The organism is Streptomyces sp. So13.3 (assembly GCF_005860785.2).
In the GTDB taxonomy this organism is placed as follows: domain Bacteria; phylum Actinomycetota; class Actinomycetes; order Streptomycetales; family Streptomycetaceae; genus Actinacidiphila; species Actinacidiphila fildesensis.
Map to the genome: position 1 here is coordinate 514,600 of NZ_CP048835.1, position 56,968 is coordinate 571,567.

Below are 56,968 nucleotides of genomic sequence, written 5' to 3' on the forward strand. Positions count from 1 at the left end.
CCAGTCCGCGGTGACGGGCAGCCGGCGGTCCAACACGGCCACCTACACGGGGCTGCTGGACACCATCCGCAAGTTGTTCGCCAAGGCCAACGGCGTCAGTGCCTCCCTGTTCAGCGCCAACTCCAAAGGCGCCTGTGAGAACTGTCAGGGGCTCGGCATGCTCTACACCGACCTGGCGTTCATGGAGACGCTGAAGTCCGTCTGCGAGGTCTGCCAGGGCCGCCGCTTCTCCGACGACGTCCTCGGCTACCGGCTGCGCGGCCGGTCGATCAGCGACGTACTGGAGATGACAGCGGCCGAGGCGGCGGAGTTCTTCACGGAACCCAAGCTCCGCCAGGTCCTGCACGCGCTGACCGAGGTGGGCCTGGACTACCTCCGCCTCGGCCAGCCGCTCAGCACCCTGTCCGGCGGCGAGTGCCAACGTCTCAAGCTCGCGGCCGACCTGCACCGGGTCGGCAGCGTCTACGTCCTGGACGAGCCCACCACCGGTCTGCACATGTCCGACACCCAGCGACTCCTCGGCATCATCGAGCGCCTCGTCGACCAGGGCAACACCGTGATCGTCATCGAGCACAACATCGACGTCATCAAAAGTGCCGACCGGATCATCGACCTGGGCCCCGAAGGAGGCAGCGGCGGCGGCCGGATCCTGTTCGAAGGAACGCCCTCGGACCTCCTGAAGGCCGAGAACTCCCATACCGCCGAATTTCTTCGCCGGGACCTCGCGGGCACATGACGTGTCCGCACGCCGCCACACGGCGACTCCCCTGGCGGCTACGCCCGGGGAGTAGCCGTTTCCTCGGCCGGCACGGCCACTCCTACGACGCCTGACGCCCCCGCGAAGCGGGCTGCACTCCCCCGATCGGCTCGGCTCCCCTCTTCGGCCGCCCGTTCTCGCGATGGCTGATTCCCACTCAGCGACGACTCGCTCACTCCTGGTTGTTTGGCGGACGCCTAATCGAATGACCGCACAAGTGTCCACACATCGCGTTCTGTCATGTTTTGGTTACTGACGGCCCGTTCAAGGCAATGCCATGCCGACGACGACCGGACGAAACCGCAGCGGTGCGCGCAGCGCCCCGCCCGACACCAGGAGTGCCGTGAACCCGATCCTGTTCATCTACGCCAAGGGCGGACCGCCTCTGGAATACGCCCTCCCGAAGATCGCCGCACACGGCGACGTGCATGTACTGGCGCTCGCACCACTGCCGCAGTCCACCGAGATGGCGTGGCAGCCCTGGTGTGCCTCGGTCACCCGCGTGCAGCCGCAGGAGGGTGCGGAGTTGGTGAACCTGATCTGCGCCCACGCCACTCGCGTCGAGGCCGCCGCCGTGCTGACACTCTCGGAATACGCGGTGGTGGCCGTCGCGCACGCCTGCCTGCAGCTCGGTCTGGCCGGTGCGGGCGAGCAGGTGCTGGCCGCCCGGGACAAGCGGCTGATGCGGCAGATCTGGCACGACGCCGGGGTTCCCGTTCCGGGCTTCGCCGAGATCCACTCGTCCGGCGACATCGCCCTCGCCTTCGAATCGCTGAAGCCGCCGCTGCTCCTCAAGGCGGCGTGGAGCGCGGGCTCCACAGCTCACCTCACGGTGCGGAACGAACAGGAGGCGGAGCGCGGCTGGCGGATCGGACGCTCCGTCATGGAGGCGTCGTCCGAGGAGGGTTACGCGGAACTGCACTCAGCGGACGAGGGCGTGAGCGACTTCCTCCTCGAAGAGATCGTCATCGGAGACGCGACCGACTGGTTCGACGGACCCGGCTGGGGGGACTACGTCAGCGTGGAGGGAATCGTCGCCGACGGTACCTACCACCCTTTGTGCATCACCGGACGCATGCCGACCATCCCGCCCTTCACCGAACGCGCCAGCATCACCCCGGCCGCACTGCCCGAGGCGCTGCAACGTCGCATCGAGGACGTGTCCCGAGCCGCGGTCGACGCGCTCGGACTCGGCACCTGCGCCACGCACACCGAGATCAAGCTCGGTGCGGACGGCGCGATGTGGCTGATCGAGACCGCGGCCCGGTTCGGCGGCGTGATGACCACCTGCCGGGTGGAGACCGTTTTCAGCCTGGACATGATCGGCATGCTGGTGCGCCAGTTGCTCGGTGAGAAGGTCGTATACCCGTCGCGGATGCTGACCGAGGGCTCGGGCGCCGCGGGCTCGCTGGTCATCCTCGCCGCCGACACCGCGGGCGAGCCGTGGCAGCACCTTCCGCGCTGGGACTTCGCCGCGGTGGACTGGTCCTCCCTGCTCAGTGGCGGGTCCCGGATCGAGCTCGTCCGCGAGCTCAGTCTCCCGCCCGGCACGGTCATGCCTGCCTACGAGGAGGCCGGAGGAGCCAACTCCATGGCCGCCCTGTGCTTTGTCGCAGCCGATTCCGGCCCCGCACTGCTCGCCGACTGCGGACGCATCGTCGAATCCCTTCCCCACGAGCTCGCCGCCACCTGTCCGACCTCGCGGAGTACCTCATGACGAACTCCGGCACTCCCGTGCCCGGGACGGGCGCACCGACCACGGCTCACCAGGGAGCAGTCGTGGGCAGTGTGCTCACCCTGCCCCTGTTCGAGCAGCTGTGCGGCGTCCTCGGCGGCCACCCTTACGTCAAGGTCGTCGTGGACCGGCAACAGGGTGTGTGGCACATCCTCGACAGCGCCGTGCACTCCTTCCACGTCAACTACATCGCCACCGAGATCCAGGCGCTGACCCTGGAGGAACTCGACTCCGAGCTCGACAGTTTCAACCACAGCGTCTACCAGGACCCGGAGCGCCGGTTCCTGCTCGGTGTCCTGTCCCTGCACTTCGGCGGGCCCGAGGACCAGTCACAGCCGTTCCTGGTGCTGGAGACGACCGAGGCCGACACCATGGGCGCGACGCTGCTCACCGAGTTCTACTCCTTCGTCCGCGAGCAGCTCGACAGCGCGCTGGCGCTGCTGATCAAGCCGGCCAACCACGGCCAGGCGAACGCTCTCACCTCCGTGCCCGAGACCGTGCTGCCGCGCACCCAGGGCCACGAGCTCTTCGCGGCCGCCCCCTTCGTACCGCTCACCCTCGGCTCGGCCGTCGGCCGGCTGCGGGCCTTCACCTCCACCGAGGAGTACCTCGCCGCCCGCCCCGGACTCACGTGGTACGACATCGTCGCCATGCCGGTGGTCCCGGACGACATCCCGCGGCTCGCCGGCCTGATCAACGGCTCGCCCACGACCCCCCTGTCGCACACCAACATGCTGGCGGCCGGCTGGGGCATCCCCAACGCCATCGTGCGCGGTGTCCTGGACCGGATCGCCGCCGAGGACCTCGACGGCGCCTGGATCCGCTACGAGGTGCTGGCCGACACCGCTGTCGTCGAACGCGCCGAGCAGCCGTCCGACCTCAACGAACCGACGTGGCACACCCAGCGCATCAGGCTCGACGCCCCCCAGGTCGCCGACGTCCCCATCGTGCCGCTGAGTGAACTCCGCTCCCACGACCGGCGCAGCTACGGCACCAAGGCGGCCAACCTCGGCGAGCTGCACCATGTGCTGCGCCACGGCTCGGCCCGGCTGACCGGCTACTACTCCGTACCGCGCCCGCCCAGGCCCGACCTGCTCGGCCACCTGGCGGGCCGCCTGCAGACGCCCGAGCACGCCGATCTGGCCGAGGCCGCCGGTGCGTTCCTGGCCCGGCGCGTCAGCGCACCGGAGGGGATAGCCGTCCCCTTCGCCGTCCAGCAGCGATTTCTGGACTCCTCGCCTGCGGTGCAGCAGAGCATCGGCAAGCTGAAGATGGCCCTGGAACTGGATGCCATGGACGCCGTGGACACCGCCTGCGTCCAGTTGCAGCACCTGGTGCGCACCCTGCCGGTGCCCGAGGACCTGGTCAGCGCGCTCGACACGCATCTGGTCAAGCACCTGGCTGGAACGAGCCGCTTCGCTGTGCGCTCCTCCTCCAACGCCGAAGACCTGCCGGGCTTTTCCGCCGCGGGCATCTACGAGTCGCACACCAAGGTCACCGATCTCCCCGGACTCCTGGACGCCATCCGCCACGTGTGGGCGTCCCTGCTGTCCCCCCGTAGCGTGCGGCTGCGCCACCAGGCAGGCATCTCCCTCGACGACACGTACATGGGCGTGATCGTCCAGCGGTACGAGGCATCCCCGCTCGGAGGCGTGATGGTCACCTGCAACCCGACCAACAGGGCCGACTTCCGCAACGTCTACCTGAACTGCGCGCACGGCTCCACCTCCGACATCGTCGACGGCACCACGCTGCCCCTGCAGTACCTCTACAACACCGTGGAGGGCGGCGGCCGTACCATCTCGCTCGGTGCGGCCTCCGAGGACCTGGACCCGCACACGCAGGACCACCTCGGCGAGCTCGCGCTGGCCGGCCGCCTGCTCCAGTCCCACTTCGCCACCGACTACACCTTCGCGGTGCCGCTCGACATCGAATGGCTCCTCGCACCCGGTGGCCGGCTCCACATCCTCCAGCTGAGGCCCTACAGCGCCTGACACCGCCCGGCAGGCCCCACCACCACAGGACTTCCGGTGTGGTGGGGCCCGTCCCCCGTGGTCGCCCGCGCACTCTCGGGGAAGCCGGCCCCTCGCACCGTCCCGCTCATCGACGAAGGTCACCCATGCCTGTTTCCCTGCTCGCGCGTGCGAAGCGCCGCGCCCCCCTGCGCAAGAACGTCCTGCGCGTGATCCGCCTGAACAACGGCTTCCAACTGCTGTTCAACCTGCTGTGGTGGATGCCGGTCTTCTACGAGTACCAGAGGCAGGCGGGGCTGTCGGACAGCCAGATCTTCGGCATCCAGAGCATCTACTACGTGGCGTTCTGCCTGCTGGAAATACCCACCGGTCTCCTCGCGGACCGCATCGGACAGCGACGCTGCCTGCAACTGGGAGCGGCGGTGATGACCGCCGCCAACCTGGTCCCGGTGGCCTGGCCCTCCTTCTCGGGCTTCCTGCTGCACTTTCTGGCCATCGCCGCCGCCCGGTCCCTGGTGTCCGGAGCCTCCAGCGCCTACCTGTACGAGTACCTGCACGCCAACGGTGCCGGCGAGCACTACGTCCAGGCGGAGGGCACCGCGAGGTCCCTCGGACTGTGGGCGAAAATCGCCTGCTGGCCGCTGGTCGGCGTCCTGATGCACCTCCAGCACCAAGCCCCCTACCTGCTGACAGCCGCCTGCACACTCGGTTCGCTGGCCTGCGCCGGCGCACTCCCCGCCCTCGCCGCGGACCACGAGGCACAGCGCCCGCACGCTGAGCGCGCCGGCCTCCTCAGCTCCGCCCGCCAGGCACTGACCTTGCTCAAGAACTCGCGATCTCTGGGACCCTTGATGGTGCAGGGCGTCGCCATCTTCACGCTGGCCCGCATCTGCCAGGTCAACCTCTTCCAGCCGCTACTCCTCGACAAGGCCATTCCGGTCGCCGACCACGGCGCGGTGCTGTCCGCCATGACCGTGGCCGAGGCCGTCGGTTCGGCACGGCCGGGCTGGGTCCGCGGCAAGCTGTCGGACACGGTCATCGTCACCGTCCTGAGCCTCGTGATGGCCCTGTCCCTGGCCGCCACCACCATGGCCGGGGCCATGGCCACCGTCGGATGGCTGTGTGTCTTCGCGGCGGCGACCGGTCTCGCCTACCCGGTCCAGCGGAACCTGATCAACGCGGCGATCCCGCAGACCCCTTACCGCGCAACGCTCCTGTCGTTGGAGTCCATCATCGACCGCGGGGTGTGCGCCCTGGTCGCGCTGGCCGTCGGCGCCTACCTCGCGGCCGACCGCCTCGACGCCCTCCTGGTGCACGCGGCCGTGGGAACGTGCCTGCTGCTTCTGGTCGTCAGCGTCGTCCTGTGGCTCGTCCGTCGTGACCGGGTCCGTCCAGCTCCCGAGGAGGCCTGAGACCTGGTCAATGCCGGGAGAGGGCGTCGGCGGCCCGCGGCGGCCAGGCGGTGGCGTCGAGAATGCCCAGAGCGTAGGCGCGAGCCACCATCGCCGGACGGGAAGCGGCGTCCAGCACACCGCGCAGTCGCCGCAGGTGGTAGTCCAGCGCTTGCCGCGACAGTCCGAGGTCGGAGGCTATGACCGTGTTCGGGCGGCCGCCGGCCATCAACGTGAGCACGCGCAACTGCACCGGACTCAGACGCGGCCTTCCGCGGAACTCGGCGCTCAGCGCGGTCAGAACGGCTGCGATGTGGTCGGGCGCTCCTTGCCTCCTGACCACCGCCAGGTCGGTCCGCAGCACCCTGTTGCCGCCGGAGGCCGTACGGCAGACCACCGAGCCGCTGTACCGGGAGGTCCGTCCCGCGACGAGGTCCGCCCATACGCGCCGCACCGTGCCGTCATCGAGACCACCGTCCAGATGCTCGGCGGCCCAGCTTCCCTCCAGGGCGCTGCGGCCGCTCCCCAGCAGTTGGGCGGCGCCGCCACTGACTCTCCGCACCCGGCCGCTCAGGTCCAGTGTCACGACGGCGAGCCCCGTACGCTCCCGCAACGCGTGCAGTTCCTCGTCGGCGACGGTCTTGTCCTCCAGGACCCGGGTGTGGTCGGTGAGGTCGACATAGATGCCGCCCACACGCGGACCGCAGCCGACGTCGAGCACGAAGCGGTGCCCGGTCACCTGGCGGGGTAACCCGTCGGGATGCCGGAAGGAAAGGGTATGACGGACGGGCCTGCCGGACAGGAGCACCTCGCGGTCGAGCGCGCGGAACATGGCCGCGTCGGCGGGTGTGTCGATCTCCTCGACGGCCCTCCCGACGACATCGTCGGGCTCCCTGCAGTAAAGGTGCGCGTAGGCGGCGTTGACCCACAAATACCGGCCCTGCCCGTCCCGGATGAACGCCGGCGCCGGCGCGAACACGGCAATCGCCTCGAACCACCGCGCAAATTCCGAACGGTCCTGCTGCACCGGCGGCTTCCGGGCCGACGCCTCCCAATTGCCGGGCTCCCGCAGGGCCCGCCCGTCATCCGCTTCTGCGTACATACCCAACTCCCCCATTCTTCATCGGATCCCGTGGTCATCGGCTGGTAATCGGCGCCGGCGTATCGAGTGCAGCGGCCCATCGTCGAACGTGCCTAGTTCCCCACCACACAGACCATGATCGACGATCAGGCCCCTGACGGGCCAGCGCCGGCGATGCACGATTCGTCAGCTCGGCACACCACCCCGTCGACGTGCCGGTGTCGAGCGCACCTGGTGAAGTACGCTCGACACCGGCATCGCGCCTCTCCAGCAGTCCACGCCTCTGCTTCAGATGAGATCTCATGAGCGATACACCTCTCGGATCGGTTGACGCTACGCGCGAAAATTACCTTCCTGGCAAGCTCCACGGCTTTCCAGCGGCCCTTGGAGGTCCCTTCTCAGCCAGGCTTCCTGGCGCCCGGTGAGAACGGTTCCGATAGTGAACTGATAGCGAGGGCACGGGTATCCCGAACTCTGGTGGGTGGACACGCAGGACCTACGTTGGGAGCTTGCAGGGACGGAATGGATCCCAGCAATGCAGTCAGGCGCACCACGGCCGGAGGACGGGCGGTTCGATGGCCCGAAGGACCCGGGCTCGCGACGAAGATGGGTGCGGTGCAGGCGGGTAGCAGCGTGGCTTGGTCGCCGTTGAGGTGACCGCGTGGAAAAGGACGAACGGCGCTGGCCGAGCTGCGCAGCTCGCTGCCGGCTGTCCGTGCCCTGTCGGGCAGTGCCGAGGCGGTACAACCGTCGGTGGTACCCGCACTGTTGACGAGCAGCCCCTGTCCCGCGCGATCACCCGGCTCGAGCGACAAGCTCGGGGTCACGCTGTTGGAGCGCACCAGCCGCAAGGTCACCCTCACCGAAGCGGGAGCGGTGCTGCTCTCCGAGGGGCGCGCCATCCTCAGCGCGGTAGCCGCGGCGGAGCGGCGTACCCAGCAGGCCGCGCAACCGCGACCCAGCCTCGTCCTCGCCGTCAAATCCGGCGCCGCCGGCGACCCGAGTCCGCCGGCACCGACCTGAGCCGGGATCTCGCCGCCGTACCGGTCATGGACGCTCCGCCGGTGACAACGGTGATCGCTTGGCCGTCACAGAGCCGACTTCGCGCAGTCGCCGACCTGATCCGCGTAGCAACACGCCTCTGACCGGGGTGGGCCCGGGGGCCGAGGTCGCGTGTTGCCTGCCGCTCAGGCCCGCGTTGTCGTAGCGTCACAACCATGACGACCTGGAAAGAGTTCACCGAGGGCGCGCCGCGGATCGCCGGCATCTTCACCCGCCGTCATGCCGCCACAGGCAACCTGTGCCTCCTTGCCACTCTCCGCTCGGACGGATTCCCGCGGATCAGTCCGATCGAACCGAGAGTGTTCGAAGACCAGCTGTGGATCGTGGGCATGCCGGACACCACCAAATTCCGGGACCTGGGCCGCGACCCGCGCTTCTGCCTGCACACGGCAACGGTCGACGCCGAGGTCAAGGACGGTGACGCGAAGTTGTGGGGCGTCGTCGTCGACGTCCAGGACAAGGCGCTGCATCAGCGGTTCGCCACCGACCTGTTCGAAGACACCGGACTCGATCTCCGGGGGCGCGACTTCGACCACTTCTACGCGGCCGATGTGACCGCCGCGTCAGCGGTAGAGGTCGGCGGCGGCCACATGGACGTCACGATCTGGAAGCCGGGCACGCCGGAGCGCGTCGTACGGAAGCACTGACCTCGCTCCGGCGCCTCCCGGTCTGGTCGGTCTAGTCGGCCCGATCGGCCTGACAGGTCACGACAGGATCTCGATGTACCCGTCGGTTCCGTGCACGCGGATCCGCTGCCCGTCCTTGATCAGCCGGGTGGCCTGCTCCACGCCGACGATGGCCGGCAAGCCGTACTCACGGGCGATCACGGCGCCATGGGTCATCAGGCCACCCACCTCCGTCACCAGGCCCGCGATGCCGACGAACAGCGGCGACCAGCTGGGGTCCGTGAAGGCGGTGACCAGGATGTCGCCCGCTTCGAGATCGGCCTCCGCCATGTCAAGGATGACGCGGGCCCGTCCCTCAATAGTCCCAGCGGAAACCGGCAGGCCGATCAGGGCGCCGGCCGGCGCGTCGTCACGTCGGTACGCCCCGGTGACGGCCTCACCGTCCGAGGTGAGCACCCGGGGCGGTGTGAGCGCGTGATACGAGCGGAACGCGTCCTTGCGCTCCTGGATGAGCTGGTCATCCACCTGGTGAGAGCGCACGACGTCGTGAAACTCCTGGAACGTGAGGTAGAAGATGTCCTCCTTGGCAGGGAGCACGTCAGCCTGCACAAGACGCTCGGCCTCCGCCAGCAGGGCCTGCTTGTAGACGAAGTAGCGGCTGATGATGCCGTACTTCGGGTACTCCCGGTACCCGATGAAGGTCCGGACCCGGTCGATCATCCGCTTGGTCTCGTCGGCTTTCCGGTCGCCGTCCGGCAGGGCCCGCAGGCGTGACAGGACGTCCTGCTCCTTCTTCAGCGCCTTCTGCCGCCCTTCCTCGAAACGCCGCTCGGCGGCGCCCGGCTCGAAGATCCTGACGTTGTCGAGGATCACGGGCACGAGCGTGGTGGGGCGCTCGCGCCAACGTGGCCTCGTGATGTCGATCTCGCCGACGCAGCGCATGCCGTACCGGTCGAGGTAGGCCTCGATGGCGTCACGCGCCTCGGTCCCGCCCGCGACCTTCGCCAGCTCGTCCAGGAAACCCTCGTCCTCGACGCCCTGCAGGAACGTCACCACCTCCGGATACGGGCGGATCACGTCCGCCACGTCGAGCAGCGCCAGTCCCATCTCCGACGTGACGTTGTCGGGGGCGGACAGCGTGAGCGTGTCAGCCGCGTTCTTCTCGCCCAGCCACTCCTGCAGCTTGTCGTTGAGCCACCAGGTGGACTCCATCCCCGCCATGATCACCTGCAGGCTCAACGGGTCGCTGAGGACTCGCTTGTGCTCCTCGAAGGCCTCCCGCAGGAAGTCGAAGAGCGCCGGTCCGGTCTTCGTCCGGATGGCGCGCTCCAGGGCGGCGATGGACAGCCGGCTGCGCTCGATCAGCTCGGTGACGATGGCCGGATCGGTGTCGATCGGGGCGGGCGGGCTGCCGGCCGGCGGCCCGCCGGGACCTGCGTCCGGGAGCGACGGGACGAAGCCGTCGCGGTCGAGAACGGTCTCCAGAGCGTCCCTGACCAGCGGATCGCCCTTCCCCATGATGTCCAGGAGGCCGGCGCGGCTCGCGGGCGAGGCCAGGCGCCGGGTGACGTCGACGAACAGCCTCCCGCCGGCCTCGTGCATCGGCACCATGGCCGTCAGCTGCCACATGGAGAACCCCAGGGGCTTCATGGGGTCGGTCATCATCTGCTGGTGACCGACGGAGACGTAGACGTGATTCTCCTGGTCGCCCGACTCGGGGATGGGGAACAGCGTCGTGATCGGCCGGCTCTGAACGATCTGGAAGCCGTCGTCGACCAGACACCATTCGATGTCCTGCGGGCGGCCGAAGTGCGCTTCGATCCGCCGCCCGAGCTGTACGAGCAGCACGACCTGCGCATCCGTCAGCGCCGGCTGCTCCTGCCGCTGCGAGTCGATCGCCACTTCCTGCGTGCCGCCGGCGGGCAGGGCGTAAATGGCACGCTGTTTGGCGCCGATCGCCTTGGCGATGACTTCGCCGTGTCGCACCGTGTAGACGTCCGGGTTCACCAGGCCGGAGACCAGGGCCTCGCCGAGGCCGAAGCCGGCGTCCACGGTGGCGACCTTCCGGTTGCCCGTGACGGGGTCGGCGGTGAACAGGATACCGGCCGCATGCGGGAAGGCCATCTGCTGCACGACCACGGCCATGTGGACCGTACGGTGGTCGATGCCGTTGCGCCGGCGGTAGGTCACGGCCCGTTCGGTGAACAGCGAGGCCCAGCACCGGCTGACGTGCTGAAGGATCGCCGTCGGCCCCACGATGTTCAGGTACGTGTCCTGCTGGCCGGCGAAGGACGCTGTCGGCAGGTCCTCCGCCGTCGCGCTGGACCGGACGGCGTAGGCGGCCTGCTCGCCGAGCCGGGCGAGCGAGCGGGTGATCGCCGCCGCGAGATCACCCGGGATGGCAATCCCTTCGATGGTCCGACGGATCTGCGCGCTGAGGGTGCGGATCGCCTCCCGGTCGTCCGGGTTCACACGCGACAACTGGTCGAGCTGGTCGTCGATCGACAGCGCTTCCGCCATGATCCGCCGGAACGCGTCCGTGGTCACGCAGAAGCCACCCGGCACGCGGATGCCTTCGATCCGCGACAGCCCGCCCAGGTGCGCGCCCTTGCCACCGACGACCGCGACCTGGGTCTCGTCGACCTCTTGAAGGTCCAATACGTACTGCTCAGTCATGGCGTTACCTCCGAGGCAGCCGTGTTCCGTTGCACTGCGGCGGCCGATCGAATCACCGGTGCCTCCAACTCTGTCGCGCCTCTTGGCGACAACAACACACGCACGTGGTGCTCCTCTTTCCGCAGGTTGTGGCCTCGGCCGACGATTCTGCGGCACCACCGGGGTCTTGCCGCAAGCCCCCCGGTGCGCTATAAGTTGAGAGTGGCAAGGAGAGAGTTCTCCTTGCCTTTGCCTTTTGCCGTCCCATGGAACCGTCGTCCAGAGCTTGGTCAGGGGTGGTCGCCGGCCTGCCCCCCTCCTCGTACTCGGGAGCTTCGGGGGACGGTTGCCTACTGAGACGAACGGGACATCGATCCTTGTGAGATCCGGTGTCCATTCTGCGTAGGTTTCATCGTCGAGGGGGTGCTCCCGCGACGTGTCGAGCGAATTCACACCCTTTGCAAGAGGACACGTCCTTGGCCCGCCCTGCGGTGACCGCCTCCAAGTCCTGTTCGTTCCGGGCCCTCTCGCACGCGATGCAGGTCAGCATCCGGCCGCCGGAGAAAGCGGTGCCGACGGACTCGTAGGCGTGGTCCATTGCCGCGACCACGAATCCGCGGCCGGCGAGTTCCTCGGCGAGGCCGGTGAGGGTGAAGCGCGAGACGCCGAACCCTGGGGAGAGCACCACCAGGGGATGACGGCGGCGGTCGGGCCAGGCGCCGACGCGGCCGTTGGTGGCCGTGGCGCTCAAGGTCTCGGCGGGGAAGGCACCATCCAAACCGAAGCTCTTCAGGAACAGCCCGGCCTCGCGCACGGTCGCGTACGGTGCCGGTGTTCCGGTGCCGGTGTTCCGGTGCCGGTGTTCCGGTGCCGGTGTTCCGGTGCCGGTGTTCCGGTGCCGGTGTTCCGGTGCCGGTGTTCCGGTGCCGGTGTTCCGGTGCCGGTGTTCCGGTGCCGGTGTTCCGGTGCCGGTGTTCCGGTGCCGGTGTTCCGGTGCCGGTGTTCCGGTGCCGGTGTTCCGGTGCCGGTGTTCCGGTGCCGGGGAGCGCGGGGTAGAACATGCCGATCATCAGTTCTCGAGCCCTGTCCGGCACCCACGGGTCCCGGCGGGCGCCGTCGACGAGGTGAAGGGTGTCCCGGCCGACGGCGTGCGGGCCGGTGGGGCGGGGCAACGAGGTGCGCGCGTCCGCGTCGTCGCGGATGGAAGCGACACCGGCGGCCGCATGAGTCGAGGGCGACGCCGCGGCGGCCGGCCACGCACCGGCGGTAGGCAGCGTCAGAGCGAGGGTGAGCAGCGCGATGGTCGGGGTTGCAGAAGATCTGAGCATGTCGTGGACGCAAAGTGCCGTGGCGGGTCCAGCACATCAGCCCCCAGTTGCGTCCTGATGCCTGGAGTGTCCACTTGCGGATGCAGTTCCGCGACGGTGGATTCAGCCTGTGGGAGCCTGGGCGTTCCGGTCGTCCTGGCCCACGTTGAGCGCGTGAAGGTCCCCGCTGACGAGTCGCTGACCTCCGGTTCACAGGAACCTGACAAGTTTTGGCGATCTTGTTGTCTTCAGACGGTCCCTGAAGCTGAAGCGGGTACTCCCCGGCAGCGGGACCTCGCACGCACCAGATCCGAGGGACACCCAGCGATGAGATTCCGAACGCGCGAACTGTTTCTGGCAGGGGCACTGACCGTCAGCACGGTGGGCCTGGCCGTGCCCGCCTCCGCCGCCTCGCCGGTGGCGGACCTCCGGACCGATGCCGCCACGCCTCCCGGGAAGCCTGAGCTCTTCCTGGCCAACATCGACGATGACGCCGGCGTCTGCAAGGCCCGTTCCAAGGAGCTCCTGGTCGATGCCGCCGGTCGGGAGCAGGCCGACAACGAGAGCTTCCGGGTGCAGGAGGCGGCGCTGCGTGAGGAGGCCAAGGACCCCGCCAAGAAGGAGGCGGCGGAGCGGAAGTACGCCGCGCTGAGGCGGACCCATCGGCTGGCGCAGTATCAGGCCGACCGTGACATGGCCGGGTGCAACGACGCCGCTGACACGGTGGTCAACGGCGCCCAGGACGAGGCGGATCTGGCCCGGCTCCATACGGCCCCCTGGGCCGCTGCACCCGCCTCCGCGACGGGGCGCGTCACCGTGCCAGGCGCCGGGGCCGACCACGTCCGCCTGTTCGTCAAGCGCCCCAAGAGTGCGGCGCCCCGCGGCTGGGAAGTCGTCGGCCCCGACACGAAGCTGAGCGCCGCCGAGCTGCGCGCCGGAGTCGAGCTGGGCATCGAAGGGCGTGACATCGTCCGGGACTCCGCCGTATGGGCAGGCCGCGTCACCGTACGACTGGACGTCACCGCGAACGGCGTGACCTCCTCTCGCACCGTTGCCCTCGAACAGGCCCCCGTTCTCACCCAGCTCAACACGCAGCGTCTGCAGGAGGCGCTCGCCTCAGACGACCAGGACCCGGAGACCGGCAAGCCCTTCACCGACGCCCTCGCCGCCGCCGTGAAGGCGAACGGCGTCGCCACTCCGCTGCGCAGGGTGGACACCGGCGGCGACCAGTGGATGCAGGACCTCTTCGAGCCGGGCTACGCCTCCATCCCCGGCCCCGGCGGCAAACCGCACGGGATGCGGGTGCTGATCCCCTCCGTCAACGAGAACCGGCACGCCGCCTCCCGTGTCGTGTTCACCGAACTCGCCGGGCCCGATGTGGCCGCTGTGCACATCGCGCACGTGCCGACCCCGGACGAGGACTCGACCTACGACTCGATGGGCAACCTGGAGACGGTCCCCGCGTACCCGGGGTACCCGGCGGGGCGCATCGTCATCGGGGGCGATCCCGCGGACGGGAAGAAGGGCCCCGCCGCGGAGATGCTCACCTTCCTGCGCTCGCAGAACATGCAGAAACCCCTGTCGCTCGACACGTCATGGCTGTCGGTCGGCCACATCGACGAGTTCGTCCAGTTCCTGCCCGCGCCGGGGAGCCGCCTCGGCTGGCGCGCGGTCGTCGCCGACCCGCGAAGCGGCATGAGGATTCTCCAGGACGCGAAGAAGGCCGGGTACGGAGGCCAGATCATGCACGGCGGGCTGCCGGCGCTGGACTGGCGCTATACCGACCACGTCGACCAGCGCAGCATCAGCGAGTTCCTCGCCGACCCGCAGTTCCTTCACGTCAACGACCGCAGCGCGAAGAGGATCGACGCGAACGTCGCCGTGCTGAAACGCGAGGTGGGTCTGACCGACGCCGACATCGTGCGGGTCCCCGCCTTGTTCACCGCCCGCACGATGGACTACCTGATGCTCCAGAGCGAGATCAGAAGCATGAAGCCGGGCCCGGACAGGGACGCGGCCGAGGCCCGGCTCCGCGCCATGGACCAGGCGGTCGCGTTGATCCCCGGCACGGTCAACGGCCTGGTGCTGAACAACGGGGAATATGTCGCGCCGAAGCCCTTCGGTCCGCTGATCGGCGGGAAGGACGTGTTCACCGAGGCCATCGACAAGGCCTTCGCCACCACCGGCTACACGGTCCGCTACGTCGACGACCTGCTCTCCACGCATGTGTCCGAAGGAGAGATCCATTGCGCGACCAACACCCTGCGCGCGGTCTTTTCCACCGACCAGCGGTGGTGGCCGCACTCCGCATGACCGACCGCGGATAACACTCCGCCCAGGAAGCCCGGGAAGCAGCGCCACGTCCGCTCCGGTGCGGCGACGGTCGTCCGGCCCGAGGTTCGGAACGACGTCGCTGCACCGGCGCGGGCAGGACGCAACGCATCGCCCGAACCGTGGCGGGTGCGCTACCACCAGGACACAGCGCCCTACTGTCGTCGACATGACGGAACCAGTGGCAGCGACGCACCCGCACGAGAGCGACCTGGGCGCGACACGCCTGATCGCGCTGTCGGACGGTATCTATGCCATCGCGATGACCCTGCTCGTCATCAACGTGGCGATCCCCGCGCATCTGGGGGACGCCGCGTTCCATAAGGCGCTCGGCGATGCGCTTCCCAACGTCGGTGCCTTCGCCCTCAGCTTCAGCCTCATCGCCGGATTCTGGCGTGACCACCGCCGCATCCTCACCGCGCTGCCCACCGAGACGGTCGTGATCACCCGCCTGGTCCTCCTCGGCCTCGGCCTGGTCGCCCTGCTGCCCTTCCCCACCGCGCTCCTGGCCGAGTACGCGTCTCAGCCCGAAACCGTCGCCCTCTACGCGGGCACTCTGGCCGCGATCCACGCGGTGCACGCAACCTTGCTGCTGCTCACACAACGCCAAGTGCACCCCTCCGCCGCATCATCCGCGGCCGCGGCCCGCCGAGGCTTCACCGCCCAACTCGGCTCCAGCGTGCTGATCTTCGGCCTCTCCGTTCCCTTGGCCTTCGTCAACACGGCAGCAGCCATGTGGTTCTGGATCACGCTCATCCCCGCCCACTACATCCTCGGCCACTACCACCGCAGACGCCCCGAACGGTGAATCACCCGGTCCGGCTTGTCGGTCCCGTCGTCGCGTGATGTGCTTTCATGCTTCGGTGAATCGACAGGGTGTTCCTATGGCCGGTGAACCTTCGACCTGCCGCATTCGGCAGCGCGAGGCGTCTGATCTCGATGACTGTGTCGAGGTGCTCGCCGAGGTCCATTCCGGTGACGGCTATCCGGCGAACTGGCCCGACCGTCCCGGCGAGTGGCTGATGCAGCCTGCACTGCTGGCTGCCTGGGTGGCGGAACTGGACGGGCGCGTAGTCGGTCACATCGGTCTGTCCCGCAGCGGGGCGGGAGATGCGGCACCTGGCCTGTGGAGCCGCCGCGAGGGTGTGTACGTCGAGGACACCGCTGTGATCAGCCGGTTGTTCGTCTCGCCTTCCGCTCGTGGCCACGGGATCGGCGCACTGCTGATGGAGCGGGCCGTGCAGGACGCCCACGAGCGTGCCCTGCATCCGATCCTCGACGTCCTGGCCTCCGACACGTCGGCCGCAGCCTTGTACGAACGCCTGGGCTGGAGCTTGCTGGCCACCGTCGATCAGCAGTGGAGTCCGACCCAGACGGTGACGGTCCATTGCTATGCCGCACCTGCGTGACCAATCGGACCACGCCACAGCCTTTCATTGCGCCCGGCACTGGATCCTGTCCCGGGGTCAGCGGTGGCGTCGGCCAGGACGAACAGGCGGTAGTCCTCGTCGGCCGCCTGCCGGAGCGTCGTCAGCACCACGCCGCTGATGTGCAGCGGCGAGTACGAGGGCGGCGGCGAGCGGGGCCGGTCCAGGTGCGGCAGCGCCGAGAGGAAGATCATCAAGGCGGCGAGCGAGCCGCCGAAGCCCAGCATGTCGAGCCAGTCGACGCGGGAGGCGAGAGCGCGCGGCGAGCCGGGACGCACGGGGTCGGCGTCCCGTGGGATCCCGGTCAGCACCAGGATCAGAGTGACGGCCGCGACCGGAATGTTGATCCAGAAGGCACTCCGCCAGCCCGCCCAGGCGACCAGCAGCCCGCCAAGGGCGGGACCGACCGCGACGGTGGCGGCGCCGGTGATCAACAGTCCGCCGAGCACCCCCGTGGTGGGGCCTCGTGCCCGGCCTGTTCGGCGCGGCGGCGTATCAGCAGCATCGCCGCCGGATTTCCCGCCGAGGTGCCCGCACCGATCAGCACCCGTGCCACGATCAGCGCGGTCAGCGAGTGGGCCGACGATCCGACGACCCCGGCCGTGAACTTCAGCACGATGCCTGCGACGAAGACCCGCCGGGGCCCGAACTCCTCGGCGAGGCGCCCGGCGGCGGGCTGGGCCGGCGCGCTGGTGAGGTAGAGGCAGGAGATCAGGATCGCGGTGTCCCCGACGGGAAGGTGGGCACGACGCACTGTCAACCACCCATTGGAAGGAGACACGCCGCAAGATGATCGTTCCTGCAGCCCTGACCGCCTAATCTGCAGGCGGATCGCTCAGCGGTCGCCGATGCGGCTGCCCAGCGGCTGGTCCCATGTTCTGTAGCGGAGGTAGTTGTCCTGTGTCGCCCCACGTCAATCCCACTGTCGGAAGACGCCGACTGGGATCGGAGTTTCGCGCGCTTCGAAAGAGCAGGGGTTTGACAGCCCAGCAAGTGGCAAAGCAGTTACTGGTCTCGCAAGCAAAGATCAGCCTTCTGGAGAATGGCCGCCGCAGAGTCAACTCACGTGATGTCCGCGATCTCTGCGAGGTGTACGGGGTTCAGGATCCGCAGGTTGTCGATGCTCTGATGCGGATGGCCGAGGAATCCGGTCAAGTAGGCTGGTGGAAGGAGTACGGCGATATCCCGCACAGCGTCTACATCGACCTCGAAACCGACGCCGTGGCCATCCGCTGTTACCAATCCATGGTGATTCCCGAACTGCTGCAAACTCCGGCCTACGCCCGGGCCGTTATTGCAGGAACGATCCCGCACGCCACGGCAGAACAGATCGACACATGGGTTCACGTTCGGTTGCGCCGTCAGTGGCGGGTCGACGAGCTGGACCGCCCGTTGCGCCTGTGGGTCGTGCAGGACGAGTCGGCCCTGCGGCGCGTCGTGGGCGGTTCCGAGGTCATGAGGGAGCAGTTGGAGCGACTGCTCGACCTCGGTGGTCGCCCGCACATCACCGTGCAGGTCATCCCGCACCAGTTGGGAGCGCATCCTGGCATGGCGGGGCAGTTCTCGATCATCGAGTTCGCGGATGACTCGGACCGGAGCGTTGTGTACCTGGAAGGGTTGACCAGCGATCTCTACCTGGAGAAACCCCTCGACGTGCAGCGCTACGCCGTCATCCATGAGAGTTTGCAGGCCAGGGCGCTGGACCCGGTAGCTTCCGGGCAGCTCATCACTGATGTCATCAAGTCGTACATCGGAGCGGAGTTCGGAGACTCCGCACATCAGGATGTCCCGCCACCGCCCTGAGGCTCAGCGGCGAAGAAGCTGACGATCGACACCTTTTGCATCCCGCCCGTGGTGTCCCATTGCGTCCATGCCTGCCGAAGGCACCTGCTCGCGCCGGCGGCGCGCGGCGGAATCGATGACGATCCGCCGCGCGCCGCCCGGACCACTCGCCCGTACGGACGACCGCTCCGAGAACTCAACGCTCCGCTGGATGCGGGATCAGCCGCAACTTAGCTGATCTGCAGGGCGAGTGGGCATCACCTGCCCGGCCCGGCCTCGGTGCTATGCGTAGTCGCTGTGCTGATCTTCGTGATCGGCGCCGTAGCCGCCGTGCACGTCGTGCGGCCGGCCCTGGTCATCGTGACCCTGAGGCTGGTCACCGTAGCCATGGCCACCGGTCTCGCCGCCGTTGACACCACCCGGATAGCCGCCGGTCTCGCCGCCGTTGTCACCACCGGGATAGCCGCCGGTCTCTCCGCCGTTGTTCCCTCCGTTGTCACCACCCGGATAGCCGCCAGTGGTGCCTGCCGTGGGACTCCCGGTGGTACCCGCCGTGGGGCTACCGGTGGTGCCCACCGAGGCGCTGCCCGTGGTACCGGCGATGAGACCGCCGGGAGTGCCGCCGATGACACCACCGGTCAGGACGCCGCCGAGCAGACCGCCGTTGGTGCCACCCGTGGTCACCCCGGCGATCAGGCCGCCCGAGGTGGTTCCGCCGGTTGCGGTGCCGCCAGTACTCGTGCCGGCGATCACGCCGGTACCACCGGTGATCACGCCACCCGCGGTGCCGGCCGCACACGTGGCCCGGGTGATCTTGTTGGTGTCCAGCGTCACCGAGCCGTTGCGCGCCAGCGCCCGGCCGTCGATGCTCGCACCCGTGGTCACACTGATCGACGTCAGCGCCATGATGGTGCCCACGAAGGTGGAGTTGGTGCCGATGGTGGCCGAACTTCCGACCTGCCAGAACACATTGCACGGTGCGGCACCATTGACGAGGAGCACGCGGCTGGCGGACGCCGTCGTCAGACCGGAGCCGACCTGGAAGACCCAGACGGCGTTCGGGTCGCCCTGGGCGTCCAGGGTCAGGGTGCCGGTCAGGTGGAGCGTGGAGGAAGCGGTGTAGACGCCCGGGACCAGCCTCAGGCCGCCGGCGTCCGGGGGAAGGGCACCGTTGGTGGCCTGACCGGCGGCGTTGTTGTAGGCCGCGACCAGGTCGCTCTTGGCTTGGAGCGCCACCCCGTCATGGGAGTGCTGAACTCCGTTCACCAGGCCGGGCGGAAAACCGGTGATCGACGTACCCGGATCCACTCCGAGGTCTCCGGTGATCACCGAAGGACCGGTGTTGGTGACCGACTCACCGGACAACACCGCGAAGCTGTCCGCCGTCGCCAGCGGTACGGGTGTGGCGATGGCCTGGGCCGGGCTCGACGTCATGGCGACCATCAGTGCGGCCATGACCGCCGCGACCAGCGCCGCGATCCAGGCCGAAAGGGTACGTGCATTGGGCACTACAGGGGCATTCAGGGTCATCGAGGGGCCAACTCCTGTGTGGGGGTAGTGGCGCAATCGGTGCTTCTTCGACAAACAGAGGCGCCGACTTCTGTCACCGGCATATTACGGAGTCACGTAATCCGGAATGCGGCGCATTCGGGTGATCGAGGAATGCCACCCATTTGCGACCGTGCGCTGCGATAAGCGCACGATCTCCTTCCATGAACGGGGTAATTTTATCAGCGGATATATGAGCGCAGGAAACGAGTTGGCCGCCATCCCGCCGGGGCAGATGACGCTGTCGGACGGGCGGAGCGCGGCCCATTGCTACGTGAGTAGCCGGCTTCATGGGGCCGGTCGGGCCCTTGGCAGGGCCCTGCGGCCCCTCCCCCAGCGGATTCACGGCCTGCACGCTGGAACGGAGCCGGTCCGCCGGCCACCGGCGACCTCGGTGTCGGATACGCGCTACCGCGCCATACCGACTTCCACTTTGCGCGGTTCGAGGGCCACGGTGTGGCTGGATCGCACGGGACGGCAGGTCCCGGCGCCCGTGGCTGGCGAAGAGCTCATGTCGATGACGTTGGTCGGTGGTGCGCTGGGCGCCGGCTGCGCGGCATTCGCGATCGTCATGGTGCGCGGACTGGTCCGCCGGGGTGCCGATCGGCGGCGCATGACGGAATGGGAAAGGGCCTGGGCGTTGACCGCTCCCGAGTGGGGCCGGCGTCCGGTGTGACGACGAACCGCACCTCGAACCTGAGCACCGCAGAGCGCGGCGTGAACGTCACCGAGCGGCTGAACGGGCCCTCGAAATAGGGACGTTCGGCCCGGATCGCCGGGACTGCGGACCCCTGCGGTCCCGGATCCCGGGACAGCATATTGAGACCGGAAGCGCACCCCGCACTCCCCCGCACACAGACCGCGCCCGGCCCAGCCGGGCCGGTCGCCCTCACCCCCAGGAGATCGACCATGCCGCAGCAGACCCCGGAACTTGCCCGACGCGTGGTCGTCGGAGTCGACGGATCGGAGTGCTCCAAGTCGGCGCTGAAATGGGCGATGACCTACGCACGGCTGACCGACGCAACCGTTGAGGCGATCACCACATGGCAGAACCCCGACACCTACGTCTACAGCTATGGCTGGGCGCCCGGAGTGATCGACATCAGTGAGATCCCGGCCAGCGTCCGCAAGAACCTCGACGCAGCCATCGCCGACGTGGCCGGACAGGTCGACCGGCCCGTCGAGGTACTCGCCCGAGTGGTGCAGGGGCATCCGGCAGAGGTGCTCCTGGAGGCCGCGGCCGGAGCGCAGCTGCTGACCGTGGGCAGCCGGGGGCACGGCACCTTCGCCGGCATCCTCCTCGGCTCGGTCAGCCGGCACTGTGTCCAGCACGCACCGTGCCCGGTCGTCGTCGTTCCTGAGTGAGGTGTCCGCCGACCACCGTTATGACAGACGCTCAAGGAGTCCGCCGCTCCAGCCTGCGAGACGGCGGTACCCAGCCCGTTCGAGTGCCGGATCCCGCCTTCAGCCGAGGGAGCGCCGCCGGTTCAGCCGGATCCCCCTTCGCCCCGCCCCAGGGCGGCCGCGTGGTCGGATACGTAGGTCTGGAGATCGCGTGGCGGCCGCTCGTAGCCGGTGGACGGCGGGCGCTGGGGCAGTTCCAGCGTCGGCCGCGTCACCTCGCGGTACGGGATCGCCGACAGCAGATCGTTGATCATGTTGATCCGCGCGCTGCGCTTGTCGTCACTGGCGACGACGTTCCAGGGCGCCTCGGGGATGTCGGTGTGCACGAACATCTCGTCCTTGGCCCGCGAATACGCCTCCCACCGGGTGACGGACTCCAGGTCCATCGGTGACAACTTCCAGCGCCGGGTGGGATCTTCGAGCCGGGCACGGAAGCGCTCCTCCTGCACGGCGTCGCTCACCGAGAACCAGTACTTGCGCAGCAGGATGCCGTCCTCGACCAGCATCCGCTCGAAGATCGGGCACTGGTGCAGGAAGCGTCCGTACTCCTCCTTGGTGCAGAACCCCATGACGTGCTCGACCCCCGCGCGGTTGTACCAGCTGCGGTCGAACAGCACGATCTCCCCGGCGGCGGGCAGCTGCTCGACATAGCGCTGGAAGTACCACTGGGTGCGCTCGCGCTCGGTCGGCGCGGGGAGCGCGGCGATCCGGGCGACCCGCGGATTGAGGCGCTCGGTGACGCGCTTGATGGTGCTGCCCTTGCCGGCCGCGTCACGTCCCTCGAAGACCACGACCAGCCGGACGCCCTCGGCACGCACCCACTCCTGCAGCTTGACCAGTTCCGTCTGCAGCCTGAGCAGCTCGCTCTCGTACAGCCGCCGCGGCAGCCGCTCCTGACGTGGGGCACTCGTTCGGGACTTCTTGCCGGATGCCACGGCGGCCTCCATCAGAGAGCGGGTACTGGGGGTCCACGCTATGGCTTTTCCGCGATGCGGGCCGGTTGGACCCCGGTACCGGGTCCGAGTGGCCCAAGCGGCCGGCACTGGTGCCGGGCCAGGCTGTACCTGAGGGGCTGCGGGGCGGGCACCGGCCCCACCGGCCGGCCTACGGCCGGGTCCCCGGCGGGAAGCCCGCAGACAGCAGCAGACGGCCGCAGAAGCCGCAAGAAGCATTCGGTGAAGGGAACGGCCATGAAGGCATTCGTTTTCCACGGCCCGGGGCAGTCCGCGTGGCACGACGTTCCCGACCCGGGGATCCAGGACGCCGCCGATGTGATCGTCCGTGTCGATGCCGTCACCATCTGCGGTACGGATCTGCACATCCTCAAGGGCGACGTACCGGATGTCCTGCCCGGCACGATCCTCGGCCACGAGGCCGTCGGTGAGGTCGTCGAGGTCGGCAGCGGGGTACGTACGGTCCGGCCCGGCGACCGGGTCCTGGTCTCCTGCATCTCGGCCTGCGGACTCTGCCGGTTCTGCCGGGAGGGCGCGTACGGGCAGTGCCTCGGCGGCGGTGGCTGGATCCTCGGCCACACCGTCGACGGCACGCAGGCCGAGTACGTCCGCGTACCGTTCGCCGACCTGTCGTTGCACCCGCTGCCCGCCACGGTGAACAGCCAGGATGCCGTGCTGCTGGCCGACATCTATCCCACCGCGTACGAGGTCGGCGTGCTGAACGGGCGGGTGGGTCCGGGCGACACCGTCGTCGTGGTCGGCGTAGGCCCCATCGGACTTGCCGCGATCGCCACGGCTCAGCTGTTCTCGCCGGGCAGGACCATCGCCGTCGACCTCGTGCCGGCCCGTTTGGAAGCCGCCAAACGTATGGGCGCCGACACAGTGGTCAGCGCCGCGGAGGACCCCGAACAGCTGGTCGCGGACCTCACCGACTGCCTGGGGGCCGATGTGGTCATCGAAGCCGTGGGCGTGCCCGCCAGCTTCGAGATGTGCACCCGCATGGTACGCCCAGGAGGGCGGGTGGCCAACGTCGGGGTGCACGGCAAGCCCGCGACACTCCATCTGGAATCCCTGTGGAGCAAGAACCTGACGATCCGCACCGGACTGGTCGACACGTACTCCACCCCCGCCCTGCTACGGATGATGACCGCCGGACGGCTGCCCACATCGTCCCTCGTGACGCACGACTTCCCGCTCCACCGCATGGAGGAGGCGTACGACGTCTTCTCCCGGGCCGCCGACACCGGCGCTCTGAAGGTCGTACTCAGCAGCGGACCCACGAAGGACCGGACATGACCGCTGCCAATGTCGTCGTCGGCGTCGACGGCTCCGTCGTCGCGATGCGGGCACTCGACAAGGCCTCCGCGGAGGCGGACCGGCGCGCCACCGGTCTGGAGATCGTCTATGCCGTGCCCGGCTTCGACGAGGCCGGACCGGTTCTCGCATCGGCCGTGACCCGGGCACGCCACCGCTACCCGGCGCTCGCGGTGAGCACTACGGCAGTGGTCGGCGACGCGGCCGAGGCCATCGTGAGCCGTGGCCGGGACGCCGCCCTCACCGTCGTCGGCACCCGTGATCTGCCCGGGTTCGCCGGGAGGCTGCTCGGGTCGGTCAGTCTGCGGGTGGCGGCTCGCACCCAGAGCCCGCTCCTGGTCGTCCGCGGCGACCACACCGCGTGGCACGACAGTTCAGGACCCGGCGGTGACGTCCTGCTCGGCCTGGAGGACGACACCGACACCGACACCGCCGGGTACGCCTTCGCCGAGGCGGCCCGGCGCGCGGCGCCGCTACGGGTCGTGCATGCCTGGACCTACCGGCACCTGCCGCCCGTCGGATACGCCCCGGTACCCACCAGCCACCTTCAGGAGGACATCGTCCGGCGGGCGCGAACGGAGGAGGCGGTACCCGGCCACGTCGTGACACCCCTGCGGGAGACGTATCCGCAGGTTCCCGTGCAGACGCGCACCGTAAGGTCCGGCGCCACACACGCCCTGCTGGAAGCCACCTGCGGAGCGGCCGTCATCGTGGTCACCGCGCACCGCAGACCGGGCCTGCTGGGACTTCAACTCGGCCCGGTCGCCACCGCATTGCTGCACCACTCCCACTGCCCGGTCCTGCTCGTCCCCGAGACACCACAAGGCTCGTTGCCCGTCTCCCCGCGCGATTGAGCCGGGGCCGCTGAGCGGGGCATCGACGGAAAGGGCCGGCCCGCAGGCCGGCCCTTTCCGTCCGTCGGACGCTGTACCCCTCGGATGGGATCCCACGGAGCCGTGTGCGCGGTGGTGCACCGGACCGGCCCCGTGCCGGAGAGGCTAGAAATCGCCGTCGGCCAGCCACAGGTCGGGGCCGAAGACCTCGTAGTGGATGTTCCGGGCCGCCACACCGGCGCGGAGCAGCTGGCCGCGTATCACGCGCATGAACGGTAGCGGTCCGCACAGGTAGACACTCGCGTCGGACGGGACGTCCACGCCGTCCAGGTCCATCAGACCGGCCCGGGCCCCGGGTGCCTGCACCGGATCCGGGCGCTCGTACCAGACCAGTGCGCGGGCCTGCGGCAGGCTCTCGACGCAACGGTGGAGATCGTCCCGTAGCGGATGGTCGGCGGGCGAGCGGTCGGCATGCAGTACCAGGACGGGGCGGGTCGCACCGGCAGCGCAGAGGTGTTCGAGCATGCTCATCAGGGGTGTGGTGCCGATGCCCGCGGAGACCAGTACGACCGGACGGTCGGATTCCTCCAGCACCACCTCCCCGAAGGGTGCCGAGCAGGTGAGTTCATCGCCGGCGACGACCGTGGAGTACAGGAGGTTGGACATCTCCCCGTCCGGGGCACCCGGCTCCTGAACCCGCTTCACGGTGATCCGGCGCGACTCGCCGCCGGGGGCACCGGACAGGCTGTACTGGCGTAGTTGGCGTACACCGTCGGGCATGGTCATCCGCACGCTGACGTACTGACCGGGCAGGGCCTCCGGGGCGGCGGCGCCGTCGGCGGGACGTATCAGGAACGACACGGTGTCCGGGGTCTCCTCGCGGCGCTCCACGACAAGCCACTGCCGCCAGCTGCCGCCGGGTTCGACCCCCGCGCCCTGGTACAGGCGCGTCTCACGGACGATCAGTGCACCGGCCATCAACCAGTACACCTCGTCCCAGGCCGCGACCACCTCCGGGGTCACGGCCTCGCCCAGCACCTCCGCGATCGCGGCGAACAGGTACTTGTGGACGATCGTGTACTGGTCGTCCGTGACACCGACCGCGGCGTGCTTGTGTGCGATGCGGTTCAGCAGAACATCCGGCCGGGCGTCCGGATCGGCGAGCAGCGCGCCGGCGAAGGCCGCTATCGATCCGGCAAGGGCCCGGCGCTGGGCTCCGCTGGCCTGGTTGCCCCGGTTGAACATCCCGTCCAGGAGTTCCGGCCGCTCGCTGAACATGGCGCTGTAGAAGCGGGTGGTGATCTCGTCCAACGCGCCGCCGACCGCGGGCAGGGTGGCGCGTACCAGTACTGCGGACTCGGCAGAGAGCACCGTGACCTCCTGAGGTCGTTGGGGCACGGCAACGAGCCGGGCCCGGGGAGCAACAGACCCGTGTATAGCAGCCAGAGATCATGCCTTTTACGGCCGGATCGGACACTCGAACCAGACTGGGGACCCTTGACCGGCCAGATCGGGACCATGGTCCGGAGAGACCTCAAGGCGACAAGGACCCAACGGCCCTCCGGAAGAGCCCATCCGGCCCTCGCGGATCGCACTCGGCGTCGGGCCGGCCATTCGCCAGGATGAGCCGCATCGCCGCGAAGAACCGGACCGCCCACCGGAAGAGCAAACACTTCCCGTGGGCGGTCGGTCCGTCAGTCAGGATGTCGGCCTCTGAGAGGCGACCGACCCACTAGCGGACGAGGCCCCACGCCTGCCCGTTGTTGAAGTCGGCTGCGCAGGTCCACAGAGTGAGCCACGTGCCGTTCGCCAGCGAACCGCCCTTGTTGGTCAGGCACTTCCCGCCGGTGACGGTCCACGTGCGCTCGTTGGTCCCGTTGAACCTCTGCGGGTTGTTGAGCGAGTTGAAGTCACAGGTCCAGAGGGTGAGCACGGCGCCGTTGGTGCCCGAGGCGTTGCCGCGCGGCGTCAGACACTTGCCGCTCACATCGTGAACGATGAAGCCTTCCACCCAGTGCCAGTTCTGCAGGTTGCTGCCCGTGCACGACCAGGTGGTGATGACAGCGCCGTTGGACGTGCTGTTGCCCTCGGGAGTTGCACAGTTCCCGAGGTTGTACAGCCGGTCACCGGCGGCGTTGGCGGTACCGGTGGCGAGAACGCCACAGCCCAGCACGGTGAGCAGCGCGAGCAGCACTGCGGAAGCCTTGCGAATCACGTTCTGTTCCTTAATCGTCTTCTCCGGCCCGACGGCCGGCATGGTGTCCTGTTCTGTGACGCCGCCGCCGGGAGCAGATGCGGGTCTGGACGTCCGCCACCGGCATGCGTGTCTGTTTTTGGGCGCACGAGAGTCCGGCCCGCGAACCATGACGTTCGGGACCGCTGGCCCTGTGGAGTACCCCCTGGACGAGCGCGTATTTCGGGCTGACTCGCCATACGCACGCGTCGTTCACCGGAACTTTACATGGCCTCAAGCCAGGTGTTGATCTTGAGGGTCGGTCACATCTCGGATGCGGCTGGTTCAACGCCGGGCGTAGGGCCGGGTCATGATCTCCATGTTGTGGCCGGCCGGGTCGGCGAAGTACGCACCGCGGCCGCCGAAGAGGCGGTTGATACGGCCTGGATCGGTGTGGTCGGGGTTGGCGTAGTAGGTGACCGCGATCGCCTTCAGGCGAACGATCATGGCGTCGAACTGATCGTCGGGCACGAGGAACGCGTAGTGCTGCGACTGGATCGGTTCGTCGCGCTTTTCGTAGTAGTCGAGCGTCACGCCGTTGCCGAGGTCGACGGGAAGGAACGGCCCCAGCGGGGCACTGACCTTCAGGCCCAGGATCTCGGCGATGAACTCGGCCGACAACTGCCGGTCCGTGGCATACACGGCAGTGTGGTTGAGCTGGACGGCTGTGGTGGGTGGCTGCTGCTGGTCGTGCGACATTCTGTAGTGCCTCTCCGAGTCTTGGGTTCCACTGAGATGGGCGCCGCGAGAGGGCGCCGGAAGGGAAGACAAGGAGAGGGCGGCGGGCTTCTTGCCCGCGCGGTGCTCAGGGCGAGGCCGGGGGCCTCACTCGTGTATGGCCCAAGGCCGACCCGGCAGTCACCCGGCCGACCTTAATGCCCCGTCGGAGGCCAAGGCAACGCCCTATAGTGTGTCGTCGACCAAGGGGTAGCAGCCGGCACGCCGCTGGTTTTCCTGAACCCGGCCGGTGCCGCGCGGCGGCTGATTGGACGGACGGAGGGGATCGCGGCATGACCGGCCCCCACACCGATGAGGAGCCCGCCGAGCATCAGCGCTTCGCCCGCTACCTGCAGGCCCTGGAGGCCGTCGCCGAGCCGGACGAGGCCGGCCTGGTGGCCACCGTCCTGCGTGACGAGGACGCGACGACGGCGGACAGCGCGGTGGGCCGCCATCTGGACCGCCGGGCCGCGGACCTGCTGCCCGACCCCCGTTTCACCGCCTGGGCCCAGACCCTGACCGAGGTGATCGCGGACCGCGACTTCCTCGCCTGCCGCCTGCGCGAGTGGACCCTGCTCAGAACCATCGCCCTGGGCAGGCCGTGGGCCGCCGAGGATCTCACCAGGGCGTCCGACTGGTGCCAGCGCATGGCCGCAACCACGCAGATCGCGCCCTCATCCAAGGCCCTCAGCCTGCTGGCCGAACACGGACGGACCCGCCGCGTTCGAAACGCAGCAAAGCTGCAACTGCAGCGCTGGACGCAGCCCGACTGACGTGACCCATCGGTGATGCGGGCCGGTGCTATTCCCTGTGCTGGACCAGCTGATGGGTCTCCCGCGAGACCCTCCCTGTTCCCGTCGGCGGCAGACCGGTGATCGGCCGGACGTACCCGTCGTACACCAGGAACGCCACCACCGGGGTGCCCAGGGACAGGCCGTCCTTCTGTCCGAGCTTCCAGCCGGCGCCCGGAATCACACCGCGCACCTGCGGCTCGTCGTGCCGCTCCACCCGCAGAAAGCCGGGGCGTTCCTTGGCGGACACCAGTCGGCCCTCCTCCTGGTCCAGCACAAGAGCCAGGCCATCCGCACTCCAGCTCTCCACCCGCATCTCCGTCTCGCTCTCGTCCGAGCCGGGCGCTGCGTCCGGGTCGGTGAAGTAGGCCCGGTACTGCACGTCGTTGGTGTCCATCGGACGATCATGCCTCAGCGCGCACGGCAAGCGGGGCTCAGCAGGTCATGGACCTGAGTCTGTCGAGCGCCGTCCACCGGGCCGGCCGGGTGGCGGGCTCCGCACCCATGGATCCGCCGCGCGCCCGTAGTTCGACCACCGTGACCCGGCCGTGCGGCCGCTCGACGGTCCAGGCGTCCTCGACCGGTACTTCCGCGACCATGGCGGGTACCCGATGCGTCACGCCCTCCGCATCGGTGAAGGGGAACTCACGGGTGAAGGACGGCTCAAAGGACCGCTCCCAGTCGGCCTGCAGCGCGACAGTGCTGACGAGGAGGGCGCAGAGTGCGGGATCAGCGCACTCTGCCACTTGGCCGAACAGGCCGTCCGTACCGCGAGTCCGCCGGTGCAGCCCGTGCAGCCCGTGCAGGTCGTCAAGGCCGGGCTGTCCGACCTCGATCGCGTACGACGCCATACGGAACCCCGGCCGTGCCGCAAGCCGGCTCGACATCCTGGCCGAGGCGATGAACGCACCCTCCCGTCCGAGTGCGTGGACCGCGGCACCTTCCGCGTTCCGGGCACCGACCGGGCCGACGACCCCCCGCAGCTCGGTGCGGGTCGTCCCATCGGCGCAGGCCTCCAGGGCCGCCAGCGCCAGCCACAGGCCGGCAGGCGAACACATCACGTCAGCCCTGGCACCACGGACCACCGGATCATCGAAGAGCAACTCCAGCCACAACTCGCCCAGGGCTGTGATGGCCCCGGCGGCGCCGGTTTCCGTTCGCACAACAGCCCTCCTGCCGACGGCTCCACAGGGGGCCGACTTCGTGGCATACCAGTGCGTTCCCTGGCGTTCCCGACGAGGTTACGGGCATGGCCGGCCGGGTGCTGAAGTCGGCCCCGCTGCCGTGCGGGACGTCAACTCGACCGCGACGCGCAGTGGCCGTCATCGGTCGCCGACCGATGACGGCCACTGCTCAGGTTGTCACCCGTGCCAGAGCTGGGTCGCACCTCCGTAGCAGTCCCACTGGTTCACGACGGTGCCGTTGCTGTGGCTCCACACGGCGTCCAGACACTTCCCGCTGTCCACGTTCACGACCTCGTATCCGCCGTTCACCAGCCGCAGCGTCCACAGTTGGGTAGCGCCGCCGTAGCAGTCCCACTGCGTCACGGCTGTGACTCCACACGGCGTCCAGGCACTTGCCGCTGTCGGTGTTCACGATCTCCTGGCCGTTCCAGCTCCACTGCTGAGTCGCGCCGCCGTAGCAGTCCCACTGCGTCACCGAGGTGCCGTTGCTATGGCTCCACACGGCGTCCAGGCACTTGCCGCTGTCGACGTTGACGAAGTAGCCGCCGGCCACCGCGACGGCCGGGCCGACGGGCTTGACCTGAGCGCCGGCCGGTGCGGCCGCTACGAGACCGCCCCCGATGAGGGAGGCAACGCCGACCGCGAGGGCGGCCATACGCTGGACGTGATTCCACGCCATGATGAAGTGCTCCTTCGCTGATGCCACTGGTGTGGTGGCTACGGGCCGATCCTTGCTGTCCGTGGATCAGGTGATGACTCGGAGAAGCCGGCTTCCGTCTTCGATGCCAAAACTCTCGGATGTTCCGCCCTGGGTCGAGCAGCTTTTCGGACGATCCTGGATGTTCTCGGACAGAGCACCATCGATACCGGAATCACTGTCACGAGCGAACAATTCACGACACCGACCGAGGTCGGGAACGCAGAAAGGGCCCCCGCCGGCTTTCGCCTGCGAAGACCCTTCGCACCGTCGGGACGCCCCGATATGAACCTACGGCTGCGCGCTGTGCGCGGCGTCGAGCTGGTGGTCCGACCAGATGTAGCTTTCGGGAAGCAGGCCGGTGATGGGGACGGTCCGGAGGCCGTCACTAGTGCCCACGATGACGTCGAGGGCCGGGAAGTAGTCGAGAAGGACCTGGCGGCAGCGGCCGCACGGAGGCACCACTCCGCGGTCGCGGTCTCCGACGGCGACGATGGTGTCCAGCTCGTAGGCGCCCTGCGCGGCCGCGGCACCGATGACGACCAGCTCTGCGCAGGGGCCGCCGGTGAAGTGGTAGGCATTCACCCCAGTGACGATCCGGCCGTCCCGGGCGCGGGCCGCCGCCATGGTGTGGTTGTCGCCCCGGCAGCGTGTGGCCGCGACGTGCGCCGCGGCCTCGATCAGTTCATGGTCGACGCGGTCGGTCTGTGGGGTCATCTTCTCTGCCTTCATGCGGTGTCATGCGGTGTCATACGACGTTGGCCCGGCTGACGATGGCGCGGAGCCGGCATCAGCATTGTGCAGGGCGAAGGCGTGCCCGTCCCCGCGGGCCCCGGGCTACCGGGTGAGGTCGAGGGCGGCCCGGATGATGCTGTCGGTGTCCATGCCGTGGTAGCGGTAGACGTCCTCCAGGGAGCCGGACTGCCCGAAGCGGGTCACGCCCAGGGTGCGTACCGGCACCTGGTGGATCGTGGCGAGGAACGCCAGGGTGTGCGGGTGGCCGTCCAGCACGGTGACCAGAGGGGTCGCACGGGCGCGGGGGAAGGCCTGGTCGAGGATCCAGTCGGCGGCCTCCGGGTCCTGTCCGGTACGGGAACCCTGCGCCCGGAAGAGCAGGTCGGGGCTGGTCACGCAGACGACGTCCGCGGCGACGCCCTGCGTCGCGAGCCGGTCCGCGGCGGTCAGGGCCTCGGTCACCATCGCGCCCATCGCCGCGATGGTGACCTCCGCGCCCGCGACGCGCCGCATTGGGTAGGCGCCGGCCACCACTTGCCGGCGGCGGCGCTCCCGGGCGGCGGGATCGGTGGGCACCGCGGCCAGCGACTGGTCGACGGACCGGGTGGACAGCCGCAGATACGCCGACTCGCCGTCCGAGCGGCCCAGCTGGGCCAGCGCCGCGAGCAGGGCCCACTCGACGTCGATGGCGAAGGCCGGTTCCCACGTCGTGCAACCGGGCTGTTCGAGGCCCACCGATGGCGTGGTGATCGACTGGTGGGCGCCGCCCTCCGGCGCCAGCGTCACCCCGGACGGCGTGCCGACCAGGATCGACTGGCCGCCGGCGTAGATGCCGAACGACCACGGTTCCAGGGCGCGCTGCACGAAGGGGTCGTAGAGCACGCCGATCGGCAGCAGCGGCCGGCCCCAGCGGCTCCAGGTGGCGCCCAGTTCGCCGAGCAGACCGACCAGGTTCGTCTCCGCGATACCCAGCTCGATGTGCTGGCCGGTCGGCTTCTCCCGCCAGTGCAGGATGGTCTCCGGGTCGTCCGCGAACCAGTCCGTGCGCTCGGCCACCGACCACACGCCGACCTTGTTCACCCAACCGCCCAGGTTGGTGGAGGAGCTGACGTCCGGGCTGACCGTCACCACCCGCGCGGCGGCCTCGGGCGCCTGCCGGGTCAGATCGAGCAGCGCCCGGCCGAGCGCCGCCTGGGTGGTGCCGGAGCCCGTGGGGGTGCGGCCGATGTCGGTGGGCAGCGCGGGCGGCGGCTGGAGCACCGGGGCGTCGCGACGCAGCCGCTCGGCCGTTTCTGCGCACAGCCCCGCCGCCGCGGAGCCGAGCGCGAAGTCCGCCCAGGGTCGGGCGGTATCGCAGCCCAACTGCTCGGCCAGCTGGTCCATCTGCTCCTGGGTGAGCAGTGAGGAGTGGTTCTGGGGGTGGCCCTGGACCGGGAGGCCGTAGCCCTTGACGGTGTACGCCAGGATCACCGTCGGCCGGGTGTCGTCGACCGCGGACAGAGCGGCGTCCAGCATGGCCAGGTCGTGGCCGCCGAGGTTCCGGACGGCCGTGACGAGCTCCTCGTCCGCCAGTTCTGCGAGGAGTTCGGCGATCCCGGCCGCACCCGGTCCCGTACCGGGCAGGCGGCTGCGCAGCTCCAGTGCGGAACAGCGCAGCAGCCGCTGGTACTCGGCGTTCGTCATCGCGTCCAGACGGGCGCGCAGCGCGTCGCCACCGGGCCGGGCGAACAGCTCCTCCAGCGCTCGTCCGTACTTGACCTCCAGGACCTGCCAGCCGGCCGCCGCGAACATCCCGCGCAGTCGGTCCGCGGTGGCCAGCGGCACGACGCGGTCCAGCGACTGGCGGTTGAGATCGACGATCTACACCAGCTCACCGAGTCCGGCCACCGCCGGGTCGAGTACCGCCTCCCACACCGCGCCCTCGTCCAACTCGGCGTCGCCCACCAGCGCGTACTGCCGACCGGCGAATCCGCCGTCGGCCGCGGTCACCCCGCTCTCCGCTTCCGGCCTGGCCGCGTCGCCCGGACCCGTGCGGGTCCCGGCATCCGCGCCGTCCCGGACGTAGCGGCGGGCCAGCGCGCCCCAGATCGTCGCGGTCGCGCCGATGCCCACCGATCCGGTGGAGTAGTCGACCGGGTCGGGGTCCTTGGACCGGCTCGGGTAGCTCTGCAGGCCGCCCAGTTCCCGCAGCGTCGGCAGATACGCCTCCGGCAGCTCGCCGAGCAGGTAGTTGATGGCGTGCAGCACCGGCGAGGCGTGCGGCTTCACCGACACCTGGTCCTGCGGGCGCAGATGGCGGAACCACAGCGAGGTCATGATCGACACCATGGAGGCGCACGACGCCTGGTGGCCGCCGACCTTGAGTCCGGACGGGTTGGGACGCACCCGGTTCGCGTGGTGCACGATCGAGCTGGACAGCCAGAGCAGGCGGTCCTCCACCTCGCCCAGCACGCCGTAGGGGTCCGATCCGCTGGATTCGGCACGGTCCCCGAGTGGAGCGGCTGTGGTCATGGCGGGAGGTCCTCCTGGGGTTCTGCCGGGGTTCTGCCGGGGTTCTGCAGGTCTTCGCCGGTCGGTGGCGTACGGCACGACGGTATGTGTTCGCTGCCGACCAGGAGACCAGCAGGCAACCCGGCACACAAGTCGGGGCCGCACCGGGCAGAGGTCGAGCTGACGGGCGCGCGGCGCCGGATCGGACCGCCGTCCTGATCCGGCGCCGCCCGGCCGTGGCGTGGTGTCAGGCCGCGTGGCGGTGGTGGTTGAGAGTTGCGCGGGCGTGGCGCTCGATCAGGACCGGCCGGCAGGCGGCGTGGCCTGCTACGCGACGTGCCCCGTGTGGATGATCGAGATGCGGCCCAGGTTGCACTCCCCCGCGCCGCCACCGGCCGCACGGTGGGTTTGCGCCCGCAGCGCGACGCTGGCCAAGGTGATCAACAGGTCCGCGTCCCTGTCGCCCCCCAGCACCACGGTCACCCACCCCGAACCCGGAAGCAGGCGCAGCGCGGTGGAGTGCCCCAGTTCCTCGTGCAGGCGCTCGATCGCCGGTCGGCCCAGGTACAGGTCGGCCTGTCGCTCGGAATGGAAGTGGACGATCTCCGCCCCGTCGGCCAGCACAGCCGTCCCCGTACCGCACCGGGCCGGGGCCGCGGACAGGCCCGGCCACGTCATCAGGTCTTCCATAGCGCGACGCGCAGATGCCATGCCCACATGATCGACCGTTTGCCCCCGGTGCCGCTACCCCGCCCTCGTAACATCCTGTGGTCCCGGCTGTTCGTGGACGCGCGCGGCGAGGACCGCGATGTCGTCGTCGGGCGTAGTGGGTGCGACCGTGGTCAGAACATGGTCCAGCAGGTCCTCCAGGGACTCGCCCGGGCGCGGGCGGCGCAGGCGGGTGAGTCGGGCAAGGGAGGCGTCGATGTCCTCGGTGCGCCGCTCGACCAGACCGTCGGTGTAGAGCAGCAGCATCTGCTCGGGGTCCAGTGAGTGGACCACCGCCTGGTACTCGCCCAGACCCGTTCCCAGCGGTGGCCCGGTGGGAACGGCCAGCAGTTCCGCCGGCCCGTCCGGGCGGAGCAGAGTGGGCGGCGGGTGCCCGGCGCTGGCGAAGGTGCACCGATGACGTGCCGGTTCCACCAGGGCGAGCAGACAGGTGGCGGGGCGGGTGGCGTCGCTCTGCGAGGTCAAGTGGTCCAGTTGCCGCAGGATACGGTGCGGCGGCAGGTCGGTGGCCGCTACGTAGCGCAGCAGCATGCGGTAGGCATTCATGTCGACGGCCGTCTCCACCCCGTGGCCCATGACGTCGCCGATGACCAGCAGGGTGCGGCCGAAGGACAGGCGGATGGTCTCGAACCAGTCGCCGCCCACCATCGCGGACGTACCGCAGGGCAGATACCGGGAGGCCAGCTCCAGATTCGCGTGCGGGCTGCCCGGGTCGGCCAGCAGCGCCCCCTGCAACTCCATCGTCAGGTCCTGCGCCACGGCGTAGCGCCGAGCGTTGTCCATGCTCCGGGCCGCCCGGTCCGCGACCGCTTGCACAGTGGCGGCGTCGTCGTCGAAGGCGGCACTGGGTGGGGATCTGAGCAGCGACAGGACACCGATGAGCCGGCCGCCGGCCCGCAGCGGGACGACGAGCACCGACGCGGCACCGACGCCGCCCCCGAGCTCGCAGGACCAGTCCTCGCCGGCGCCGGCTCCCTGTCCGCCGGTCCTGTCGTGGCTCAGGAAGGCCTGGCCGCTCTCCAGGCACTGCGCGGTCGGGCACCTGGGCAGATGACGCACCCACTCCGCGGCCGGCGCAAGGGTCTCCATGCCGTGACGCAGTCCCGGAACCGCCTCCAGGGCGGTGCGCCGCACCCGCAGCGGGCCGGCCCCGACGGTCAGCCCGGCCGGAAGCGCCTCTGGGGGCAGGATCTCGACACTCGCCAGGTCCGCGAAGCGCGGGACCGCGAACCGCGCCAGTTCCGCGCAGGTGACGTCCAGGTCCAGGCTGGTCCCGATCTGCTCCGTGGCCTCGTCCAGCAGCGCCAGCCGCGCCCGGTCGGCCAGCAGTGCACGCAGGGCATCGGCGTTGTCGAAGGCCGACGCAAGCACCGTCTCACCTTCGCCCGGGCCGGTGCCCGCTGCTGTGGAACGCACCCTCGCCTCCCTGGTCCGGCCCCCGTCCCGGAAGAGCAATCATCGGTTCCCCGGACGCCGTGCGCACCCAGGCACCCTGTGAGGTAGCCGACACCCGGCAACCCTATGCCGTCACACACGCAACACAGCCCCCAGGGGACCCACGATCGGCGGGTCGAGGTCCGGCGCGCACCACTGCGAAAGCCGCCCGCCGTGCCTACGCTGGTGCAGGTCTCCAGCGATGGCTTCGCCGAGTCGGATCGCTCACCGTCCGAAGTACCGGGAAGCCCGTGAAAGAAATCCGTGCGGCGGTGTCGGATCGGGGCGGAGCTGTTCGTAGTAAGGGTGAGCGGTCGCCCGGGAGGGGCGTCGCCGAAGCGCAGGAGATGGTGCGAGATGCAGTATCTGGTTTCCGTGATCACCGACACGACCGACAACCTCGCCACCCCGGACGAGGACGCTGCGATCGACGTGTTCAACGAGCGCCTCCAGGCCGACGGTCACTGGGTCTTCGCCGGCGGCCTCGGCGGGCCCGACACGGCCACGGTGATCGACAACCGCGGAGCGGAGGCGTTGTTCACCGACGGGCCCTTCGTCGAGTCGAAGGAGTTCCTGATCGGCTTCTGGATCATCGAAGCGCCCGACCTCGACGTGGCGCTCAAGCTGGCGGCCGAGGGGTCGAAGGCCTGCAACCGGAAGACCGAGGTGCGGCCGTTCCTGTGAGCGTGACCGACGTCCGGGAGGCGATCAGCCGGGCCCACCACGAGGAGTGGGCCCGGGTGGTCGCCGCCCTGACCGGACGATTCGGCGACCTCGACATCGCCGAGGAGGCGGCGGCCGAGGCGTTCGCGACCGCCGTCGAGCGGTGGCCGGCCGACGGCGTGCCGCCCAACCCCGGCGCCTGGCTGACCACCACCGCCCGCCGCAAGGCCATCGACCGGGTCCGGCGCGAGAACAAGCGCGTCGACAAGCAGAAGGAGGCTCAGCTGATGTACGACGACCCGCCCGAGCCTCCCGGCCTCATCGACGACGAGCGGCTACGGCTGATCTTCACCTGCTGTCACCCGGCGCTTGCGATGGAGACTCGGGTGGCGCTGACACTGCGCATGGTCGGCGGTCTGACCGCGACCGAGATCGCCCGTGCCTTCCTGGTGCAGGAGACCGCCATGGGCCAGCGGATCACCCGTGCGAAGGCCAAGATCAAGGCGGCTCGCATCCCCTACCGGGTGCCGTCCGCGGCGGACCTCCCGGCACGCGTGTCCGGCGTACTGGCCGTTCTCTACCTCGTCTTCAACGAGGGCTACCTGGCGACCGGCCCCGACACCGACCCCGTACGTCACGACCTGACCGCCGAGGCGATCCGGCTCACCCGCCTGATCCGTGCCCTCATGCCGCAGGACGGTGAGGTGGCCGGGCTGCTGGCGCTGATGCTTCTGATCGAGGCCCGCCGTACCGCCCGGGTCTCGGGAAGCGGCGAACTCATCGCCCTCGATGAGCAGGACCGTGGGGCCTGGGACGCGGCGCTGATCACCGAGGGCCACCGGCTGGTACGCGAGCGCCTGGCGACCGGTGCGGCTCCGGGCCGCTACCAGATCCTCGCGGCGATCAACGCCGTGCACACCTCCGCCCGCGGCGTACGCGACACCGACTGGTCGCAGGTCGTCGCCCTCTACGACCAGCTCGTCCGCCTCGACCCCTCGCCGATCGTCGCCCTCAACCGGGCCATCGCGGTCGCCGAGCTCGACGGCCCGCAGGTGGCGCTGGCGGCCGTCGACCGTCTCGAGGACAAGCTGGCGGGCTATCACGCCTACCACGCGACGCGCGCCGACCTGCTGCGCCGGCTGGGCTACGGTCAGCAGTCACGCGCGGCCTACGACAAGGCCATCGATCTGGCGGGCAACACCGCCGAGATCACCTATCTGACGCGCCGCCGCGACCAGCTGGGGTAGCGACGCTTCCGGCGTGACCGTCGGGTGACGAGCCAGTGGGCCACGTCGCTCCTGCCCGGGCTGTACGACTTCCACGGCTGGAGCAGCAGCAGCACGTCACCGCCTGTCGGAAGTCGCGGTCAGGCGGGCTGCCACAGCTCGACCCGGTTGCCCTCAGGATCGGTGACCCAGCCGAATCGGCCGACACCCGCCATGTCCTGCGTCTCCGGAGCCACGTCCGCTCCCTTGGCGCGCAACTGAGCGAGCATCGCATCGAGGTCGCCGACCCGGAAGTTGAGCATGCTCTGCTGGGCGCGGGACCCGAAGTAGTCGGTCTCGGACTCGAAGGTCGCGAACACCGTCGGCCCGGCTCCCGGACGCCACAGGCCGTTCTCATCTGCGTCCAGGCCCAGGCAGTCGCGATACCAGGCGCCCAGAGCCGCCGGATCCGCTGCCCGCAGGAAATATCCACCGATTCCCAGCACACGTTCCATGCCGCCATCCTGCCAGGACGGCGATCGCGCGTGGTGGCACCTTGCCGGGTTGCTCGCAACAACGCGGATCCCCGGCTTGCACGGCGGGAGCGCGCGAGTTCGTGAGCGAACACCGCACTCACGGCAGCACTCTGATCAGGCTTCACCCGATCGCAGTAGCTCCGATGCTTCTGTCGCCGAGAGGGAGTGGCCCCATCGCCGAGCGTCCGAAGTTCGCGGAACTGCTGCGCCGGCACCGGCGCGCGGCCGCCGTACGCACTGGCTGATCTCGGCCGGTGTCTGGGTCGCTGGGCCGCCGCGGCGAAAACGTCTCCCGTCCGGCCACGGTGGCCGCCGTCATCACCCAGGCAGCCGAGGGCCTCAACGGCTGGTCCTGACGGCCGCGGGCGCTCGCCCCATCCGTCCACCGTCTCGACCTCGGCGCGGGTGACAGCGACATCGACAGCCCCGGTGGCGGCGAGTGGATGACCGATGACCTCCTGGACTGGCTGGCCTCCGGGGCCGGCTCACCATCTGCCTGAGCGCCATGATGCGGTCCCTTTCTCGGCGAACCCGGTCGGGTGGGATCTGGTTCGGGGTACGTGCGACCCAGGCGGCGGCTGTGCGTCCTGCGGAGACTGCGTCAGCCGCGCCGTGGCCACCGGTGGGTGGTCCCTCGAGCGCGTGTGCTCAGGCCCAGTGCCACTCCACCTGCGTCGGCGCCGGCCGGTCGTCGCTCATCGTCTCTCCCGTCCTCACGAGGCGGCCTGGCCCGGCGGGTTGACCGCGGGGATCCAGCCGACCAGGCGCCCACCGGTGTAGATGAAGCCGGCGCCGATGCCGAACGCGCCGTTCACGCCGCCCCAGACGAACCACAGCGACGAGATGCCCCCGAGGCCGGCCGCCTTGGTGATGGCCGACAGGTCGAGGGGCCCCTTGATACCGCCGAGGATGCTCGCGAAGTCCTTTCCGAACTTCGCCGGATCGCTCAGCAGGGTGCCCCACATCTTGCCGGCGCCCTGGAGCCCGGCCCAGTTCGATGCCCAGAACCCGATCTCGGGGGTGGTGGCGCCGAATTTGCCCAGCAGCCAGTTGGTGGCCGGATTGTTGAACCACTTCGACGTGTTCTGCCAGTCGGCGGCCACGTTCGGCGGCGGTGCCCCGGCCGGTTGGGAGCCCGGGGCAGGGCGACCCGGCACGTTTCCCGGCCTGTTGTTCGGCCCGAACGGCCGGGAGAAGTTCGGGACACCTCCGCCGGGACGCGGGTTGCCCGCCCCGAACGGCCTGGAGAAGTTCGGAATGGAGCCGGCGGGCGGCCGCAACGGCACCAGTTGGATGCCGCCGGCTCCGCCCGGCCGGTTCGCGAGGGCGGCGGCCTTGGCGATACTGGAAATCCCCTTGCCCACCACCGCGACGATGGCGCCCAGACCGGCCAGGCCGAGCCCGACCGCCCCGAGCACGACGTCCAGGACGCTGCCCTTGCCGTCGACGTACAGCACGATGTTGGCGATCAGCGTGACGGCACCGGCGACCACCCCGGCGATGACGATGACGTTCACACCGGGGATGAGGATCGCGAGGACGCCCAGGATCATGCCGATGATGGCGAAGATCTGGCTGATCTTGGCCATGACGGCATCGAGCTTGTCCTTGTAGGAGTCGGTCAGCCCATCGGTGTACCTTCTGGCGCTGACCGCGTCGCCGAAGCGCTTGCCGGCCACGTTGAGAGCGTCCACGGCGTTGTTGAGCCGCGTCTTCGCCGCTGCCATCTTCGAGTCCGCCTCGGAGTTGGCCTTCTCCTTGTCGGTGCCCTTCTGCTGTTCCTCGGGGGTGATGGTGCCGTCCGGACTCTTCGTCGGATCCGGTAGGCCCTTCGCCTTGGTCTGGGAGCCCTGGGCCTCGTCGGCGTCCTGAAGCGCGCCGGCGGTCTCGCTGAGCCCCCGGTCCAGATCCGGCTCATACTTGCCGATCTCGTTGGCGACATCGTGGTAGCGCACCGCGGCCTTGCCGAGGCTGTCCTTGAGGGTGCCGGCCTCGGACTTCAGCCCCTCGACGTACTGGCCGGCGAGGCTGTCACTGTCGCTGTCCACGATCTGCCCGAGCTTGGCGGTCGCGTCATCGATGGTCGTGGCGATGTGGCTGTAACGCTTCTGCGCCGCGCTCACCACGTCGGGGTCGGCGTAGGCGGGGTCCGAGTCCAGGTCCAGCGACGACCAGTCGAGATTTCTGATTGCCATGCGGTTCTCCTTGAGCGACTCGTCAACCGTTCTGGAACGTGTCCATCAGCTGTTGTTCCCCCTGCGACCACGCATCGTCGATCTTGGTCACCTTGTCGCGGAGGGATTTCATGTCCTTGACCATCGCGTCGCGGTGGACGGTCCAGTTGTCCGCGAAGTCGCCCATCGACAGATTGGCGTTGTGCTGACCCCAGAGCCCCTTGTCGTCGTTCTGGAAGTCCAACGCCCCCTCGAACTGGCTGATCAGTTCGTTGAGATCGCTGACCAGGTCCTTCAGGTCCTTCACCACCAGGTCTGCCATCACTGCTCCCGCGTGTCGTGGGTGGGTCCGCCGGGCCGGGCCGGCGCTGCCGAAGGGATCTGGGTGGTCAGCAGGCTGCCGCTGCCCAGGTGGACCAGTGCCGCGCCCGGCACGACCCTGGCGGCGATCTGAGAACGCGTCAGCCGGACGCCGACCAGGTCGCCGTCGCCCATGCCGGGAGGGGACAGCAGCGCGCCGCGCCGGTTCTTCTTGACCTCCGCCTGCCAGCCGGAGAAGCCCGCCGCTACCGAGGCGACGTTCCCGCCGAGGATCACGCCCCGGTTGCTCCCCGAAGCCTTGCGGACGAACGCCTTCAGCCAGTCCCGGCAGCGCAGGTCGCGCCATGCCTCGGCATCGTCGACCAGGAGCACCACCGGACCGTCACCGGGGTCCAGCAGTTCGGAGAACTCCCGCTCCGCCGGCTCCTCGCCGGTGATGACACCCCGCACCCCGGGCCGGCCCTCGAAGCCGCGCAGCGGGGAGTTCATGGGGGCACCGATGACGATCTCGGTGCCACCGCGCAGCAGCGACTCCGCCATGACGGCGAGTGCCGTGCTGCGCCCGGACCGGGACGGTCCGGCGACCAGGAAGGTCGGCTGATCACCCAGCAGGTCGGCCCCGACCGGCTCGAGGTCGTCGCCGCCGACCCCCACCAGTGCCCACATGGGGGCCGGGGTCCCGACCGCCTCCCACGCCTGCTCGAACGTGAGGTCCGTGGGCAGCACCGCGATCCGGTTCGGCCGCGCCGACTTCTCGACCCCCGCTTCCCGCTCGACGAGCCGGGCGGCCAGCGCATGCACCGCGGCCACCTGCGCCGGACCCGCCGGGTCGGCCGCCACCAGCGCGACCTGGGTCTCGATCGCGCTGCCCGCGCGGTAACCACGGCCCGGTGGCAGGTTCTCCGGGATCTTCCGCGGGTTCAGCCCGGCCAGGCTGGCGTCGCTGCGGTCCGACAGCCGCAGCACCAGCTTGTCCTCGCACAGCGAACTCATCCGGCCGGTCAGCAACATGCGGTCACCGGCGATGACCACGTGCACCCCGGCGCTGGCGCCCTCGCGGTGCAGGGTCTGGATCAGTTCGGTCAGCGCCCCGGCGTCGTACTCGTTGAGGGTTCCCATGAACCCTTCCCAGCGGTCGAGCAACAGCACGATATGGGGCAACCGCTCGGACTCCTGGGCGGCCGCCCGCTGCTCCGACACATCGGCGAAGCCTCCCTCACCGAGCAGTCGCTGACGGTTCCGCACCTCGGCGTCCAGGCGTTGCAGCAGCCGGACGGCCCGGTCGGTCTCCGAGCGCTGCACCACCGCGCCACAGTGCGGCAGCTTGGTGAGCGGAAGCAGGGCTCCGTTGCCGCAGTCGAGCCCGTACAGGTGCAGGTCGGCGACGCTGGACGCACTGGCCGCCGCGGCCGCGAAGGTCCGCAGCGCCGCGGAGCGCCCGGAGCGCGGGCCTCCGATGATGTGCAGGTGCCCGAAGGTGGCCAGGTCCACCGTCACGGGTTCCTGGCGCTGCTGCGTCGGCAGGTCCTGTACCGCCCAGGAGAAGGACGGATCCTCCCGGGTACCGCGGACCGGATCCGCCGCCAGCTCGACCACCGGCGACAGCGGCAGCGGCGGCGGCAGCCACGGCCGGCGCTGCGGGGCGATGCCCACCATGTCGTTGGCCTGTCTGATCGCTGTCACCAGGACTGACAGGTCGGTCAGTTCGTTGGTCTCGGCCGTGCTGTGCGGGCGCTGCGGCGCGGGCAGGCCGAGGTCCAGCCACGAGACCGGCTGCAGGAACGGGACGGCCACGACCGCTGTCCGGTCGGCCGGCGGGCGGCGGCCCCCACCCGGCCGGTCTGGAACGGGATCAGCGAGCTGTGCCCGAGCCGGGCGTAGCCCCGCCCCGGAGTCGACGCCGGGATGCTCGCGGCTTCCCGGGCATCGATGACATCGGTGCTCTCTCCGGAATCGGTCACCCGCAGCGCGACCCGCAGGTTGGTGTTGGCGCGGATTTCCGCCGACACCACACCGGACGGGCGTTGGGTCGCCAGGATCAGATGGATGCCCAGCGAACGGCCGCGCTGGGCGACGTTGACCAGGCCGGTGACGAAGTCGGGCAGCTCGCGCGCCATGGAGGCGAACTCGTCGATGACGATGAGCAGGCGTGGTATGGGAGCCAGTTCGGGCCGTCGGCTGGCGTAGTCGAGGTAGTCCTCCAGGTCTTTCGCGCCCGCGGCCGCGAGCCGGTGCTCGCGATGGGTCAACTCGGCGCTCAGCGAGGCCAGGGCCCGCTCGACGAGATGCGTGTCCAGGTCCGTCACCAGGCCGACGGTGTGGGGCAGTTGGACGCAGTCCTTGAACGCGGCACCGCCCTTGTAGTCGACCAGGACGAAGGTCATGGCGTCCGGGCGGTTGGCCACGGCCAGCGACGCCACCAGGGTCTGCAGGAACTCCGACTTGCCCGAACCGGTCGTGCCCGCCACCAGGCCGTGCGGGCCGTGGTTGACCAGGTCGAGCGCGAACGGGCCGCTGAGCGAATAGCCGACCACAGCCTTGGTGGTACGGCCCGAGGCACGCCAGCGGGCAGCGATCGAGGCACCGGTCGGCTCCTCCAGTCCGAGGACCTCCAGCAGGCGCGCGGCGGCCGGCAGCGCGGCCTCGCCCTGGTTGTCGCTGACATCGCGCAGGGGCGCCAGCCGGCACCCGGTCGCCGCGTACCAGCTGTCCGCCACCTCGTCCGCGAGGATGTCGTCGATCTGTGCCGCGCGCTGCTGCCGTAGGGTGGCCGGCCGCGCGGCGCCCCCGACCAGGACGGTCGCGCACTCCTCAGGCAGGGTGCGTTCGTCGGCGTCCACACAGATGCTGTAGACGCCGACCGCGGGTCCTTCCTGCAGGATCGTCACCATTCCGGGCAACGCCCGCAGTCGTCGGGCACCGTCCAGCACCACGACGACGTCCGGGTCGGCGAGCACCGCCCCGAAGCCGGCGTTGAGACGCGCCTGCTGACGTGCGTTGATGAGCTCGGTCAGCTCGGCGACCCGGCGGCCGAGCGTCTCGGCGTCGGCACCCAGCAGAGCCAGCGCCTGCTGCCCCAGCATCGGCCGGGTGTGCGGCAGCCAAGCCGCCCACTCCCATAGCGACTCCCCCGCCGGGTCGGTCAGGATGTACAGCTGCACGTCGCGAGGACTCTGCAGCACGGCCAGTTGACCGACCAGCCAGCGCGCGGTACGACGCGGCCAGTCGCCGAGCCCCGCGACACCGACGACACCCGTCTGCGCGATGGAGAAGGCCGCGGGGACGTCCCGCACCGCCCGGACTTCCCGTTGGCGGTGCGTGCCGTCGCCCCCCTCGACAGAGATCTTGGTGGGCAGGTCGGCGATGCCGACCCGGACCAGCAGGTGGTCAGGATCGGTGCGGCGGCGTTCCCAGAGCCGGGCCCGCGGACCGGTCGCGATGACGAGCAACTCGGCCGGGTCCGGGCTGGCGGCGCGGTAGTCCAAGCGTTCCTGCTCCAGCGCCGCCGTGATCTCGGCTTCGGTGGCCTCGAGCTGGGCCTGGTGTTCGGCCAGCTGACGCCGGTTGCTGATCCGGCCCTGACGCCGCCCGGTGAACCAGTTCCCGAGGACCATGACCGGCGACATCGCCGCCATCATCAGGAACAACGGGTTGTCCATCATCACCGCGAACGCGCCGCCGAAGACGGCGGGCAGCGCTGCCGCCAGCCAGGGCAGTGCGCTCGGTGCCGACGGCTTGGGCCGGTTCGGGAGGCGGAACGCGGTGCGCTGCTCGAAGGGAAGCAGCCGAGGGGGACGGTTGTAGTCCAGGTACTCACCCTCTGGCGAGGGTTCGACGACGGCATCCGGGCTCAGCAGCGGATACGCCTCCAGGATGGTTTTCCCGACCAGGAGTTGGGACGTCTCCCGCCAGGCGACCTCGTGGTCGGGCAGCGGGGTGCGGTCGAGCAGGGCGGAGGACGTGCCCGCGCGCACGTGCACCGAGGCGTCGAGGGACACCCGGACGACGGCGACCACCGCCGGCTGGTCACTGCCCATGATGATGCGGCAACCGGCACCGGATCCGATGCGGTGCTCGCCCGCGTCGAGGTACCAGACCCGCCCGGCGTCGGCGCCCGCCACGGCCCTGACCGTGGCCAGACCGGTGTCCGGGCCCGCGACGGGGCCGGGCGTGCCGAGCCACAGGACGGTGCCGTCGTGGATCCCGCTGTCCGCCAGGGGCGTGGAGAGGTCGAGCGGCTGATCGGCGAGATAGACCGCCGTCACACCCGGATCGCCGGACGGCGGGGTCTGCGACGCATCAAGGCTGTCCAGCAGGTTCTTGACGACGTCGCGGAGGACGGTGGTGGGATCGGCATCCACGACCACGTCGGCCGACCAGTCCGGTAGCCGGGCAATGGTGATCATCATGGGCATGGTTCCCCACCCTCATCAGTCCGGGCGCCCGAGCCGAGGGAGCGGCCGGCGCGGGGCGCACGTACGGCGCCGGCCGCTCTGGGCCGGCTACTTCTGGTTGAGGGAACCGGAGAGCTGGGTGTCCATGTCACGCAGCGCGTCCACGGCCTTGTCGAGCCACACCGACAGCTGGTCCAGGGTCTCCATGGCCTGATTGGCCGAGGTGACGAACTCGGTGTGCACTTCGTCGAACTTTCCCGATGCCTGCTCGGTGACGAAGCCGCTGGCCGTCAGGCCGTCGACGATGCTCTTGCACTGCGTGAGTTTGTCGTCGATATCGGCCTTGTTGGTGCGCATCGTGTTCGCGGTGTCCGACATCTCCTGGTAGGTGACGTTCAGATTCGCCATGGTGTGTCCCTTCTGGTGTCGCCGAGCGTCTCGGTACGCACCGACTCGTTCGGCACGGACGCTGCCGATGCTAGGAACGGACCCAGTGGCGGTCCAGAACACCGGCTGGAGGCTTGGGCCCAAGGGCCCAAGCCCTCCCCCTGCCCGGCGTTGACACTTCCCTGGCGGGAAGGCCAACGTTCGGGGCACGACGAAAACCCCGTGCGCTCCGCTCGTGGTGGGGCAGCTCCTGACGACGCGGCCAGCCGCGCCTGGCGGGGTGCGCGCCCGACACGACCAGCCGCCCACAACCGAGGGGCCACAGGTGACACTGCCGAGCCGATCCGCTGATCGCGTTCCTCGCCGCGGCGACTGGCGTGCCCGGCTGCGCAGGTCGCGAAGGACCGAGGCACGATCGGGGCCGGCCCGGGGCGCCGATCACGGCCTGTGGACCGTGGACCGGGTCGTACGCGTCCTGGCCACCGCCTGCGACCGCGAGAACCGCGGTGTTCCCGTGGCCCATGTGGTCGTCGTCGGACCCGACACCGTCTGGCTTCGCCTCAAGACCCCCGACGAGCGTCCCCCCGTCGGGTGGACCGCCGATCACGGCGGCCGGACCTGGCATGCGCGGCTGCGCATGCTGCAGAGCGCGAGTGTGGCGGAGTCACTGCCGGACCCGTACCCGAAGCTGGTCTCGCTCGGCGACACCGCCTCGGGCTTCGCGCTGCTGAACCTCAGTCAGGTCGGCGGCATCATCAGCCTGGAGGGCGACGCCCGGCAGGCAAGGGCCCTGGCCGAGGCGTGGACCCGCGAGCTCACCACGAGCCCGTGGTCACAGGGTGTGCAGGTGGTCCGGATCGGGTTCAGACCAGGGGCCGCGGAGCGGTTCGGATCGGCCGAGTCACCGACCCAGGCCCTGACCGACGGCGATGCCGCGCTGGACGACGTGAGCGGCGGGGTGGCACTGCTGGTCGGTCTGCCCGGCGGCCGTGACCGCCAACGCGAACGCATCACCAAGCTGGCGGACGATCCGGACGGACGCTGGTCGGTGGTCGTCGTCGGCCGGGTCGACCAGCCGCGGTGGCGCTTCACCATCGACGCGAACGGTGTCGTGGACACCGGCCTCCTGGACGAGCCCGTGGCACGCCGGCTGCATCCGTCATCGGACGCGCCCGCCCATGAGGAGGCGGGTGCCGATCCTGCCGGCCACCCCGTCGGCGGGGCCGCACCCGAGAACCGCCGGAGAGGAGGGCCGTTCACCCGCCGCTGGGTGATCGTGGCGACCGCGGTCGGCGCCTGCCTGATGGGCACTGCCCTCGTTCTCACGCTGAAGGACTCCTCATCGTCCTCCGCACCCGGGGCCAAGGCCCCCGGCACCCAGGGGGCTCCCCAGGACGCCGCCACTTCGAAGCCGACGGCGAGCACTCCCCCCGCGAGCGGGGGAACCACCAACGGGGGCAATGCCGGAACGGCGACCGCGCTGGTGAACCCCGGCACCGGCAAGTGCCTCAGCGGATCGAAGGCCTCGGACGGCACACCGCTGATCCTGGCGGCGTGCGACGGCAGCGCGAACCAGAAGTGGGACCCCTCGAACGGCACGGTCCGGACGAAAGGCCTCTGCATGGACGCCGCCTGGGGTGCCACCGCCCCCGGCACGGTGGTGCAGCTCGCGAACTGCAGCGGCAATCCGGCGCAGCGGTTCTCCGTCCGCGCCGGCAACAGCACCGTCTACTCCGAGCAGGCCAAACTGTGCGTGGGCACGGTGAACGGCGGCACGGCGATCCAGCTGCTTCCCTGCGGCCACAACAAGGCTGAGGCGGTCTTCAAACGAGGCTGAACGCCGAACTGGCGCAGGTGGTAGCCGGCGGCGAGCCCTGGCTGGGCCGCCGCCGATCACTGCACCCGCGCGGCGTGGGTCATTCGGCTCCCGCTGCGGCGGTGGCTGCCGCAGCAGCGGTGCCGGTCCGGCCGAAGACGAGCGCGACCAGGGCCAGGCCCACAACGGCGCCGGCGAGTTGGGCGCCGATGAAGCCGGGCACCGAGCTCGGGGCGATCCCGGCGAAGGTGTCGGTGAAAGCCCGGCCGATCGTCACCGCCGGATTGGCGAACGACGTCGACGAGGTGAACCAGTAGGCGGCACCGATGTACGAGGCGACGGCGACCGGTGCGAAGCGCAGTCGGCCGGTGCGGGCCAGGCCGAAGATCAGCAGGACGAGTCCGGCGGTGGCGACGACCTCGCCCAGCAGCAGGTGTCCGGTCGAGCGGTCGTGCGTGGACCACTTCACGAGCGGTTCGCCGAACATCGCGTCCGCCAGGACCGCGCCGCCGATCGCCCCGACCACTTGCGCGGGGAGGTACACGGCAACCTCGCGGCCGGTCACGCCTGCGCCGCCGCGCCGTGCGTTCCACCACTCGGCGAGGGTGACGGCGGGGTTGAAGTGGGCACCGGAGACCGGGCCTAGCAGCAGGACCAGGATGCCGAGGCCGAAGACCGTGGCAGTGGAGTTGGCCAGCAGTTGCAGGCCCACATCCTTGCTGAGCCGGGTTGCCTGGATGCCGGAGCCGACGACCACAGCCACGAGGGCGGCGGTGCCGACCAGTTCCGCTGCCGCCCGGTGGGCCAGCGGGACGCGGGGCGGGGTGGCGCCCGGGGCAGGCTGGGGGCCGGTCTCAGGTATGGGCGGCGATTCCGCCGTGGTCGCGGCGCCGGCCTCGGTGGCACTCAACGGGACTCCTCAATGCAGGTACGGAGATCAGGGGCAGGAACGCTTGAGGTTGCCCTCGGCGGTGGCGCGAGCGGTGGCGGCGAGCTCGGTGAAGGACCCGGCCAGGGCTTCCATGACGTCCGGCCGCAGCTTGTAGTACGTGAATCGGCCGCAGGGTTCGGTATCGACCACGCCTGCCTCGCGCAGCACCCTGAGGTGGTTCGAGAGGTTGGTCTGTCTGGCCCCGGTCTCCTCCACCAGGTGCGTGGTGCACAAGGTCTCCCGGGCGAGAAGGGTCACGATCTGCAGCCTGAGCGGGTCGGCGAGAACCCGCATCAGGTCAGTGTCGACTGACGTCATCATCTGCTGATACTTTCACATCAGTGAGCGCTGATGCCAGCTCCCGCCCACGACGCTCGCCGACAGAAGGAACGAGAACACCGTGTCCGACAAGCCATCCGTCCTCTTCGTCTGCGTCCACAACGCCGGCCGCTCCCAGATGGCGGCCGCATGGCTCACCCACCTGGCCGGAGACCGCGTCGAGGTCCGCTCCGCCGGCTCCGCCCCCGGCGCCCAGGTGAATCCGGCGGCAGTGGAGGCGATGCGCGAGGTCGGCATCGACATCTCGGCGGAGATCCCCAAGGTACTGACGGTCGAGTCCGTCCAGGCGTCCGACGTCTGCATCACGATGGGCTGCGGCGACGTCTGCCCGGTCTTCCCCGGCAAGCGGTACCTGGACTGGAAGCTGGAGGACCCGGCCGGCCAGGGCGTCGAGGCCGTCCGCCCGATCCGCGATGAGATCAAGGCCCTCATCGAGAACCTGATCGCCGAGATCGCCCCGGAGCCCGCCGCATGAGCGCGGTCGGCCGGTTGGGTCCGCCGGTACGCGCTGTCGGAGCCGTTCGCTAAGGTCTGCGGCCATGACTGAGTTCACTGCGGAAACATGGCCGGAACCTCCCCTCGCCGGTACCGAGGCGGCAGCCGTCCTCGGCGCCCTCGAACGCCAGCGGGCCACGCTCGCCTGGAAGTGCTCCGGCCTGGACAGCGCCGGTCTGCAAGCCACGGTTGGCGCATCCACCGTCACTCTGGGCGGGCTGCTCAAACATCTGGCGCACGTGGAAGACAGCCACTTCGCCCGGCTGTGGCTCGGCTCCGCCGCCGGCGCCCCCTGGGACACCGTCGACTGGGACAGCGTCCCCGACTGGGACTACCGCTCGGCCGCCGAGGACACTCCCGAGCAACTGCGCACTCTCTGGCAGGAATCGGTCGCCCGCTCCCGTGCCACCGTTGACCAAGCACTCAGCGAGGGCGGACTGGATCAGCTCGGCGCCTATGTCACCCGCAGCGGCGAACACCCCAACCTCCGCCGCATCCTGCTGGACCTCATCGAGGAGTACGCCCGCCACGTCGGTCACGCCGACCTCATCCGCGAATCCGTCGACGGCCTGACGGGCGAGGATCCGCCGAGGTGATCAGGCCGCGTGCGCGGGCGTCCGCTTCCTGGGCGGTGTTCCGGCGGTCGTAACGCCCTCGGGACGGGGTCCGGAACCCGTCGCCGGGAGCGTGGGCGGTCAGTACGGTCGTGACCGGTGGGACGCGACGGGGACGGAGATCCTGATGGGTGCGGCGGACGGATCGCGGGATGTACGTGCGTGGCTGCGGGGTCTGGAGGTGTTCGCCGGCCCCCTCGCCACGTTCGACCCGGCATCGGCTCCGGCCGAGCCGGTCGCGCTCTTCCTGGAGTGGCTGACGGAGGCGATCGAGGCCCGGCTGCCCGGGCCTGACTCCCGCGGGACCCTGTTACGAAGTCGGCTTCGCGTAATCTCCGTAGCCGGTCCAGTCCAGCGCCACGCAGGGTTCGTCGCCGACCACCCAGGCGTCGTGTCCTGGTGCGATCTGGATGAAGTCGCCCGGACCCGCCTCGGCGCTCTCGCCGTCGTCCATGACGACCTTGATCCGGCCGCTCACCACGTACCCGGTATGGGCCGACTGGCAGCTGTCGGTGCCGGCCATCGGCTTGATGTGCTCGGACCAGCGCCAGCCAGGCTCAAAGACCGCCCGACCGACCGGTCCACCATCGGTTTCGAGCAGGTCCAGCCTGCCCTTGCCGTCCTCGAACGGTCTTGTCTCGTCAGCGGAGTCGAAACTCCGGAACACCAGTCCGGTCATGATCAACCACCTCAGCGGGAAATGGCCCCGAGTCCACCTCCAGCCTAGACCCGCCCCGGGTACGTGGCGATTCAGCCGATGAGCGGCGGAGCCCGACCACCGCCCGTCACGTACTTTCATTACGCCGGGGTCACGCCGCCCTCTCGCGTCATGAAGGTCCGACGTGGCCGCCCTTGCCGTAGAGAGCTGCCGGCTCGGTCGTGGGGCCGGTGGGCGGGATCATCAGGCCCGCTACCAGGGCCGCGAGCAGCAGGATGCCGGCCACCCACCAGAGGGTGGAGGTGTATCCGCTCATGGTCGCTTCGGCGAGCGGCTTCGACAGCGACGGTGGGAGCCCTCGCTGGCTGCTGGCGCGCCCGCTCCGGGCCAGCTCGTCAAGGCCTGGCGGGAGCCCGGACAGATCGTGCACCCGGGCGACGATGGCCGAGCCGAGGATGCTGCTGAACCCCACGACTCCGATCAAACCCCCGAACTGTTGAGCGGCGTTCACCGATGCCGAGGTCACACCGGAGTCCTGCGGGGTGGTGCCGGCCGTCGCGATGGCGAAGAGCGGCATCAAGGCCATGCCTGTGCCGAGACCGGTGAGGAGCATGCTCGGCAGCACCTGGGCGGAGTAGGTGCTGTCGAGCGTGAGGCGCGTCAGGAGCAGAACGCCGACGGCCACGAGTGCCAGGCCCGGCACCATCAAGGCGCGGGGTCCGACGCGGTGCAGCAGGCGGGCGGAGATCTGGGTGGACCCGATGACCATCGCGCCGACTGTGGGCAGGAAGGCGACGCCGGACCGGAACGGGTCGTAACCGAGGACATCCTGGAGATAAAAGGTCTCGGTCAGGAACAGCGCGACAAGTCCCATACTTGCCACGACCATGGTGAGGAAGGCGCCGAGGCGGGCTCGGTCCCTGAAGACGTAGGGCGGCAGGAACGGGGTCGACGCCTGGGTCTGCCACCCCACGAAGGCCGCGAGCAGCAGGACGCCACCCACCAGTAGGGCCGCGATCCGGGGGTCGGTCCAGCCCCATGTCCCGGCCTTGTTGAAGCCGAGGGTGAGGGCGAAGAGTCCGCCGGTGCCGAGCACCGCGCCGAGTAGGTCCAGGCGCACCGCAGTGCGGCCCGGACGCTCGTGCACCAGGGTGGCCGCGCCGATCCCGGCGACCACGGCGATCAGGACGTTGATGTACAGACCGAGGCGCCAGTCCAGTTTCGTGACCACCCAACCGCCCACGAGCAGTCCGATCGCCGAGCCGCCGCCGGCAATGACACCGAAGACCCCGAAGGCCCTGCCGCGCTCCTTCGGGTCGGTGAAGGAGGTGGCCAGCAGGGACAGCGCCGACGGCCACAGCAGAGCGGCGAAGACACCCTGCAGCGCCATGGCCCAGATGAGCATGTCGCCGCCCGCGGCCGCGCCGCCGAGCGCGGAGGCCACCGCGAAGCCGGCCAGACCGATGATCAGCGCCCGTTTACGGCCCATGAGATCCGCGATGCGCCCGCCGAGGAGGAGCAGACCCCCGAAGGCGAGGGGATGGGCGAGGTACAGCAGGCTCAGGTCGTCGTGAGGGATCTGCAGATCGGCCATGACGGCCGGCTCGATCATGTCCAGGTACGACCCATTGATCAGCACCAGCAACTGTGCCAGCGTGATCACCGCCAGGCCCCACCAGCGCCGGGGATGCGGGCCGTGGACGTCCGCCGGGACAGGGGGCGCGGGCCAGGAGCCGGGGTACGGCCCCGGTGGCGGGCCGAAGCCCGGAGCCGGACGGAAGTCCGCCGGGGCCGTCGGGGTGTACACGGGCATGGGGGGCAGCGGCTGGACGGGGACGACGGAAGCCGGGGCCGGCGGAGCGGTCCGCATCGCAGGGGCATAGTCCAGCAACTGAGCCGCATGTCGGCCGAGTTGGGCCAGCACGGGGCCAGGGAGCCATTCGCCGTTCCCGTCCGCCGCCGTGTGCGCCGCGATCTGCTGCAGTGCGGGCCGCTCGGCCGGGTTCTTGTGCAGACAGGCGCGTACGAGATCGACCAGCGATTCCGGTACACCGGTCAGGTCCGCTTCCTCCTCGGCGATCCGGAAGAGGTGGGCGTTGAGGCCGGTGTCCGTGGCGCCGAACAGGAGGCGCCCGGTGGCGGCGTAGACGAGCACGGCACCCAAGCAGAAGACGTCGCTGGCGGGGGTGAGTTCAAGGCCGCGTACCTGCTCCGGCGACATGAACCCCGGGGAGCCGATCAGCATGCCGGTGCGGGTGTGCAGGCTGTCCCCGGCGAGGCTGTCCATCGCCCGAGCGATGCCGAAGTCGATGACGCGGGGGCCGTCGACGGTGACGAGGACGTTGGACGGCTTCAGGTCGCGGTGGATCAGGCCCACCTCGTGAACAGCCTGCAGCGCGAGGGCGAGGCGGTTGGCGAGGGTGCGTACCGAATGCTCGGGCAGCGGTCCGAAGTCCTTGGCGACCACCGTCTGCAGGTCCGGCCCCGGGATGTACTGGGTCGCCACCCAGGGCACGGCGGCCTCGGTGTCGGCGTCGAGCACGTCCGCCGTCCAGGCCCCGCCCACCCGACGGGCCGCCGCTACCTCTCGCGCGAACCGCTTGCGGAATTCGGGGTGCTGAGCGTGCTCGGCCTGCACCACCTTCACGGCCACGGTCCGTCCGGCCTCCGAACGGCCCAGGTAGACCAGACCCATTCCGCCCGCGCCCAGGCGGGCGATCAGGCGGTACGGGCCCATATGGGTCGGGTCTTCGGTGATCAACTGGTCCACCGCAGCAAGATACTTGAGGAGCCAGGACCCCGGTGTCCGATTCTGGAGTCCGGTGCGGAAGTCCCTTATGCGGGGCGGTGTCGCGACTGCGGCCATCTGCGAGCAACCCGTCCCGCGTGCGGTTCACCCGCTCCGGCGCGTCCTGTCGGCCCTGGTCGGTAAGGTCCTATCGATCGAGCAGCTGGAGCCGCCACCCATGAGCGCACCCCCGACACCCGTACCCCTGACCCCTGGCTGGCCGCACTGCGGGCATGGTGCGGATCCGGCTCACGACCCCATTGGCTGCCGAGGCGTCCACACCCCTGGCAGTACCGCCTGCCTGGCTCACCTCGCCGACGCCGACCGCGCCGCCCACCTCGCCGGCCTGACGTCCGGCAGTGATGTGGACCTCCGCGGAACCCCGCTCACCCGGTCCCTCCTCAACCAGGTCCTCGACGCGGTGCGCGACCCCGCCACGGGGAACCCGCATTTCGGCTCCGCCTACTTCGCCGAGGCGACGTTCCGCGAGAACGTCCGGTTCAACGGGGCGCGGTTCACCGGACCCGCCTGGTTCCACGGTGCACGGTTCACCGGGCAAGCCCGCTTCCGCGAGGTCCAGTTCCACGACGCCGTCTGGTTCACCGAGGCGCAGTTCTCCAAGAGTGTCTGGTTCAGCGGGACACGGTTCATGAAGGACGCCTGGTTCGACGGGACGCGGTTCGTTGAGGACGCCGCGTTCGACATGGCGCAGTTCACCGAGGATGCCCACTTCGACAGAGCGGAGTTCAGCGGACCTGCTGGATTCCGCGAGACCCGGTTCAGCGAGAACGCCTGGTTCAGCGAGGCTGAATTCGCCGTTAATGCCTCGTTCGACACGGCCTGCTTCACCAAGGGCGCCCGGTTCCTCGATGCGCGGTTCAGCGGCGAAGCCGGTTTCGACGGGGTTCAGTTCAGTGGGGACGCCCAGTTCGATGGAGCGCAGTTCGCTGGGGACGCCCAGTTCCTTGCGACGCAGTTCACCGGGGAAGCCGGTTTCGACGGGGCGCAGTTCAGTGGGGACGCCCGGTTCTCCAGCGCGCGGTTTGCGGCAGCGTCGTCCTTCGGGCCGGTGCTCTGTGCCCGGACAGTCAATCTGAGCGGCGCGGTATTCGAGACGCCGGTGACCCTCGAAATCGCGGCGCGTCGAGTGGACTACGTACGGACCCGATGGGAGGCGACGATGACGATGCGGCTCCGCTACGCGGCAGTGGACCTCAGCCACGCGGTCCTGTCCGCCCCCGCCGCGGTCACCGCCCACCCGGCTCCCTTCGCCTACCGCGCGCCGAGCGGCGAGAGCCTGTTGGCCGGGGCAGCTCCCCAGGCCACGGTGCAATCGGTTCAGGGTGTCGATGCCGCGCACCTGGTCCTGACCGACACCGATCTGACCAAGTGCCTGTTCTCCGGGGCCTTCCATCTCGACCAGCTCCGCTTGGAGGGCCGCTGCACTCTCGCCCCGGCCCCCGCCGGCTGGCACCTCCGCGGCATCTGGCCCTACCGGTGGACCCGCCGGCGGACGTTGGCGGAAGAGCACCACTGGCGCGCCCGGAACGCCGGCCAACCCGCACCGGTGGCCGGCCGGCCACCGTCGGCCCGGGTCTGGAGCGAAGGTCCTCACCACCCCGACCCCGGCCTCACTCCCGACCCCGAAGACGTGGCCGCGCTCTACCGACAGTTGCGCAAAGCGTTCGAGGACGGCAAGAACGAGCCTGGCGCCGCCGACTTCTACTACGGCGAGATGGAGATGCGCCGCCACGACCGCGCCTCCACCCCCCGCGGCGAACGCGGCCTGTTGTGGGGCTACTGGCTGCTCTCCGGGTACGGCCTGCGCTCCTCCCGCGCCCTGGCCTGGCTACTGGCAGCCATGTCGGTGACCATCCTCCTACTCAGCGGTTTCGGACTGCCCGACCACGACCCCGACCCCGCCACCACAGGAACCCTCCGCGGCAGCGCCATCAGCCTCACCACCAGCTCACCGGATCCTTCCCTGCGCGGCAGTCTCAGCCGGCGCATGACCGCGGCGCGCACCGAGAAAGCCACTCGCGTCGCCGTCAACTCCGTGGTCTTCCGCTCCTCCGGACAGAACCTCACCACTGCCGGCACCTACATCGAGATGACTTCCCGTCTGCTGGAACCCATCCTCCTGGCCCTGGCCGCACTCGCCGTACGCGGACGCATCAAACGCTGACCGCCGCCATGCGGGCACCGGCCCGATCGTCCGCGCTGAATGCCCAGGAGGCAGCCACGCCTTCATCACTCCAAGTCATTGCACCACTACTCACTGTCTCAACTCCCACGTCCGGTCCAGCGTCAGCACCCCATGGTCGGCACAGTGAGCGGGATCGGCATTGTCGTGGAACGCTGGTAGAGGAGCTGCCGACCGGCCTGCTCAGAGGGCCGCTCCGTGCGACTCCCCTGATCACGGAGGCACCTATGGCCAGCAACGTCAACCAGGCGCAGGCCGCAGGCACCCGTACCGGCGGGTCATCGTTCGCCAGTCAGTCCGGTTGGATTGTGTTCGCGGCGATCATGATGATCTTCAGCGGCGCCATGGCCATCCTCGAGGGGATTTCCGCCATCGCCAAGGACGACCTGTTCGTCAGAACCACGAACTACACGTTCCAGTTCAACCTGACCAGCTGGGGCTGGATCCATCTCATCCTGGGCATCATCGTGCTTCTCGCCGGCTGCGCTCTCTTCTCCGGAGCCCTGTGGGCGCGCGCCGTGGGCGTCATCCTCGTCGGACTGAGCCTGATCGCCAACTTCATGTGGGTGCCCTACAACCCGTTCTGGGCGATCGTCCTGATCGCCATCGACATCTTCGTCATCTATGCCCTGTGCACCCCCGCACGCTCCGGGACATCAGCAGCCCGATCCTGACCGACGAGTGCCGCCGCCGTGAGTTGAGCAGATCCCATCTGCTCAACTCACCGAACGCGGCTCTCCCGTGGAGGCAGCCATGGTGCTTGACCTCGTCGTCATCGGTCTGGCCATCACCTTGGGGCCCCTGCACAACACCGCGTTCATCCTGCTTCTCTCGGGGCTCAAAGGAGTGCGCAAGGGACTGGCGTTCATCCTGGCCTGGCTGGCGTGTCTGGTACTTGTCATCGCCGGAGTGGTCCTGGTGACCGGCGGGGAACCCCTCGTGCACAAGAGTGCGCCGTCCACCGCCGCCCTGGCCGTGAAACTGTTGCTGGGCTTCGGCATGGTGTTCTACGGCGAGCGCAAACGGCGCCGTGGGCGCCGGCCACGCCAGTCCCCCAAGTGGTTCGCCCGACTCGACAACATATCCCTGTGGTCCGCGGCGGGACTGGGAATCCTGCTCCAGCCATGGGGCATCGTCGCCGCCGGTGGAGCGACGGTGGTGCAGGCGAACCTGTCGTCCCTCGCCACCTACCTGGCCTTGATCGGCTACGTCCTGCTGGCCACCTCCAGCCTGCTGGTCATGGAGCTCTACGCCACCTTCAGGCCGACCGCCGCCGCGACCGGACTCAGCGGTCTGCGCTCCTGGATCGAGGGTCACCAGGACCAGGCGATCGTGAGCCTGTCGCTCGGACTCGGCCTATGGCTGGTGGGACAGAGCCTTTACGGACTCGTCAGTTGAGACCACAACCGGCGACCTGAGAACAACCGCGACCGACGGAGAAGACCATGAACCAATCGGTGAGCCTGGCATCGGACTATCCGATGCTGAACCTGTTCTGGACCATAGCGGTCATCTTTCTGTGGGTGCTGTGGTTCATGCTGCTGTTCCGTGTCATCGCTGACATCTTCCGTGACCACGAGCTGAACGGCTGGATGAAGGCCTTCTGGGCGTTCTTCGTCCTGGTCCTGCCGTTCCTGGGCGTCTTCGTGTACCTGATCGTCCGGGGCAGCGGCATGCACGAGCGCGACGTGCACCAGGCCAGGCGCCACGAGGAGGAGTTCCAGACGTACGTGCGTGCCGCCGCCGGCACCAGCAGCACCACCGACGAGCTCGCCAGGCTCGCCGAACTCAAGAAGCACGGCGACATCACGGACAAGGAATTCGAGCAGGCCAAGACCAAACTCCTGGCCTGAGGGCGGAGCGGCAGACCGCTCTTCTCAGCCCGCGACGAGCCTGACGTCCTGCTGCCCGGCCACGTGGAGCCTCGGCAGGGGGAGACCTCCGCTGGAGTCCAGTTCCATCACGGTGGCTTCAACACGGACGGCGCCTGCTGTGACGGTGCCCCGGGCGAGCTTCTCGGAGTTGACCCAACGGTGCTCCGTCTGGTCGCAGACGGCGTTGGTGCCACCGATGCCGTAGCGGACACGGGTGTCGCCCTGGGACACGGAGGAGGACACGAACACGGGGTTCTGTCCACTTGCACAGCGGTAGGTGCCGGAGAGGGTGATGGTCCCGTCGGCTGCGAGACTACCGGTTGGGTCGACGGTCACTACCTCGCTCGGGTCCGCCGATGCCATGGGGACATTGAGCAGGAG

General features: G+C 69.5%; 51 protein-coding genes and 3 pseudogenes (2 of these 54 running past the window's edge). 25 read left to right on the plus strand and 29 right to left on the minus strand.

Annotated features, from left to right (window positions below; genetic code table 11):
* The 4 genes from C8250_RS02335 to C8250_RS02350 form a co-directional block, all read left to right on the plus strand.
* Positions 1–736: the final stretch of an excinuclease ABC subunit UvrA gene (locus C8250_RS02335; RefSeq protein ID WP_138352441.1), read on the plus strand. It extends 1,526 nt beyond the left edge of the window; 736 of the gene's 2,262 nt are visible here — the last part of the coding sequence; the start codon falls outside the window, past its left edge; the stop codon is at positions 734–736.
* Between the two features lie 364 nt (positions 737–1,100).
* Positions 1,101–2,474 carry an ATP-grasp domain-containing protein gene (locus C8250_RS02340; RefSeq protein ID WP_138352440.1) on the plus strand — a complete coding sequence of 458 codons (1,374 nt, stop codon included), beginning with the start codon at positions 1,101–1,103 and terminating at the stop codon, positions 2,472–2,474.
* 62 nt (positions 2,475–2,536) lie between these two features.
* A complete protein-coding gene (locus C8250_RS02345) occupies positions 2,537–4,486 on the plus strand; it encodes a PEP/pyruvate-binding domain-containing protein (RefSeq protein ID WP_307811437.1) in 1,950 nt (649 codons plus the stop codon).
* A gap of 125 nt (positions 4,487–4,611) precedes the next feature.
* Positions 4,612–5,877 (plus strand): MFS transporter, encoded by a 1,266-nt coding sequence (locus tag C8250_RS02350; RefSeq protein ID WP_138352439.1) that lies wholly within the window; start codon positions 4,612–4,614, stop codon positions 5,875–5,877.
* A gap of 7 nt (positions 5,878–5,884) precedes the next feature.
* On the opposite strand, the gene C8250_RS02355 is transcribed toward C8250_RS02350, so the two are convergent.
* Complete coding sequence (locus C8250_RS02355) at positions 5,885–6,958, minus strand: PAS domain-containing protein (RefSeq protein WP_187144704.1); 1,074 nt, start codon at positions 6,956–6,958, stop codon at positions 5,885–5,887.
* 758 nt (positions 6,959–7,716) lie between these two features.
* On the opposite strand from C8250_RS02355, the pseudogene C8250_RS02360 reads away from it, so the two are divergent.
* Positions 7,717–8,082: pseudogene (locus tag C8250_RS02360) on the plus strand (LysR family transcriptional regulator); the annotation flags it as partial.
* A gap of 72 nt (positions 8,083–8,154) precedes the next feature.
* Positions 8,155–8,646, plus strand: a complete 492-nt coding sequence (locus tag C8250_RS02365) for a pyridoxamine 5'-phosphate oxidase family protein (RefSeq protein WP_138352437.1) — start codon at positions 8,155–8,157, stop codon at positions 8,644–8,646.
* Positions 8,647–8,703: 57 nt separating this feature from the next.
* Here the strand turns inward: C8250_RS02365 and rph are convergent, their stop codons facing one another.
* The 3 genes and pseudogenes from rph to C8250_RS43245 all read right to left on the minus strand — a co-directional run.
* On the minus strand, positions 8,704–11,301 hold the full coding sequence (gene rph, locus C8250_RS02370) for a rifamycin-inactivating phosphotransferase (protein ID WP_138352436.1): 2,598 nt from the start codon (positions 11,299–11,301) through the stop codon (positions 8,704–8,706).
* Positions 11,302–11,689: 388 nt separating this feature from the next.
* The gene (locus C8250_RS02375; protein WP_187144705.1) at positions 11,690–12,094 is read right to left on the minus strand and encodes a hypothetical protein; all 405 of its coding nucleotides are present in this window, start codon (positions 12,092–12,094) and stop codon (positions 11,690–11,692) included.
* A gap of 208 nt (positions 12,095–12,302) precedes the next feature.
* Positions 12,303–12,608, minus strand: a pseudogene (locus C8250_RS43245) (alpha/beta hydrolase); the annotation flags it as partial.
* Between the two features lie 306 nt (positions 12,609–12,914).
* Between C8250_RS43245 and C8250_RS02380 the strand changes: the two are divergent.
* The 3 genes from C8250_RS02380 (at position 12,915) to C8250_RS02390 (ending at position 16,327) form a co-directional block, all read left to right on the plus strand.
* The gene (locus tag C8250_RS02380; protein ID WP_138352423.1) at positions 12,915–14,900 is read left to right on the plus strand and encodes a protein-arginine deiminase family protein; all 1,986 of its coding nucleotides are present in this window, start codon (positions 12,915–12,917) and stop codon (positions 14,898–14,900) included.
* 187 nt (positions 14,901–15,087) lie between these two features.
* Positions 15,088–15,726 (plus strand): TMEM175 family protein, encoded by a 639-nt coding sequence (locus C8250_RS02385; protein WP_138352422.1) that lies wholly within the window; start codon positions 15,088–15,090, stop codon positions 15,724–15,726.
* A 76-nt stretch (positions 15,727–15,802) separates the two neighbouring features.
* Positions 15,803–16,327 (plus strand): GNAT family N-acetyltransferase, encoded by a 525-nt coding sequence (locus C8250_RS02390; protein WP_138352421.1) that lies wholly within the window; start codon positions 15,803–15,805, stop codon positions 16,325–16,327.
* Here C8250_RS02390 and C8250_RS44425 read toward each other — a convergent pair.
* Both C8250_RS44425 and C8250_RS44430 read right to left on the minus strand, forming a co-directional pair.
* A complete protein-coding gene (locus tag C8250_RS44425; RefSeq protein WP_187144706.1) occupies positions 16,309–16,794 on the minus strand; it encodes an MFS transporter in 486 nt (161 codons plus the stop codon). The two genes, C8250_RS02390 and C8250_RS44425, sit on opposite strands and share 19 nt — an antisense overlap.
* A complete protein-coding gene (locus tag C8250_RS44430; RefSeq protein ID WP_274599423.1) occupies positions 16,776–17,099 on the minus strand; it encodes an MFS transporter in 324 nt (107 codons plus the stop codon). The genes C8250_RS44425 and C8250_RS44430 overlap by 19 nt, the downstream gene beginning before the upstream one ends.
* 146 nt (positions 17,100–17,245) lie before the next feature.
* Here C8250_RS44430 and C8250_RS02405 point away from each other — a divergent pair, with 146 nt between their 5' ends.
* On the plus strand, positions 17,246–18,148 hold the full coding sequence (locus tag C8250_RS02405; protein ID WP_138352419.1) for a helix-turn-helix transcriptional regulator: 903 nt from the start codon (positions 17,246–17,248) through the stop codon (positions 18,146–18,148).
* 261 nt (positions 18,149–18,409) lie between these two features.
* Here the strand turns inward: C8250_RS02405 and C8250_RS02410 are convergent, their stop codons facing one another.
* On the minus strand, positions 18,410–19,636 hold the full coding sequence (locus tag C8250_RS02410) for an ice-binding family protein (RefSeq protein WP_244808945.1): 1,227 nt from the start codon (positions 19,634–19,636) through the stop codon (positions 18,410–18,412).
* A gap of 550 nt (positions 19,637–20,186) precedes the next feature.
* On the opposite strand from C8250_RS02410, the gene C8250_RS43060 reads away from it, so the two are divergent.
* Positions 20,187–20,351: a hypothetical protein gene (locus C8250_RS43060; RefSeq protein ID WP_210340062.1), complete on the plus strand. Its 165-nt coding sequence runs from the start codon at positions 20,187–20,189 to the stop codon at positions 20,349–20,351.
* A gap of 233 nt (positions 20,352–20,584) precedes the next feature.
* Positions 20,585–21,040, plus strand: coding sequence for a universal stress protein (locus C8250_RS02415; RefSeq protein WP_138352417.1), 456 nt, complete (start codon positions 20,585–20,587; stop codon positions 21,038–21,040).
* A 122-nt stretch (positions 21,041–21,162) separates the two neighbouring features.
* On the opposite strand, the gene ppk2 is transcribed toward C8250_RS02415, so the two are convergent.
* Positions 21,163–22,014: a polyphosphate kinase 2 gene (gene ppk2 / locus C8250_RS02420; protein ID WP_244808946.1), complete on the minus strand. Its 852-nt coding sequence runs from the start codon at positions 22,012–22,014 to the stop codon at positions 21,163–21,165.
* Positions 22,015–22,269: 255 nt separating this feature from the next.
* Between ppk2 and C8250_RS02425 the strand changes: the two genes are divergently transcribed.
* Positions 22,270–23,328 (plus strand): alcohol dehydrogenase catalytic domain-containing protein, encoded by a 1,059-nt coding sequence (locus C8250_RS02425; RefSeq protein WP_138352415.1) that lies wholly within the window; start codon positions 22,270–22,272, stop codon positions 23,326–23,328.
* Entirely contained in the window at positions 23,325–24,200 is an 876-nt protein-coding gene (locus C8250_RS02430; RefSeq protein ID WP_138352414.1) for a universal stress protein, read from the plus strand. Before C8250_RS02425 ends, C8250_RS02430 begins: the two co-directional genes overlap by 4 nt.
* A 144-nt stretch (positions 24,201–24,344) precedes the next feature.
* On the opposite strand, the gene C8250_RS02435 is transcribed toward C8250_RS02430, so the two are convergent.
* From C8250_RS02435 to C8250_RS02445, 3 genes are all read right to left on the minus strand, one after another.
* Positions 24,345–25,550: a globin domain-containing protein gene (locus tag C8250_RS02435; protein WP_138352413.1), complete on the minus strand. Its 1,206-nt coding sequence runs from the start codon at positions 25,548–25,550 to the stop codon at positions 24,345–24,347.
* A gap of 361 nt (positions 25,551–25,911) precedes the next feature.
* Positions 25,912–26,394 (minus strand): ricin-type beta-trefoil lectin domain protein, encoded by a 483-nt coding sequence (locus C8250_RS02440; protein ID WP_164292350.1) that lies wholly within the window; start codon positions 26,392–26,394, stop codon positions 25,912–25,914.
* A gap of 303 nt (positions 26,395–26,697) precedes the next feature.
* Complete coding sequence (locus C8250_RS02445; protein ID WP_138352411.1) at positions 26,698–27,111, minus strand: VOC family protein; 414 nt, start codon at positions 27,109–27,111, stop codon at positions 26,698–26,700.
* A gap of 311 nt (positions 27,112–27,422) precedes the next feature.
* Here C8250_RS02445 and C8250_RS02450 point away from each other — a divergent pair, with 311 nt between their 5' ends.
* On the plus strand, positions 27,423–27,902 hold the full coding sequence (locus C8250_RS02450; RefSeq protein WP_138352410.1) for a hypothetical protein: 480 nt from the start codon (positions 27,423–27,425) through the stop codon (positions 27,900–27,902).
* 28 nt (positions 27,903–27,930) lie between these two features.
* On the opposite strand, the gene C8250_RS02455 is transcribed toward C8250_RS02450, so the two are convergent.
* The 3 genes from C8250_RS02455 to C8250_RS02465 all read right to left on the minus strand — a co-directional run bounded on the left by C8250_RS02455 (position 27,931) and on the right by C8250_RS02465 (position 29,467).
* Entirely contained in the window at positions 27,931–28,317 is a 387-nt protein-coding gene (locus tag C8250_RS02455) for a hypothetical protein (protein WP_138352409.1), read from the minus strand.
* Between the two features lie 37 nt (positions 28,318–28,354).
* Entirely contained in the window at positions 28,355–29,083 is a 729-nt protein-coding gene (locus tag C8250_RS02460) for a serpin family protein (protein WP_138352408.1), read from the minus strand.
* A 198-nt stretch (positions 29,084–29,281) separates the two neighbouring features.
* On the minus strand, positions 29,282–29,467 hold the full coding sequence (locus tag C8250_RS02465; RefSeq protein WP_138352407.1) for an RICIN domain-containing protein: 186 nt from the start codon (positions 29,465–29,467) through the stop codon (positions 29,282–29,284).
* A gap of 127 nt (positions 29,468–29,594) precedes the next feature.
* Between C8250_RS02465 and C8250_RS43255 the strand changes: the two genes are divergently transcribed.
* Positions 29,595–29,804 carry a hypothetical protein gene (locus tag C8250_RS43255; protein ID WP_244808947.1) on the plus strand — a complete coding sequence of 70 codons (210 nt, stop codon included), beginning with the start codon at positions 29,595–29,597 and terminating at the stop codon, positions 29,802–29,804.
* 288 nt (positions 29,805–30,092) lie between these two features.
* Here the strand turns inward: C8250_RS43255 and C8250_RS02475 are convergent, their stop codons facing one another.
* The 4 genes and pseudogenes from C8250_RS02475 to C8250_RS02490 form a co-directional block, all read right to left on the minus strand.
* Positions 30,093–30,518, minus strand: coding sequence for a cytidine deaminase (locus C8250_RS02475; RefSeq protein WP_138352406.1), 426 nt, complete (start codon positions 30,516–30,518; stop codon positions 30,093–30,095).
* A 120-nt stretch (positions 30,519–30,638) separates the two neighbouring features.
* Positions 30,639–33,047, minus strand: a pseudogene (locus tag C8250_RS02480) (pyruvate dehydrogenase).
* A 306-nt stretch (positions 33,048–33,353) separates the two neighbouring features.
* Positions 33,354–33,737: a luciferase family protein gene (locus C8250_RS02485; protein WP_138352405.1), complete on the minus strand. Its 384-nt coding sequence runs from the start codon at positions 33,735–33,737 to the stop codon at positions 33,354–33,356.
* A 33-nt stretch (positions 33,738–33,770) separates the two neighbouring features.
* Complete coding sequence (locus C8250_RS02490; RefSeq protein WP_138352404.1) at positions 33,771–35,171, minus strand: GAF domain-containing SpoIIE family protein phosphatase; 1,401 nt, start codon at positions 35,169–35,171, stop codon at positions 33,771–33,773.
* A 375-nt stretch (positions 35,172–35,546) separates the two neighbouring features.
* On the opposite strand from C8250_RS02490, the gene C8250_RS02495 reads away from it, so the two are divergent.
* Positions 35,547–35,873 (plus strand): YciI family protein, encoded by a 327-nt coding sequence (locus tag C8250_RS02495; RefSeq protein WP_138352403.1) that lies wholly within the window; start codon positions 35,547–35,549, stop codon positions 35,871–35,873.
* A complete protein-coding gene (locus C8250_RS02500) occupies positions 35,870–37,099 on the plus strand; it encodes an RNA polymerase sigma factor (RefSeq protein WP_198357752.1) in 1,230 nt (409 codons plus the stop codon). The genes C8250_RS02495 and C8250_RS02500 overlap by 4 nt, the downstream gene beginning before the upstream one ends.
* Positions 37,100–37,218: 119 nt before the next feature.
* On the opposite strand, the gene C8250_RS02505 is transcribed toward C8250_RS02500, so the two are convergent.
* From C8250_RS02505 to C8250_RS02525, 6 genes are all read right to left on the minus strand, one after another.
* Positions 37,219–37,572: a VOC family protein gene (locus C8250_RS02505; RefSeq protein WP_138352402.1), complete on the minus strand. Its 354-nt coding sequence runs from the start codon at positions 37,570–37,572 to the stop codon at positions 37,219–37,221.
* Positions 37,573–38,306: 734 nt separating this feature from the next.
* Positions 38,307–39,788 carry a DUF308 domain-containing protein gene (locus C8250_RS02510; RefSeq protein WP_138352401.1) on the minus strand — a complete coding sequence of 494 codons (1,482 nt, stop codon included), beginning with the start codon at positions 39,786–39,788 and terminating at the stop codon, positions 38,307–38,309.
* A gap of 22 nt (positions 39,789–39,810) precedes the next feature.
* Positions 39,811–40,089 (minus strand): hypothetical protein, encoded by a 279-nt coding sequence (locus tag C8250_RS02515; RefSeq protein WP_138352400.1) that lies wholly within the window; start codon positions 40,087–40,089, stop codon positions 39,811–39,813.
* Positions 40,089–41,882 (minus strand): FtsK/SpoIIIE domain-containing protein, encoded by a 1,794-nt coding sequence (locus C8250_RS44700; protein ID WP_307811425.1) that lies wholly within the window; start codon positions 41,880–41,882, stop codon positions 40,089–40,091. The genes C8250_RS02515 and C8250_RS44700 overlap by 1 nt, the downstream gene beginning before the upstream one ends.
* Positions 41,789–44,503 carry an FtsK/SpoIIIE domain-containing protein gene (locus C8250_RS44705; protein ID WP_306664980.1) on the minus strand — a complete coding sequence of 905 codons (2,715 nt, stop codon included), beginning with the start codon at positions 44,501–44,503 and terminating at the stop codon, positions 41,789–41,791. Before C8250_RS44705 ends, C8250_RS44700 begins: the two co-directional genes overlap by 94 nt.
* Before the next feature lie 87 nt (positions 44,504–44,590).
* Positions 44,591–44,890 carry a WXG100 family type VII secretion target gene (locus C8250_RS02525; protein ID WP_138352399.1) on the minus strand — a complete coding sequence of 100 codons (300 nt, stop codon included), beginning with the start codon at positions 44,888–44,890 and terminating at the stop codon, positions 44,591–44,593.
* A 433-nt stretch (positions 44,891–45,323) separates the two neighbouring features.
* Here C8250_RS02525 and C8250_RS43265 point away from each other — a divergent pair, with 433 nt between their 5' ends.
* Complete coding sequence (locus C8250_RS43265; RefSeq protein ID WP_244808950.1) at positions 45,324–46,706, plus strand: RICIN domain-containing protein; 1,383 nt, start codon at positions 45,324–45,326, stop codon at positions 46,704–46,706.
* Between the two features lie 79 nt (positions 46,707–46,785).
* Here the strand turns inward: C8250_RS43265 and C8250_RS02535 are convergent, their stop codons facing one another.
* Complete coding sequence (locus C8250_RS02535) at positions 46,786–47,595, minus strand: MIP/aquaporin family protein (protein WP_138352398.1); 810 nt, start codon at positions 47,593–47,595, stop codon at positions 46,786–46,788.
* Positions 47,596–47,622: 27 nt separating this feature from the next.
* Positions 47,623–47,937: a metalloregulator ArsR/SmtB family transcription factor gene (locus C8250_RS02540; RefSeq protein ID WP_138352397.1), complete on the minus strand. Its 315-nt coding sequence runs from the start codon at positions 47,935–47,937 to the stop codon at positions 47,623–47,625.
* A 79-nt stretch (positions 47,938–48,016) separates the two neighbouring features.
* On the opposite strand from C8250_RS02540, the gene C8250_RS02545 reads away from it, so the two are divergent.
* Positions 48,017–48,430, plus strand: a complete 414-nt coding sequence (locus C8250_RS02545) for an arsenate reductase ArsC (RefSeq protein ID WP_138352396.1) — start codon at positions 48,017–48,019, stop codon at positions 48,428–48,430.
* Between the two features lie 64 nt (positions 48,431–48,494).
* Positions 48,495–49,046, plus strand: coding sequence for a DinB family protein (locus C8250_RS02550; protein ID WP_138352395.1), 552 nt, complete (start codon positions 48,495–48,497; stop codon positions 49,044–49,046).
* Between the two features lie 328 nt (positions 49,047–49,374).
* Here the strand turns inward: C8250_RS02550 and C8250_RS02555 are convergent, their stop codons facing one another.
* Both C8250_RS02555 and C8250_RS43270 read right to left on the minus strand, forming a co-directional pair.
* The gene (locus C8250_RS02555; RefSeq protein ID WP_138352394.1) at positions 49,375–49,743 is read right to left on the minus strand and encodes a cupin domain-containing protein; all 369 of its coding nucleotides are present in this window, start codon (positions 49,741–49,743) and stop codon (positions 49,375–49,377) included.
* Positions 49,744–49,891: 148 nt separating this feature from the next.
* Positions 49,892–52,492 carry an MDR family MFS transporter gene (locus tag C8250_RS43270; protein ID WP_244808951.1) on the minus strand — a complete coding sequence of 867 codons (2,601 nt, stop codon included), beginning with the start codon at positions 52,490–52,492 and terminating at the stop codon, positions 49,892–49,894.
* Between the two features lie 196 nt (positions 52,493–52,688).
* Here C8250_RS43270 and C8250_RS02570 point away from each other — a divergent pair, with 196 nt between their 5' ends.
* The 4 genes from C8250_RS02570 (at position 52,689) to C8250_RS02585 (ending at position 56,566) form a co-directional block, all read left to right on the plus strand.
* Positions 52,689–54,695 carry a pentapeptide repeat-containing protein gene (locus C8250_RS02570; protein ID WP_138352393.1) on the plus strand — a complete coding sequence of 669 codons (2,007 nt, stop codon included), beginning with the start codon at positions 52,689–52,691 and terminating at the stop codon, positions 54,693–54,695.
* A 245-nt stretch (positions 54,696–54,940) separates the two neighbouring features.
* A complete protein-coding gene (locus tag C8250_RS02575; protein ID WP_138352392.1) occupies positions 54,941–55,387 on the plus strand; it encodes a hypothetical protein in 447 nt (148 codons plus the stop codon).
* A 79-nt stretch (positions 55,388–55,466) separates the two neighbouring features.
* Positions 55,467–56,111: a GAP family protein gene (locus C8250_RS02580; protein WP_138352391.1), complete on the plus strand. Its 645-nt coding sequence runs from the start codon at positions 55,467–55,469 to the stop codon at positions 56,109–56,111.
* 47 nt (positions 56,112–56,158) lie between these two features.
* Positions 56,159–56,566, plus strand: coding sequence for an SHOCT domain-containing protein (locus C8250_RS02585; RefSeq protein ID WP_138352390.1), 408 nt, complete (start codon positions 56,159–56,161; stop codon positions 56,564–56,566).
* Between the two features lie 24 nt (positions 56,567–56,590).
* On the opposite strand, the gene C8250_RS02590 is transcribed toward C8250_RS02585, so the two are convergent.
* On the minus strand, positions 56,591–56,968 hold the 3' portion of the coding sequence (locus C8250_RS02590) for a DUF6299 family protein (RefSeq protein WP_138352389.1). The gene runs 48 nt beyond the window's last position; only the last 378 of its 426 coding nucleotides appear in the window; its start codon lies beyond the right edge, outside the window — the gene reads right to left on this strand; it ends in the stop codon at positions 56,591–56,593.

Bases quoted from the DNA above. Each gene is read 5' to 3' on its own strand.
- C8250_RS02550 (WP_138352395.1), top strand. From the start codon at position 48,495: ATGACTGAGTTCACTGCGGAAACATGGCCGGAACCTCCCCTCGCCGGT.
- C8250_RS02580 (WP_138352391.1), top strand. From the start codon at position 55,467: ATGGTGCTTGACCTCGTCGTCATCGGTCTGGCCATCACCTTGGGGCCC.
- C8250_RS02350 (WP_138352439.1), top strand. From the start codon at position 4,612: ATGCCTGTTTCCCTGCTCGCGCGTGCGAAGCGCCGCGCCCCCCTGCGC.
- C8250_RS02445 (WP_138352411.1), bottom strand. From the start codon at position 27,111: ATGTCGCACGACCAGCAGCAGCCACCCACCACAGCCGTCCAGCTCAAC.
- C8250_RS43060 (WP_210340062.1), top strand. From the start codon at position 20,187: ATGTCGATGACGTTGGTCGGTGGTGCGCTGGGCGCCGGCTGCGCGGCA.
- C8250_RS02555 (WP_138352394.1), bottom strand. From the start codon at position 49,743: ATGACCGGACTGGTGTTCCGGAGTTTCGACTCCGCTGACGAGACAAGA.
- C8250_RS02380 (WP_138352423.1), top strand. From the start codon at position 12,915: ATGAGATTCCGAACGCGCGAACTGTTTCTGGCAGGGGCACTGACCGTC.
- C8250_RS02515 (WP_138352400.1), bottom strand. From the start codon at position 40,089: ATGGCAGACCTGGTGGTGAAGGACCTGAAGGACCTGGTCAGCGATCTC.
- C8250_RS02390 (WP_138352421.1), top strand. From the start codon at position 15,803: ATGGCCGGTGAACCTTCGACCTGCCGCATTCGGCAGCGCGAGGCGTCT.
- C8250_RS02510 (WP_138352401.1), bottom strand. From the start codon at position 39,788: ATGGCAATCAGAAATCTCGACTGGTCGTCGCTGGACCTGGACTCGGAC.
- C8250_RS02355 (WP_187144704.1), bottom strand. From the start codon at position 6,958: ATGTACGCAGAAGCGGATGACGGGCGGGCCCTGCGGGAGCCCGGCAAT.
- C8250_RS02585 (WP_138352390.1), top strand. From the start codon at position 56,159: ATGAACCAATCGGTGAGCCTGGCATCGGACTATCCGATGCTGAACCTG.
- C8250_RS02450 (WP_138352410.1), top strand. From the start codon at position 27,423: ATGACCGGCCCCCACACCGATGAGGAGCCCGCCGAGCATCAGCGCTTC.
- rph (WP_138352436.1), bottom strand. From the start codon at position 11,301: ATGACTGAGCAGTACGTATTGGACCTTCAAGAGGTCGACGAGACCCAG.
- C8250_RS02385 (WP_138352422.1), top strand. From the start codon at position 15,088: ATGACGGAACCAGTGGCAGCGACGCACCCGCACGAGAGCGACCTGGGC.
- C8250_RS02365 (WP_138352437.1), top strand. From the start codon at position 8,155: ATGACGACCTGGAAAGAGTTCACCGAGGGCGCGCCGCGGATCGCCGGC.
- C8250_RS02415 (WP_138352417.1), top strand. From the start codon at position 20,585: ATGCCGCAGCAGACCCCGGAACTTGCCCGACGCGTGGTCGTCGGAGTC.
- C8250_RS02430 (WP_138352414.1), top strand. From the start codon at position 23,325: ATGACCGCTGCCAATGTCGTCGTCGGCGTCGACGGCTCCGTCGTCGCG.
- C8250_RS02485 (WP_138352405.1), bottom strand. From the start codon at position 33,737: ATGGCATCTGCGCGTCGCGCTATGGAAGACCTGATGACGTGGCCGGGC.
- C8250_RS02425 (WP_138352415.1), top strand. From the start codon at position 22,270: ATGAAGGCATTCGTTTTCCACGGCCCGGGGCAGTCCGCGTGGCACGAC.
- C8250_RS02455 (WP_138352409.1), bottom strand. From the start codon at position 28,317: ATGGACACCAACGACGTGCAGTACCGGGCCTACTTCACCGACCCGGAC.
- C8250_RS02540 (WP_138352397.1), bottom strand. From the start codon at position 47,937: ATGATGACGTCAGTCGACACTGACCTGATGCGGGTTCTCGCCGACCCG.
- C8250_RS02575 (WP_138352392.1), top strand. From the start codon at position 54,941: ATGGCCAGCAACGTCAACCAGGCGCAGGCCGCAGGCACCCGTACCGGC.
- C8250_RS43255 (WP_244808947.1), top strand. From the start codon at position 29,595: ATGGCTCCACACGGCGTCCAGGCACTTGCCGCTGTCGACGTTGACGAA.
- C8250_RS02475 (WP_138352406.1), bottom strand. From the start codon at position 30,518: ATGACCCCACAGACCGACCGCGTCGACCATGAACTGATCGAGGCCGCG.
- C8250_RS02495 (WP_138352403.1), top strand. From the start codon at position 35,547: ATGCAGTATCTGGTTTCCGTGATCACCGACACGACCGACAACCTCGCC.
- C8250_RS02525 (WP_138352399.1), bottom strand. From the start codon at position 44,890: ATGGCGAATCTGAACGTCACCTACCAGGAGATGTCGGACACCGCGAAC.
- C8250_RS44705 (WP_306664980.1), bottom strand. From the start codon at position 44,503: ATGCCCATGATGATCACCATTGCCCGGCTACCGGACTGGTCGGCCGAC.
- C8250_RS02570 (WP_138352393.1), top strand. From the start codon at position 52,689: ATGAGCGCACCCCCGACACCCGTACCCCTGACCCCTGGCTGGCCGCAC.
- C8250_RS02505 (WP_138352402.1), bottom strand. From the start codon at position 37,572: ATGGAACGTGTGCTGGGAATCGGTGGATATTTCCTGCGGGCAGCGGAT.